40 protein-coding genes and 1 pseudogene (1 of these 41 running past the window's edge) are annotated in these 57,671 nt (G+C 66.9%); 26 read left to right on the top strand and 15 right to left on the bottom strand.

The annotated features are described in order from the left end of the window. Positions 1 to 19 precede the first annotated feature (19 nt). The 5 genes from WKW79_RS18970 to WKW79_RS18990 form a co-directional block, all read right to left on the bottom strand. On the bottom strand, positions 20 to 6,493 hold the full coding sequence (locus WKW79_RS18970) for a two-partner secretion domain-containing protein (protein WP_340336743.1): 6,474 nt from the start codon (positions 6,491 to 6,493) through the stop codon (positions 20 to 22). A 22-nt stretch (positions 6,494 to 6,515) separates the two neighbouring features. Continuing rightward, positions 6,516 to 8,276, bottom strand: coding sequence for a ShlB/FhaC/HecB family hemolysin secretion/activation protein (locus WKW79_RS18975; RefSeq protein ID WP_340336744.1), 1,761 nt, complete (start codon positions 8,274 to 8,276; stop codon positions 6,516 to 6,518). A 169-nt stretch (positions 8,277 to 8,445) separates the two neighbouring features. Further along, on the bottom strand, positions 8,446 to 10,095 hold the full coding sequence (locus WKW79_RS18980; protein WP_340336745.1) for a hypothetical protein: 1,650 nt from the start codon (positions 10,093 to 10,095) through the stop codon (positions 8,446 to 8,448). A gap of 108 nt (positions 10,096 to 10,203) precedes the next feature. Beyond that, positions 10,204 to 10,659: a RidA family protein gene (locus WKW79_RS18985; protein WP_340336746.1), complete on the bottom strand. Its 456-nt coding sequence runs from the start codon at positions 10,657 to 10,659 to the stop codon at positions 10,204 to 10,206. Between the two features lie 69 nt (positions 10,660 to 10,728). After that, positions 10,729 to 11,724 (bottom strand): transglutaminase family protein, encoded by a 996-nt coding sequence (locus tag WKW79_RS18990; protein WP_340336747.1) that lies wholly within the window; start codon positions 11,722 to 11,724, stop codon positions 10,729 to 10,731. Between the two features lie 226 nt (positions 11,725 to 11,950). Between WKW79_RS18990 and WKW79_RS18995 the strand changes: the two genes are divergently transcribed. From WKW79_RS18995 to WKW79_RS19020, 6 genes are all read left to right on the top strand, one after another. After that, entirely contained in the window at positions 11,951 to 12,682 is a 732-nt protein-coding gene (locus tag WKW79_RS18995; RefSeq protein WP_340336748.1) for a YjbE family putative metal transport protein, read from the top strand. 25 nt (positions 12,683 to 12,707) lie between these two features. Continuing rightward, on the top strand, positions 12,708 to 13,988 hold the full coding sequence (locus tag WKW79_RS19000) for a hypothetical protein (protein WP_340336749.1): 1,281 nt from the start codon (positions 12,708 to 12,710) through the stop codon (positions 13,986 to 13,988). Between the two features lie 112 nt (positions 13,989 to 14,100). After that, positions 14,101 to 14,742, top strand: a complete 642-nt coding sequence (locus tag WKW79_RS19005; protein ID WP_340336750.1) for a TerD family protein — start codon at positions 14,101 to 14,103, stop codon at positions 14,740 to 14,742. Positions 14,743 to 14,749: 7 nt separating this feature from the next. Then, entirely contained in the window at positions 14,750 to 15,766 is a 1,017-nt protein-coding gene (locus WKW79_RS19010; RefSeq protein WP_340336751.1) for a hypothetical protein, read from the top strand. Between the two features lie 19 nt (positions 15,767 to 15,785). Further along, positions 15,786 to 16,526, top strand: coding sequence for a VWA domain-containing protein (locus WKW79_RS19015; protein ID WP_340336752.1), 741 nt, complete (start codon positions 15,786 to 15,788; stop codon positions 16,524 to 16,526). Between the two features lie 17 nt (positions 16,527 to 16,543). Continuing rightward, positions 16,544 to 16,705 carry a hypothetical protein gene (locus WKW79_RS19020; RefSeq protein ID WP_340336753.1) on the top strand — a complete coding sequence of 54 codons (162 nt, stop codon included), beginning with the start codon at positions 16,544 to 16,546 and terminating at the stop codon, positions 16,703 to 16,705. A 7-nt stretch (positions 16,706 to 16,712) separates the two neighbouring features. Here WKW79_RS19020 and WKW79_RS19025 read toward each other — a convergent pair whose 3' ends face one another. After that, a complete protein-coding gene (locus WKW79_RS19025) occupies positions 16,713 to 19,412 on the bottom strand; it encodes a circularly permuted type 2 ATP-grasp protein (RefSeq protein WP_340336754.1) in 2,700 nt (899 codons plus the stop codon). Between the two features lie 62 nt (positions 19,413 to 19,474). After that, complete coding sequence (locus WKW79_RS19030) at positions 19,475 to 23,056, bottom strand: transglutaminase family protein (protein WP_340336755.1); 3,582 nt, start codon at positions 23,054 to 23,056, stop codon at positions 19,475 to 19,477. 179 nt (positions 23,057 to 23,235) lie between these two features. On the opposite strand from WKW79_RS19030, the pseudogene WKW79_RS19035 reads away from it, so the two are divergent. From WKW79_RS19035 to WKW79_RS19045, 3 genes and pseudogenes are all read left to right on the top strand, one after another. Continuing rightward, positions 23,236 to 25,645: pseudogene (locus WKW79_RS19035) on the top strand (DNA internalization-related competence protein ComEC/Rec2). Positions 25,646 to 25,722: 77 nt separating this feature from the next. Next, on the top strand, positions 25,723 to 27,228 hold the full coding sequence (locus WKW79_RS19040; protein ID WP_340336756.1) for a circularly permuted type 2 ATP-grasp protein: 1,506 nt from the start codon (positions 25,723 to 25,725) through the stop codon (positions 27,226 to 27,228). Between the two features lie 21 nt (positions 27,229 to 27,249). Continuing rightward, positions 27,250 to 28,203, top strand: coding sequence for an alpha-E domain-containing protein (locus WKW79_RS19045; RefSeq protein WP_340336757.1), 954 nt, complete (start codon positions 27,250 to 27,252; stop codon positions 28,201 to 28,203). 7 nt (positions 28,204 to 28,210) lie between these two features. Here WKW79_RS19045 and glpK read toward each other — a convergent pair whose 3' ends face one another. Further along, positions 28,211 to 29,707: a glycerol kinase GlpK gene (gene glpK / locus WKW79_RS19050; RefSeq protein ID WP_340336758.1), complete on the bottom strand. Its 1,497-nt coding sequence runs from the start codon at positions 29,705 to 29,707 to the stop codon at positions 28,211 to 28,213. Next, positions 29,704 to 30,471: a DeoR/GlpR family DNA-binding transcription regulator gene (locus WKW79_RS19055; RefSeq protein WP_340336759.1), complete on the bottom strand. Its 768-nt coding sequence runs from the start codon at positions 30,469 to 30,471 to the stop codon at positions 29,704 to 29,706. The genes glpK and WKW79_RS19055 overlap by 4 nt, the downstream gene beginning before the upstream one ends. A 109-nt stretch (positions 30,472 to 30,580) precedes the next feature. Between WKW79_RS19055 and glpD the strand changes: the two genes are divergently transcribed. The 7 genes from glpD (at position 30,581) to WKW79_RS19090 (ending at position 38,300) form a co-directional block, all read left to right on the top strand. Next, the gene (glpD, locus tag WKW79_RS19060) at positions 30,581 to 32,185 is read left to right on the top strand and encodes a glycerol-3-phosphate dehydrogenase (RefSeq protein ID WP_340336760.1); all 1,605 of its coding nucleotides are present in this window, start codon (positions 30,581 to 30,583) and stop codon (positions 32,183 to 32,185) included. Continuing rightward, complete coding sequence (locus tag WKW79_RS19065) at positions 32,176 to 33,249, top strand: ABC transporter ATP-binding protein (RefSeq protein WP_340336761.1); 1,074 nt, start codon at positions 32,176 to 32,178, stop codon at positions 33,247 to 33,249. The genes glpD and WKW79_RS19065 overlap by 10 nt, the downstream gene beginning before the upstream one ends. 12 nt (positions 33,250 to 33,261) lie before the next feature. Beyond that, the gene (locus tag WKW79_RS19070) at positions 33,262 to 34,332 is read left to right on the top strand and encodes an ABC transporter ATP-binding protein (RefSeq protein WP_340336762.1); all 1,071 of its coding nucleotides are present in this window, start codon (positions 33,262 to 33,264) and stop codon (positions 34,330 to 34,332) included. 10 nt (positions 34,333 to 34,342) lie between these two features. Further along, entirely contained in the window at positions 34,343 to 35,233 is an 891-nt protein-coding gene (locus tag WKW79_RS19075; protein ID WP_340336763.1) for a carbohydrate ABC transporter permease, read from the top strand. Next, positions 35,230 to 36,042 (top strand): carbohydrate ABC transporter permease, encoded by an 813-nt coding sequence (locus WKW79_RS19080; protein WP_340336764.1) that lies wholly within the window; start codon positions 35,230 to 35,232, stop codon positions 36,040 to 36,042. Before WKW79_RS19075 ends, WKW79_RS19080 begins: the two co-directional genes overlap by 4 nt. 121 nt (positions 36,043 to 36,163) lie before the next feature. Next, positions 36,164 to 36,472, top strand: a complete 309-nt coding sequence (locus tag WKW79_RS19085; RefSeq protein ID WP_340336765.1) for a DUF2160 domain-containing protein — start codon at positions 36,164 to 36,166, stop codon at positions 36,470 to 36,472. Positions 36,473 to 36,569: 97 nt separating this feature from the next. Continuing rightward, positions 36,570 to 38,300 (top strand): ABC transporter substrate-binding protein, encoded by a 1,731-nt coding sequence (locus WKW79_RS19090; RefSeq protein ID WP_340336766.1) that lies wholly within the window; start codon positions 36,570 to 36,572, stop codon positions 38,298 to 38,300. 58 nt (positions 38,301 to 38,358) lie between these two features. On the opposite strand, the gene WKW79_RS19095 is transcribed toward WKW79_RS19090, so the two are convergent. Then, complete coding sequence (locus WKW79_RS19095; RefSeq protein ID WP_340336767.1) at positions 38,359 to 38,988, bottom strand: HD domain-containing protein; 630 nt, start codon at positions 38,986 to 38,988, stop codon at positions 38,359 to 38,361. Then, the gene (locus WKW79_RS19100) at positions 38,981 to 39,928 is read right to left on the bottom strand and encodes a LysR family transcriptional regulator (protein ID WP_340336768.1); all 948 of its coding nucleotides are present in this window, start codon (positions 39,926 to 39,928) and stop codon (positions 38,981 to 38,983) included. Before WKW79_RS19100 ends, WKW79_RS19095 begins: the two co-directional genes overlap by 8 nt. Positions 39,929 to 40,063: 135 nt before the next feature. On the opposite strand from WKW79_RS19100, the gene WKW79_RS19105 reads away from it, so the two are divergent. Further along, entirely contained in the window at positions 40,064 to 40,945 is an 882-nt protein-coding gene (locus WKW79_RS19105; RefSeq protein ID WP_422823923.1) for a DMT family transporter, read from the top strand. On the opposite strand, the gene mltB is transcribed toward WKW79_RS19105, so the two are convergent. The 4 genes from mltB to WKW79_RS19125 are packed head-to-tail and all read right to left on the bottom strand — an operon-like array spanning position 40,923 to position 45,968. Continuing rightward, the gene (gene mltB / locus WKW79_RS19110) at positions 40,923 to 42,026 is read right to left on the bottom strand and encodes a lytic murein transglycosylase B (protein ID WP_422823924.1); all 1,104 of its coding nucleotides are present in this window, start codon (positions 42,024 to 42,026) and stop codon (positions 40,923 to 40,925) included. The two genes, WKW79_RS19105 and mltB, sit on opposite strands and share 23 nt — an antisense overlap. Before the next feature lie 57 nt (positions 42,027 to 42,083). Further along, positions 42,084 to 44,072 (bottom strand): transglutaminase TgpA family protein, encoded by a 1,989-nt coding sequence (locus WKW79_RS19115; protein WP_340336770.1) that lies wholly within the window; start codon positions 44,070 to 44,072, stop codon positions 42,084 to 42,086. Next, entirely contained in the window at positions 44,066 to 45,040 is a 975-nt protein-coding gene (locus WKW79_RS19120; RefSeq protein ID WP_340336771.1) for a DUF58 domain-containing protein, read from the bottom strand. The genes WKW79_RS19115 and WKW79_RS19120 overlap by 7 nt, the downstream gene beginning before the upstream one ends. A gap of 7 nt (positions 45,041 to 45,047) precedes the next feature. Continuing rightward, the gene (locus WKW79_RS19125; protein WP_340336772.1) at positions 45,048 to 45,968 is read right to left on the bottom strand and encodes an AAA family ATPase; all 921 of its coding nucleotides are present in this window, start codon (positions 45,966 to 45,968) and stop codon (positions 45,048 to 45,050) included. A gap of 68 nt (positions 45,969 to 46,036) precedes the next feature. Between WKW79_RS19125 and WKW79_RS19130 the strand changes: the two genes are divergently transcribed. The 9 genes from WKW79_RS19130 to WKW79_RS19170 form a co-directional block, all read left to right on the top strand. Next, positions 46,037 to 46,990 carry a histone deacetylase family protein gene (locus WKW79_RS19130; protein ID WP_340336773.1) on the top strand — a complete coding sequence of 318 codons (954 nt, stop codon included), beginning with the start codon at positions 46,037 to 46,039 and terminating at the stop codon, positions 46,988 to 46,990. A gap of 4 nt (positions 46,991 to 46,994) precedes the next feature. Further along, complete coding sequence (locus WKW79_RS19135; RefSeq protein ID WP_340336774.1) at positions 46,995 to 48,272, top strand: mechanosensitive ion channel family protein; 1,278 nt, start codon at positions 46,995 to 46,997, stop codon at positions 48,270 to 48,272. A 115-nt stretch (positions 48,273 to 48,387) separates the two neighbouring features. Further along, positions 48,388 to 49,137: an electron transfer flavoprotein subunit beta/FixA family protein gene (locus tag WKW79_RS19140; RefSeq protein WP_340336775.1), complete on the top strand. Its 750-nt coding sequence runs from the start codon at positions 48,388 to 48,390 to the stop codon at positions 49,135 to 49,137. 17 nt (positions 49,138 to 49,154) lie between these two features. Continuing rightward, entirely contained in the window at positions 49,155 to 50,087 is a 933-nt protein-coding gene (locus tag WKW79_RS19145; RefSeq protein ID WP_340336776.1) for an electron transfer flavoprotein subunit alpha/FixB family protein, read from the top strand. A 75-nt stretch (positions 50,088 to 50,162) separates the two neighbouring features. Next, positions 50,163 to 51,953: an acyl-CoA dehydrogenase gene (locus WKW79_RS19150; protein ID WP_340336777.1), complete on the top strand. Its 1,791-nt coding sequence runs from the start codon at positions 50,163 to 50,165 to the stop codon at positions 51,951 to 51,953. A 163-nt stretch (positions 51,954 to 52,116) separates the two neighbouring features. Then, positions 52,117 to 53,079: an NAD(P)H-dependent flavin oxidoreductase gene (locus WKW79_RS19155; protein ID WP_340336778.1), complete on the top strand. Its 963-nt coding sequence runs from the start codon at positions 52,117 to 52,119 to the stop codon at positions 53,077 to 53,079. 50 nt (positions 53,080 to 53,129) lie between these two features. Continuing rightward, positions 53,130 to 54,239 carry an acyltransferase family protein gene (locus WKW79_RS19160; protein ID WP_340336779.1) on the top strand — a complete coding sequence of 370 codons (1,110 nt, stop codon included), beginning with the start codon at positions 53,130 to 53,132 and terminating at the stop codon, positions 54,237 to 54,239. A 122-nt stretch (positions 54,240 to 54,361) separates the two neighbouring features. Beyond that, positions 54,362 to 56,041: a thiol reductant ABC exporter subunit CydD gene (gene cydD, locus WKW79_RS19165; RefSeq protein ID WP_340336780.1), complete on the top strand. Its 1,680-nt coding sequence runs from the start codon at positions 54,362 to 54,364 to the stop codon at positions 56,039 to 56,041. After that, on the top strand, positions 56,038 to 57,671 hold the 5' portion of the coding sequence (locus WKW79_RS19170; protein WP_340336781.1) for an amino acid ABC transporter ATP-binding/permease protein. It continues 55 nt past the right edge of the window; 1,634 of the gene's 1,689 nt are visible here — the first part of the coding sequence; the start codon lies at positions 56,038 to 56,040; the stop codon falls past the right edge of the window. The genes cydD and WKW79_RS19170 overlap by 4 nt, the downstream gene beginning before the upstream one ends.

Here is a 57,671-nt window from a genome sequence, read left to right on the forward strand (position 1 = left end):
CTTGAGGGTGTTGTTGGGGTCAAGGCCGAGTCGGTCCAAGAGAGTCGCTGCTCAGCCAGGTGCGGTAGTTGGCAAAGCGCGGGTCGGTCTCGACGAGGTAGTGACTGCCCGTGCTCGCGTTGGTGCGGAACAGGCTGGCCTGCGGGATGCCGAGGTTGGGGGGGCTGGTGCGAACCACCATGGGCACGGTGCGGCTGGCGGGGCCGTTGATCCCGCCGACTTGTTGCGTGCCGCCAGGGGCAACGGTGCCGCCCGAGGCTGTCTGTGCCTCGTTGCCGATGGCTGCGTTGACGCCGCGACGCTGGGTTGCATCGGCGATGCTGCCGTCAGCTTGCACGACCTGCCCAACATTGGCCGGCACCTCGGTGATGGCCGCCCGGCGACCGGCGGCGTTGACCGCACCTGCACCGCTCGCACTCGCATCGACGCCGCCGCCGCCATTCGCGGCACCGGGGCGGCTGCCACTCGATGGCACGTTGCTGGCATGCTCCTCATACGCGTACCCGCCCAGGCTGGGCAGCGTCGTGTCCGTGATCTGCGGCGAGGCGTAGGTGACGTTGTTCGGACCGGTGCCGGGCTTGTTGACCATGTAGCCCACCACGAAAGCGTCCACCACCGTGTGCTGCGTGCCGGACGTGGAGTGGTTCTCGACGCTGCCCGCGGTGATGGTTCCTCCCGCGATCACGCGGCTGTCGCGGTTGTTCAGGTGGCCAGTGATGTTGATGTCGCCGCCCGCCGTCAGGCTGGCCGGGTCGACCTGCGTCGCGATGTCGCCCGTGGTCGTCACCGTGTAGTACCACATGCCCCAGCCGCCGAAGCCCACCGGTGTGACACTGCCGTCCGCGTTGCGGTGGTAGACCACGCGCGTGGCGTCATCGCCCCAGGTGTCGGCCGGGTCCCAGAATTTGCCGTCGGGCAGGGTGGCCAGGCGCACGTCCTTGCGCTGCGTGGTGGTGTTGCTGACCAGGAGGTGCGTGTCCAGGTTGTTGACCTGGGTGGCATCGATCGTGATGTTGCCGAGCGACTCGATGGAGGCGCTCTCGTTGTTGACGGCAGCGGCGGTGCCCGTTGCGTAGCCGTCTGCGTCCAGTCCGCCGCCGATGTACATGTCGCCAGCGCTGAAGATCAGCGCATGGTCGCGGTTGTTGAGGGTCGTGGCGCCAATGTCGATGTCATTGCGCGAGGCGATGGTGGCGGCGGTGGTGTTGCCGTTGACGGTCTCGGCAACGTTGTTCAGCGTGGTCGCTGCAATGGCGATCTGATCGCCATAGATACGCCCGGTCCCCACGTTGTTGACCGTACCTGCATTGATGCGCGTCACGCCATTGCTGTCGATGAGCCCGCGGTTGTTCAGCGTGCCGGCGTTGACGGTGGTGCCGTTGGTGCCGGTCATCTCGCCCGCCGCAGTGTTCTCCACCACGCTGCCGCCGACCGTGAGCTGGTCGCCCGCGCTCAGCTTGCCGTTGTTGGTGAAGGTCCCCGTGGTCGAGTAAGTGAGGCTGCCGTTGGCGGACAACTCGCCGTTGTTGACGATGTCCTGCTGGACGGCCAGCGTGAGGTCCTTGCCGCTCGTGACCGTGCCGTCGGCCGAGAAGGTGGCCGCATCGATGCGTAAGCCGTTGGTGCCGGTGAGCATGCCGTTGGTGTTGACGAGTTGGAGCGTCTTGGCGGCCGGGTTCGCGGCGTTGGGGTCCGTGATGGTCAGCGTGTTGAGCGCCGAGATCAGGCCTGAAGTGTTGTCGACGGTGCCGCCGCTGGTGATCGTGGCGTCGACATCGGCGCGGATGGCACCGTGGGTGTTGTCGAGCTGGCCAGCAGTGATCGCGACGTTCTTGCCCTCGATGCCGCGGTCCGTGCCTTGCGTGCCGGTGTTGCCCACCGTCGCGGCGTTCAACGTGGTGGTTTGCGTGGAGCGAATCAGGCCGTTGGTGTTGGTGATGTCGCCCGCGGTGATCGCGAGGTTGCCGATCGCAAGGGTCTGGCCTCCCGTGTTGTCGAAGGCGGCGCCGTGGGTGTTGACGGACACATCCGATTGACCGACGACCAGGCCGCCGTTGGTGTTGGAGAAGGCTTGCGTGTTGACCGTCAGCGCCTGCTGGGCGCCGATGGCGCCACCTGCGTTGTTGACGGTGCCCGCCGTGAGGTCGAGCGTGCCACCGCTGGACAGGCCGCCGGGCACATCGCGTTCCGGGTGCGCCTGGGTGTAGCCCGCCGCGTTGGTGTTGCTCAGCGCCTGCCCATTGGTGTTGATGGTCATCGCGCCTTCGGAGCGGATCAGGCCGGCGTCGTTGGTGAGCGTGCCGGAGTTCAGGTTCACTGTGCTGGCCGAAGCCAAGGTGCCTGTGCGGTTGCTGAGGGCGTTGCCTCGCGTATCGACCGTGAGCGTGTTGCCGTAGACCGTGCCGCCGTCGTTGTCCAGGCCGCCGTTGACCAGCGTCGAGTCGGCTCCGGCGACGAGCTTGCCGCCCGCATTGAGGGTGAGGCCCGTGGTTTCCACGCGCAATTTGCCTCGCACGCCGGCCACCTGGCCGCCGGTGTTGTCCAGGCTGGCAGCGTTGAGGGTCGCATCGTGGTTGGCGCCGATGGTGCCGCCGACGTTGGTGGCCACGCCGGACACGGTGGCGCCCAGGTCGCCCACCGCGGTGATGCTGCCGCTGTCGTTGTTCAGCGTGCCGGCACGCAGGGTGGCGTTGCCGCCAGCGCCAATTTCGCCGGCGTTGCTGTTGTCGAGCATGCCGCCCACGCCGAGGTCCAGATTGGTGGTGCCGGTGGCGTGCAACTTTCCGCCCTGGTTGTTCAGGGTGCCCGCCGCAATGGTGGTGTTGCCATTGCTGCCGAGCGTGCCAACGCTGTTGTCAATGGCGCCCACGACGGTGATGCGGGTGGCCTCGCCGCCCTTTTGCGTGATGCTGCCGCCGCGATTGCCGAGCGCGCCCGAGTCGATGGTGATCTGTGCCGCGCTGAGCTGCCCCTTGTCCTGGTTGAAGTCGCCAGCGACCTTGGCCGTCAACGCGCCATTGCTCGTGATCGTGCCGTTGGTGCCGTCGACGGCGCCAGCCTGCAGGTCGAGCGTGCCCTTGCCCGCGTGATCGATCTTGCCGCTGCTGTTGGTCAGCGTACCGGACTGCAGGCGCATGTCTTGCGCGTTGCTGGTGAGCTGGCCGAAGGTGTTGTCCAGTGTTCCGGTCACGGTGATGCGTGTCGTTCCCGTGCCCGACTGCGCGATCTTGCCGCCGTGGTTGTCGAGCGACCCGGCATCGACCGTGAGCTGCTGGGCCTGGAGGCTGCCGCCATCCTGGTTGAAGGCGCCCGCGACCTTGGCGACGAGGGCGCCGTTGCCCGTGATGTGCCCGCTGGGGCCGTCAACGCTGTTGGCGGTGATGTTCAGCGTGCCGGTGCCCGCGTGTTCGATCGTCCCCGCGTTGTTGACCAGCGTTGAGGCTTGCAGGCCCACGTCTTGTCCATTGCTGGTGAGCTTGCCAGCGCTGTTGTCCAGCGCGCCGGCCACGGTGATGCGGGTGGCATCGTTGCCGGACTGGCTGATGGTGCCCCCGCGATTGCTGAGCGCGCCGGCATCGATGGTGACTTGCTTCGCGCCCAGACCGCCGCCATCCTGGCTGAACGCGCCCGCGACATTGGCGACGAGGGCGCCATTACCCGTGATGTGCCCGTTTGCGCCGTCGATGCTGTTGGCGACGATGCTCAGCGTGCCCGCGCCTGCGTGTTCGATTGACCCCGCGTTGTTGACCAGCGTGGCGGCTTGGAGGCCAACCTCCTGCGCGTTGCTGGTGATCTTGCCGGCGCTGTTGTCCAGCGTGCCAGCCACGGTGATGCGCGTGGCATCGCTGCCGGGTTGGCTGATGGTGCCCCCGCGATTGCTGAGCGAACCGGCATCGATGGTGACTTGCTTCGCGCCGAGACCGCCGCCATCCTGGTTGAACGCACCCGCGACATTGGCGACGAGGGCGCCATTGCCCGTGATGTGCCCGTCGGCGCCGTCGATGGCGTTTGCGCGTACGTTCAGCGTGCCGGTGCCGGCATGTTCGATCGTGCCGCCGGTGTTGGTGAGCGTCGCGGCTTGCACGCCGAAGTCCTGCGCATTGCTCGCGATGCGGCCACCGGTGTTGTCGATATTGCCGGTGGTGGCGATGCGTTGCGTTCCGGTGCCGGCCTGCTCGATCTGGCCGCCGTGGGTGTTGGCGATGTTGACCGCGTTCAGGTCGATCCGGCCCGCGTTGAGCTTGCCGCCGCTGTTGGCCAGCGTCTGGCCCGGCTGCGCGTTGGCGGTGATGGCGAGCGTGCCGGGCGTGGTCAGCGTCGCGTCGCTCGTGGTGACGTTTCCTTGGGTGGCGGTCAACGCGATGTTGGCGGCGCTGGTCTTGCTGTTGGACAGGTCGACGCTTGCACCTTGCAAGACGATCTGGCCGGCAGCAAGGTTGGTGCCGTGGGCGGCAAGGCCTTGTACGGTCGTGACGGCGAGGTCGCCACTGTTGGCCAGCGTGCCGTCGTTCTGGATGCCTGCGCCCAGGGAGCTCGCGCTGCCGCCTTGAAGGCTGCCGGCGTTGATCGTGGCATGGCGTCCGGCCGTGAGGCTGCCGTCGTTGGCGAGCAGACCTGTCGTGGTGACGACAAGGTCATTGCGCGCGCGCAGGCTGCCGCTGTTGCTGAGCGAGCCGGCCGTCGCGCTCAGGTCGGTGCCCGCGGCCACATGGCCGTCGCCGTTGGCGAGTTGCTGGCCGATGGTCAATTGCACGGCGCCGTTGGCGGACTGGATGTTGCCCTTGGTGTTGTCCAGCGATCGGGCGCCCAGGGTCACGCCTTGGTTGGCGCTCAGCGTGCCCGCGCCGTTCGTGGTGGCGCCGGTCACGTTGGCGTTCAGCGAGCCGAGGGCGGTGATCGTGCCGCGCGTGTTGTCGAGTTGACCGCCGACAGTCAGGCTCGCGTCCGTGTCGCTGTGGAGCGTGCCGTCCTGGTTGTTCAGGTCGCCCGTGGTGTGGATCTGCAGGTTGCCGGCATGCAATTGGCCGCCGGCGTTGTTCAGCTCGCCGACGTTGGCGTTGAAGGTATTGCTGACGTTGAGCGTGCCGCCCGCGTTGTTGAACTGCGGGCCGCTGACGGTGAGGGCGGCCACGTTGAGCGTGCCGCCGGCGTTGTTGATCTGCGGTGTTTGCAGTTGCAGGCCGTCGGCATAGATGTGGCCGCCATCGTTGCGCAGCGTGCCGCTGGCGGTGATGCTGCCGGGTGCGGGGGGTGTGTAGGTGCTGGCGGTCGAGGCTGCGGCGGTGGTGGGTGGTGTTGTGGCGCTCGTGTCGTTGGTCGTCGTGCTTGGCGCGGTCGCGGTGCCGCTCGAAGTGCCGGCCATTGGATCGGCCTGGCCTGCGGAAATCGCGGCAACCGGCTCCGCGCCGATCGTGCCGCCGTTGGTGTTGCTCAGCACCGGGGCAACGACGTTCAGGCCTGAAGTGCCGGTCTGGCGAATGGTGCCGCGGTTCTCGATGTCGGCGGTGCTCGCGATCTCGACGCGCTGGCCTTCCAGCGTGCCGGTGTTCTCCAATCGCCCTGAGGCCGTGACCACAAGCCCGCCGGCCGAGGCGCCGATGCTGCCGGCGTTGCGCACGCCCAGGCCGGCTTCGGTGCCGATCAGGGTGATCTTGTTGGCATACATGCCGCCGAGCGCCGACACGTCGAGCGCGAAGGTGGGCGTGGCGCCACTGCCGCTCGTGGGCGTGACTTGGCTGTGATCGGCCGAGATCTGGTTGGCCCCGGTCACGACCTTGAGTTCGCCCGCGTAGATGTTGGCGTTGGCCTGCACCGCACGCGCCAGAATCGTGGCGTAGTCCGTCTTGCTGACATCCAGCCCGGCCCCGTCGATGGTGACGGTGCCGCCGCGCACGAGGAAGCTGTCGAGCCCGCCCAGTGCATTGAGCTGCGGCGTGCCGGTGGTCAGCGTGGCGCGGCTCGTGTTGATGAAGCCGCCGCCGTCCACGCTGATGCCGGCCGGGTTGGCGATGATCACCTCGGCGCGTTGGCCGCCCACTTCGATGTAGCCGCGCAGTTGCGAGGGATTGCCGCTGTTGACCTCGTTGAGGATGATGCGCGCCGGACCGCCGGCCAGGAAGGGATTGCCTTGCACCCAGCCCCCTTGTTGCGTCTGCGCATTGGTGCGGCTGTTGTTGAGGATGGCGCCGTTGCTGCCCACGTCGAACTGGCCGAACACATTGCGCGAGACACCCGAGGCCGATGGCGTCTGGATGTTGACCAGCGGCACGCCATTGGGTGCGACGAGCACCGTGGGACGCTGGTTGCCCGGCACATTGTTGGCCCCGGCGATCTGCGCCTGCACCGGCGAAGCGGCGAGCACCGCCGCCAGTGCCGAGGCTGCGATGGCGGGTGTCGCGCCACTGGCCTTGCCGGCACTCATGGCCGTCTCTTGCACCACCATTCGCATGCCGCGCGCGGCGTTGAAGATGATGCGGTGAAGGTTCTTGTTCATGTCGTGGTCGCTCCCTGCGAGCTCAGAAACTGAAATTGAGGTTGAAGCCCGCGGTCACCTTGCCGGTGCGGAATCCCTCGGGTTTGCTGATCGGGGTGCCGACGAAGACGTCGTAGGTGAGCTGGGTGCCCGCGGCCTTGACCTCGCCGCGCACGCCGAGGACGGCGCCCGCGAGGTGCGTGCCGATCAGCTGTTGCGTGGAGCGGCCGCCGACCTGGCCGTAGCCCATGCCGACATACAGCTCCGCGCCGGTCTGCCCGATGGCCAGACCCAGGTCGTTGCGAATCAGAAAGCCGCGATCGCCCAGGAGCGTGCTCTCGCCATCAAAGCCGCGTACCGTGTAGCGCCCGCCGATCGCGAAGCGGTCCAGCGGCGCGAGGTTGGTCCGGTTCCATTGCGCGCGCCACAGGCCCGAATAGCGCAGCTTCTGCCCGCCGAGAGAGAAGGGCACATTGGCGCTGACTTCGGCAGTGGCCAGTCGGAAGCGCGAGGTGCCTTCGTCGAAGGCTTCTTCCGGCGCGGCCAGCGCGCCGAAGTCCTTGAAGCCCTGGCGCCAGGCCAGCGTGCCTTCAAGGGTGGCCTCGCCGATGTATTCCTTGTGGTTGAGGCTGGCCTCCCAGCTGGAGACGACACGGCGCTGGATCTCGATCTCGGTGTCGTCGATGTCGCTGGTGGAGGAGCGCCTTTGCACGCGCAGCGCGGCAGTGGTCTTGCGCTTGGCATCGCGGTACAGCAGGCGCGACAGGCGCACTTCGGCGTTGCGGCTCTCGCCTGAATAGATGTAGCTCTGGGTCAGGCCGGCCACTGTCTGGTGGTAGCCGTTCCGCGACGCGGTGGCGCCCAGCAGCCAGTCGCCATAGGGGATTGAGTAGTGCAGCGTCTGGCCGTATGTGCCGGAGCCCTTGTGGTTGAAGGCATCGTGGTTGAGGCTGACGTAGGCCAGGTCATCCAGCCCGAGCGGGCCGTCCCAGGCGACGGTCGCGCCTGTCTGGTTCTGGCCGGTGGCCTTGGTGCCGCTGTCGTCCAGGCTCAGCGTGGTGCGCAGCGGAAACTTGCGGCTGTACTTGACGACCAGGTCGCTCTCGCCGGGCTTGGCGCCAGGGGCGGTTGATGGCTCGATCTGGATGTCGGCTTCGGCGGTGGGCAGGCGCTTGAGGTTCTCCAGGCCCTGCTCGATGTCGCGCAGGTTGAGAAGGTCGCCGGGCTGCGCGGGGATGGCGTTGCGCAGGCTGGTGGTGGCGCCGTATCCGCTGTCGGTGCCGCCGGCGAAACGGATCGCGGCGATGCGGCCCGGCACGATCGTCAGCATGAGCGTGCCCTGGCTCAGGTCCTGCGGCGTGGCCAGCACGCGCGTCGTCACCCAGCCTTTGGCGATCAAGGCCTGTTGCAGCCGAGCGAGCACGATGTTCACGCCTTGCGTGCCGATGCAACGGCCCATGGGGCTGTCGTCGCCCCGCAGGCCGGCAGCGGCGTCGAGCACCCATTCGAAGGAGTCGGAGCGCTCGCCCGTGAGCGTCAGGCGGTCGATCCGGAAGCAGGGCGCCTCTTGTGCAGGCAGGCGCTGGTCTTCTGTGCGCGCTTCTTCTTGCGGGCGCGTGTCGACATTGCGCTCCTGCTGCTCGCGCAAGGTGCGCTCGCGCTCCTGCTGGCGCAGTTCCTCGACGAATGGCTTGGGGGCCGACGGGATGCCCTGCGCCTGCGCACCGAAGGAGGTGACGAGCAAAAGGCAGGCAAAGGCAGTGGCTTGCAGCGGACAAGCCGGAACACGAATCTGACGAGACACAAACACTCCCTGAACGCGATCTGACGCCGCGTGCGGGGGAGTGTCTTGGGCGCTACCGCCTACGACAAGGAGAAATTACACAGATAGAAATGACTGTCAACACTTTGGGAAACGTCGCACACAGTGGCGCGATGGCCCGGTCAACTGCGGGCCGCCGAGCCGAGGTCGCTCACTCCGCCCCCGGCCTCCAAACCTGCACCAACGCCTTGAACTTCCCGCCCAGCGTCAGCCTGTCATTCGACAGCGCATCCAGGAAGTCCGACAGCCGCTGCGACTTCACCATCGTGTACACCGTGAGCCAGGTCGTGAGGCCGAACACGATGAAAAACCAGGTCAGCTTGGTCATCAGCGGCGACTCCGCCTCGGCCAGCAGGTTCATGCCCAGGAAGCCGGTCGTGATGGTGCCGATCAGCCCGAACAGCGTGACCACGGTCAGCCGCACGACCGTGTTGGCCTGGCGCCGCAGGCTGTCTGCGTCGAGATACGTGTTCATCTCCGCGATGCGGTCCTTGACCTCGTCGTAGAGCGGGTCGAGCGCCAGGTGCGTGGCGCACATGCGCGAGAGCGCGCGCACCTGCGACTGCTCGGACACCTCGTGGAACCAGTAGCGGTGCGTGAAGCGCAGGAAGCGTTCGAAGTTGTGCCGGATGGCGCGCTTGAAGCGCTTCACGCTGGGCGTGTTGCGCACGTCGAGTTTGCCGAGCGCCTCCACCAGCTGGTCGGAGAACAGCAGCAGCGATGCCTTCTGGAAGTGGCAGATCAGGAACAGCAGGAAGTGCTGGTGCCGGAACTGCGCCAGCACGCCGCGGTCGCGGCAGCAGAAGAATTCGGAGCGCGCATCGCCGACCACCACCAGCGAATAGCCGCTGCACATGTAGCGCGTGTTGGGTGCGCTGCCGCCATCGACCCAGAAGCGGTCGTAGCAGTACTTCCGCTCGAAGTCCTCCAGGTGCTGCTCGGCATAGGGCAGGGTGGCATCGCTCTCGCCCGCGCCGGTGATCAGGCCGAGCCGCACGTAGTCGTTGCGCGTGAGCCGCGACGGGTCGTCGAGCGAGACATACGCCATCGTCGGCATGCGGTAGTACTCGATCTGTCGGTAGCGCAGCGCGCCGGGCTCGGTGGAATGGTCGCTCACCAGCGGCTGCATCACGAAAGCCCAGTGTGCCGAGAAGCGCGGCGCGCGGTGCTCGGCGACATGCGACAGGAAAGCCTCGCGATTCTGCGCATCGGAGTGCGACAGCACCGAGCCATCCACGCCCAGCCATTCGACGCTGTGCAGGCAGTGCAGGGGCGTGCCCTCGGGGTCCCAGCCGGCCGGGTAGGCGCGGCCGAAGCGGTAGAGCACCTCCTGCGCCTGCGCCAGGCTGATGTCGTCCGCGCCGACCTCGATGTTGAGCATCACCACGTCGAGGTCGAAGAAGAAATACAGGTCCGCATGGATGACCTGCAGCGTGATCGGCGCCTCGCCAGGGCGCGTGACGATGCGCACGGCGGCGATGTCGTGGCGGCGGAACACGCGCATCGGCGAGTCGCCATCCTTGCCGCCGCCTTCGCGCGCACGGCCCTCGCCGTAGAGGAAGCGCTGCACGTACGGCAGGAAGCTCACGAACTCGTTGTAGTGGCGCTCGTGGAATCGGCTGCTGTCGCCGGTGTATTCGTCGACTTCTTCTTTCCACGGTGAATCGGCGCCGAGCGAGCGCAGCACTTGCCAGGGGCTGGCGTTTCCGCCGGGCGTGACGGGCGTGGGCATGAGTCGCAGCGGCCAGAGCAGGATCTGGCGGAAGTGCTGCACGTGGGGCGGCGGGGCGAGGTGTGACATGGCCTCAGTTCATGGAGGGTTTTTGCAAGGGTAACCCTCCCAGCTGTCGCCTGCCTGATCGGACGGTTTCAGGGACGCCGCCGCCGCGAACGCAGCGCCGTCCAAGGCTCAGCCCACTTCCGCGATCAGCTCGATCTCGACGCAAGCCCCCATCGGCACCTGCGCCACGCCGAACGCGCTGCGCGCATGCGCACCCTTGTCGCCGAACACTTCCGCGATCAGCTCGCTGCAGCCATTGGTGACCAGGTGCTGCTCGGTGAAGCTGCCGGTCGAGTTGACCAGGCTCATGAGCTTGACGATGCGCGTGACCTTGTTCAGGTCGCCCACCGCTGCGTGCAGCGTGCCGAGGAGGTCGACGGCGACGGCGCGGGCGGCCTGCTTGCCTTCGGCCGTGTCGATGTTCGCGCCGAGCTGGCCGACCCAGACCTTGCCGTCCTTCTTGGCCAGGTGCCCCGAGAGGAACACCAGGTTGCCGGTGCGCACGAAGGGCACGTAGGCCGCGGCCGGCACCGAGACCGGGGGCAGGGTGATGCCGAGTTGGGACAGCTTGTCGTAAACGCTCATGGGTGTCATCTCCGGGAGTTAGATGGAAGAACATGGGACGCGGGCACCGGGTGCGGGTGCGCGCGGGGGTCAGGATTGCGATTGTGATTGGGACTGCGACGGCTGCGACTGCGACTGCGACTGCTCGGCCGAAGGCGCCAGCTCCCGCGCCCCGGCGCCAGCCTCTTCGCCCACCTCGTCGAGCGGCATCACCGTCACGCCCACCTTGAGCGTGTGGCGTGAGCCGCCATGCAACACGCCACGCATCGGCGACACGTCGGAATAGTCCCGCCCGATGGCCAGCGTCACATAGTCCTCGCCGGGCTGGCGTCCATTGGTGGGATCGAAGTCGGCCCAGTCGCCCGCGCCGTCGATGCCCGGCAGGTAGACCGACACCCAGGCATGCGAGGCATCGGCGCCCACCAGGCGCGGCTTGCCAGGCGGCGGCTGGGTCAGCAGGTAGCCGCTGACATAGCGCGCCGGCAATCCCATCGTGCGGAAGCAGCCGATCATGATGTGAGCGAAGTCCTGGCACACGCCGCCGCGCTGGGCCAGCGCCTCGACGGCGGGCGTGTTGACTTCCGTGCTGTCGGGGTCGTAGTCGAACTCGTTGTAGATGCGCAGGCACAGGTCCATCGCAACATCGAAGGTCGGCCGGCCTGGCTCGAAGCTGGGGCGCGCGTAGGCCGCGAAGTCCTCGTGGCGCGGCACGTAGGGCGAGGGATAGGCGAAATCCGAGGCCGCGTCGTATTGCGTGCCCTTGCGGTACTGGAAGCGCTCGCGCACTTGCTCCCACGACAGGTTTCGCGCGGCTTCGGGGGCGAGCACCGGGTTCGAGGTCTCCACCACGCTTTCGGCGATGACCACCAGCTTCTGGTGCGTCGTGTCGAGCGCGAAGAACGCGCGGGCGTTGCCGTAGATGTCGGGCGACTCGCTGCGCTGCGCCGGCTCGGGCGTGATCGCCAACTGGTGGCTCACCAGCCGCTGCGACGGGGTGGCCAACGGCTTCAGGTGGGCCAGGTGCTGCGCGGTTTCCACCGGCGGCGTGTAGTCGTAGCGGGTCTCATGGGTGACGTGGAGCAGCATGGGTGGATTTTGCGCCCATGGGGAGCCGGTGTCCGGCCGTGATGAAGTGCACGGCCAGCCTGATGCTGAAAGGTGAACTTCGCACGCATGCCGGAAAAGAGTTTGGCTGAATTGAAAGCCCCTCGCCATCGGTGCCTTGTAGCCGATGGCACCTGAGACAATTGCGAAGTCAGTGAATCGGGCAAGCCTTCACGCCCATGAGTGAAGGACAGGGAGAGAAAAAATCATGGATCAAATGAGCCTGCTGGGCGGGGTCGACTGGGCCGCCATCGCCAAGATCGTGGCGATCGACATCATGCTGGGCGTGGACAACGCCATCGTCATCGCGCTGGCTTGTGCCGGCCTTCCCATCGCCTTGCGATCCAAGGCCATCTTCCTGGGGACGGCCGGCGCCGTGATCCTTAGAGCCGTCCTGCTGGCCTGCGCCGGCCTGATGTTCGGGATGGTGGCCATCAAGGGCATCGCCGGGGCCTACCTGATCTACATAGGCGCCAAGCTGCTGCTGGACAACGCCGACGAGTCGCACGAAGAGGGCAACGCAACGACCATCTTCGCGGCGGTCAAGACCGTGATCATTGCCGACTTCATGATGAGCCTGGACAACGTGCTGGCCGTCGTGGGCGCCGCGCAGAGCGCCGGTGCGCATTCGACGTGGTATGCCATCGGCGGCATCGTGCTGAGCATTCCGATCATCATCTTCTGCGCCCAGGGCATCATGAAACTGATGGACCGTTTCCCCATCATCCTTTGGGTGGGCGCGGGCATGCTGGGTTGGGTCGGCGCGGAAATGATCCTTTCGGAGCCTCTGCTTTCGAGCGCAGTGCATGCCATCGAATCGCATGGCGCATGGGTCCACACCGCCGTGAAGGCGATCGGTTTTGCGGCCGTGATACTGGTGGTGCTGCTGATCCAGGCGATGCGGAAGAGCAGCGATACTGAATCCACCGCAAAGGTCTGATGATTCAATGAAGCAACCGCGAACCATGGGATCCCCCGGCGTGCCCGCCGTGACGGTCCCGCCCACCACTGCCGCAGAGGCTGTGGTGGTGCCAACTTTCATGCCGGCCGCGCCGGTGCAGCACGATGTCCCTGCAGTGCCCGCCGCCACACCCGGCGCCTGGACCGGCGAAGTGATCTTCCCGCAAGGCATGAGCCCCGCACTCGTGTCGCCGGAACGGCAGCGCGGCATCGTGGAGCAGGTGAACGCACTGAGCATCCACGACATGTCGCTGATGCAGATCGCCGGGCTGGGCTCGGACGTCGAGGTCGCGCTGCACAAGTCGCTCGGGGCCTTCCTCGACCGCATCGACAAGGGCGAGTCGCCGCAGGTCTTCCGCCTGGTGAGCGAGCTCAACACCGCCATCAAGGCGGAGGACCTCGATGGCCTTGCCGACAAGATCCTCAACGGCAAGCTCCCGCTGATGGATCGCATCCTCGGCAAGTTGAGCCCCAGGAACCTCACGAGCGCCGGCGATGCCGCCTTCGAAAGCCTGCGCCTGCTGGTGGCGGGCAAGACGCGCAAGCTCGGCACGGTGATCGAGGGAATGGAGAAGAAGGTCGAGGCCGAGAAGCAGAAGGCCGTCGAGGAGGCCCGTTCTCTGGAGCGGCTGAAGGACAACTACCGTGCCCGCTTCGGCGAGTTCATGATGACCACGCTGTTCCTGTCCACCCTGCTGGGCAAGGCGCGCGAGGAACTGGCCGCGATCGAAGCCGCGCATGCGCAGGGTGACTACACGGGCGCGATGACGCCGCAGGAAGCGCAGGACAAGGTCCAGGCGCTGGAGAGTCGCGCATTGGCGGTCGAAGCGGTGTTGACCAAGCTCCCGGCGGAGCAATTGATCATCCGCCAGATCCAGACCGCCACGATCCAGACCGTGCAGGAGGTGACGACCACCGCTGCCGGCCGTTTCGCCAGCATCAAGATGACGCTGCTGACCTTGCACGGCACGATGACCGTGCAGAACCTGCAGCGCACCGACAGGCAGGGCGCGGAGCTCGACGCCAACCTCAACAAGGTGCGCAACAAGCTGGTCAAGCAGGTCGTGACCACGGCCGCGAACGCGCCCGGGGACAACCGCCTCGCGCAGGCCAACCAGCTCAAGGGCGTGACGCAGACCGTCTCGGAACTGGTCGCCATCACCGAGAAGGCGCGCATCGACAACCAGGCCAAGTTCGACGCGGCCCGGTCCATGCTCGTGCAGGCGCGTGCGGAGCTAACCGAGCTGGGTGCGGTCATTCGGCCCGACCAGGCCGTCAAGCTCTGAGCCAGCGCCGGGCCGCGCGCCCGGCCATCCCTCGCTAAGGATCCAAGTCGCGAGGGCACGGCCGCATCGACTCAACACTCTCCAAGCAAGCAATCACCGAAAGAGAAAAAGCATGTCCGCATTGACCCTCAACCTCACCAAGCCCGGCGAACGCGGGGCGAAGCTGTCCCTTAACCTGGCGAAAGACGAGATCTTCAAGGTCAAGCTGAGCTGGGACGGCGACACCGACCTCGACCTGCACGCACTGGCCTGCTTCGGCGCGGCCAACGACCAGCCGCGCGTGACGGCCTTCGAGCAGATCCTCTCGACCTACAACGTCAAGCGCAGGATCGGCGGCAATGAGGTCGGCACCATCGTGAAGGCCTCCGACGGCACCTTCGACATCCTGAACAAGGCCTTGGTGCACAGCGCGGACGCCACCGACGGCGCGCTGGCGGACGTGGACGAATGGATCAGCGTCAACCCCGGCAAGCTCAGCAAGTCCGCCGGTGAAGTGGTGGAGATTCCGCTCGTGGCAATGATTCATCCGCAAGTGGCCGGCCGCACTTTCGGCCAGGTCAAGAACGCACGCGTGTCCATCGAGGACTCCAGCGGCAAGACGCTGCTGACGGCCAACCTGTCCTCGCAATTCGCTGCCTTCGTTGGCGTGCAGATGGGCTCGATCATGATCGACGAGGCGGGCAAGGCGGAGTTCGCCCAGACCGCGGTCGGCTTCAATGGCGACTTCAACAGCGTCATCGAAAACTTCTCTTGATCCACTCGTGAGCGCTTCCGCAGACGTGCCGCGTCGGCCGAGGACGATGGGCGCGAGCCCGCCTTCCGCCGCGCCCGTGCCGGCGCCCGCAGGCGTTGCCGAGCCGGCACGCCGCGCGCCGCGCGCGATGGCCAGCAGCCCGGTGCAGCCGATGCCAACGCAAGGGATGGCGTCGGCAGCCCCCGCGACGCCCGTTCCAGCCACAGCCGCAGCCGCAGCCGTTCCGGTGCCAACGCCGCGCCCGATGGCCGGCGAGGTGCGCATGGGCCTGCAGGCGCGGCCGGAGGATCTCGCTGCAAGATTTCCTGCCTTGAACAGCAGCCAGTTGACGCTCGCCTCGACCATGCTGGGATCGGTGGTCGCCGGCACGTTCAATTGGTCGCAGGCGCAGGATTTCGGGGTGGAACTGCAAAAGCAGTACGGCGCCATCGTGGAGCGCCTGCTCGAGGTGGCGTCCTCGAACGTCATGCGGACAGCGCCCCAATACCTCGCCCGACTCCTGAGCCTGCTCGAGCAATGCGCCCAGGACTATGCGCCGCCCAGCACCATCGTCGGCCGTTGGCTGCGCAAGGACAAGCCCAGGGCGCTCGACCTGCACCGCAACGAGATCGACGAGCTCAAGAAGAAGCTGTCGCGCGCGTGCGATGAACTGGAGCAGCCGATCGCCGCGGTGATCACCATTCGTGGCGACCTGGCCGGCCTGGCGGAACAACTGGTGGCCGCCTCGATGGCCTGCGAATGGCTCATGGAGCGCGACTGGGTCGCGGAAGAGGTGCGTTTGGTGCTGGCCGACCGGGCCCTGATGCTGACCCGCACGGCGGGCCTGGTGCAGGAGCAGCAACTGCAGTCGCTGGCGTCCGCCGGCAACATGGACGCCTTGCGCGACCGCATCCAGGAAGGCGTGCTGATCGCGCTCCCCTCGTGGCTGTCCACGATGGCCGCGGTGCCCGCCGACAGCAACGAAACCCAGCGCTTCGTCGCCCGCGACGACCTGCGGCAAATCATCGATCGAATCAAGAACTGAAACAGGGAAGCAACTTCAAATGGCATTGACACTCAACCTCCAGAAATCAACGACCAGTCTCACTCTCTCCTTGCAAAAGGTCGGCATTCACAAGATGCCGGTGCTCGACATGGGCGTGGTCCTCGACGTGAGCGGCTCCTTCAGCGACGAGCACGCCGACGGCACGACCACCGACCTGCTGACGCGCCTCGCCCCCTGGGGCCTGAGCTTCGACCCCGACAAGAAGATCGACGTCTTCACCTTCAGCAACAGCGCCGCGTCCGCGCATCTGGTGGGCTCGCTGACCGAAGCGAACTACCAGGGCTACGTGCGTAACAACATCATCGAGAAGGTGCCGGGCTGGTGTGGCGCCACCGACTACAGCTATGTGCTGGAACTGGCGCTCAAGGAATTCGGTTGGGTCGACGGCGCGGCCAAGAAGGCCGGCATGTTCGGCCGCATGTTCGGCAAGAAGGACGAACCCCCCAAGCAGAAGAAGCGCTCGCTCATCATCTTCATCACCGACGGCGACAACAACGACAAGGACCGCACACGCAAGATCCTGCGCGAGTCCGAGGCACGCAAGGACGAGGTGTACTTCCTGTTCCTCGGCGTGGCCAACGGCGGCGGCGCCTTCCATTTCCTCAACTCGATCGGCGACGAGTTCGGCAACACGGGTTACCGCGAGATCGCCGACGTGCGGAAGTTCGTCCGCATGTCCGACGAGGAGATCAACGCCTTGCTGCTCGACGACGAACTCGTGGGCTGGCTCAAGGGCTGAGCGAGCGGAGCAGGCCCATGCCCAAGAGCAAGTTGTTCTTCCTGATCGCCGCCGGCATGAGCGCGCCGGCCTGGTTCGTCAACATCAGTGCGCTGCCGTTCGCGACCCAGTTCATCTGGATTGGCGGCGTCCTGCTTTGCGCGCTGTTCGGTCTGGCCTTCCGCGCGAGCGGGAAGTAAGGCTCCTTCAGGCCCCGACCGAGCGCAGCGACTCCGACGTCAAGGTGAAGTAGCGCGTGCCGATCGCATCGGACACGTGGTACGCGGCGGTCTCGCAACTTTCGAACAGGCTGACGAGCGCGGGGTAGTGCCCATCCGCCCCGGGCTCGCAGAGTTTCTCGAGCGTCCAGGTGGACGGATCGGGCAGTTCATACGACAGGGCGCTCAGCTTGCCCGGCGCACTGCCGGCGAGCCGGGCGATGCGCCCGCGCAGCGTTTGCGTGACCCAGGCGAGCGAGCGCGGGTTGTCGCCGTCGAGCACCAGCAGGTCGACCATGGTCGCGACATCGCGGCGTTGCTGGTAACGCGCGTGAAAGGTGATGGTGCTGTCGAACAGCGCGATCATCGCCTCGAAACCCGCCACGTCGTGCACCGCGCCGATCTCGAAGCCCGCTGCCAGCGCGCTCGAAAGGAAAGCCAGCCGCTCGATGTGCCGGCCGATCGACAGCAACCGCCAGGCATCGTCGCGCGTCATGCGGTCGGTCTGCGCGCCGGTCATGGCCGAGAGCGCGTTGCTGGCGGCCTCCAGGGAGCGCAGCGCCGCGCCGATCGCATAGCTGCCTTCGCCCGCTTCGCCGGCCTGCTCGGCGGTGCGGCGCAGGAACTCCGACTCGGCACGCACGATCTGGCTCCAGTGGTCTTGCGACAGCCGCTCGCGCACGGCGGCTGCCGCCTGTCGCACGCAGCGCAGGCTGAAGCCGACGCTGCCGCCGCGATCCACGTCGCCGAGTTCGGCGATCAACGCGCGCTCGAACACGCGCCGCGACTTCGGCCCGCCGGGCACCTCGCGCGGCACCAACGCATTGCGCAGCGCCAGGCGATGCAGCCAGCCGAGCAACTGGCGCGATGACTGGTCCTCGCCGCCGAGCAGGTCCAGCGTGAGGCGCGCCAGGCGTACGGCATTCTCCGCGCGCTCGGTGTAGCGGCCGAGCCAGAACATATTCTCCGCCGCACGGCTGGTCACCGGCGCGCGATGGCGGGCCAGCGAGGCGGGCGTGGACTGCGGCTGCAGCAGCGAAGTACGGTCGACGTGGCCGTGGGTCTGAACCCAGACGTCGGCGCTGCTGCCGCCGCGCTGCATCGAGGCGATCTGCGCGTCCGCGCCGGCCAGCCGTGCCAGCCCGCCGGGCAGCACGCGCCAGGACTGCGCGCCGTCGCTCACCGCGAACACACGCAGCAGCACCGCACGCGGCGCGATGTGGCCGGGTCCGAAGTCCTGCGCCCACGTCGGCATCTGCGACAAGGGCAGGGAGCTTTGCACCGTGTGCGCGTCGCCGCCGCGCACGATGCGACCGGCCCATTCGTCCAGCTCGCGGCGGCTCAGGCGGCTGCCGAGCACCGGCTCGAAGGTGTCGTGCGACGCCGAGCCGGTATAGGTTGGCTTGATGGCGCAGTCGCCGAGTTGCGGCAGCACCGCTTCCATGGCGGCGCGCTCGCCGCACCACCAGGTCGGCAACGCGGGCAATTGCAACCGCTCGCCGATCAGGTGGCGCGCCAGTGCGGGCAGGAAGCCGAGCAGGGCGGGCGATTCGAGGAAGGCGGAGCCCGGCATGTTGGCCACGAGCACGTTGCCGGCGCGAATGGCCTGCAGCAGGCCGGGTACGCCGAGCGTGGAGTCGGGCTTGAGTTCCAGCGGATCGAGGTACTGGTCGTCCAGCCGCTTGATCAGGCCGTGCACCGGGCGCAGGCCTTGCAAAGTCTTGAGGTAGAGACGCTGGTCGCGCACGGTGAGGTCATTGCCCTCGACCAGCGTGATGCCGAGGTAGCGCGCCAGGTAGGCGTGCTCGAAGTAGGTCTCGTTGTAGGGGCCGGGCGTGAGCAGTGCGATGTGCGGCGGGGCGCCGGCCGGGCAGATCTTCTGCAGGCCTTCCATCATGGCGCTGTAGGTGGCGGCCAGGCGCTGGACATGCAGCGACTCGAAGGCCTGCGGAAACTGGCGCGAGATGGCCAGGCGGTTCTCCAGCAGGTAGCCCAGGCCCGAAGGCGCCTGCGTGCGCTGCGAGACCACCCACCAGTTGCCGTCCGGCCCGCGTGCCAGGTCGAAGCCCGCGATGTGCAGCCAGGTATCGCCGGGCGGCTTCACGCCATGCATTGCGCGCAGGTAGCCGGGATGGCCGCGAACCAGGGCGGCGGGCAGCAGGCCTTCGGCGAGCAACTGTTGCGGGCCGTAGACGTCCGCCAGCACGCGGTCGAGCACGCGCACGCGTTGCTGGATGCCCGCTTCGATCTGCGTCCAGCTTTCCGGCGAGATGATCAGCGGGAACAGGTCCAGCGACCACGGGCGCTGCGGGCCGTCGCCATCGGCATAGACGTTGTAGGTGACGCCGTTGTCGCGGATCTGCCGGGCCAGGCTCACGGCGCGGCGCGGCAGGTCTTCGAACCCGCCGGACCCGAGTTCGTCGAAGAAGCGCGACCAGCCTTGCGTCAATGGTGGGCGCGTGGGCGCCGGCGGCACTTCGGGCAGCGGCACCGGAGGGGCCTGCGCGGCGTCATGGAGCGGGGGCGCGGTTGGCGCAGGCGCGCTGGCGCGCGGTGCGATCAGCGGTGTGGCCGCGCCTCTCAATTCATCGAAATGGCCGGCATGCGCGGGCGGCGCGAGCGCCGAGGCCAGGGCGGCGGGCGCCTCGAGCGAGGCGTTGCCGAAAAGAGAGTCGTTGAGGGGTTCCACAGTAGGCCGATTGTCACATTGCCGTCATGGGCATTGGGTACCGGCCGTACGTGGAAAGCTGCCTAGCGTCGCAAATCGAGGGTAAAGGGGAACTCGCGGCTGCCCGCCAGTTCGATAGTTGCCGGCGGCGTGCTCAGCAGGCCGGGCGTGTGGCCCATGCGTGCAAAGCGCGAATGGCGGCGGCTCTCGGCCTCGTAGGCGTTGACCGGGAAGGTCTCGTAGTTGCGGCCGCCCGGGTGCGCGACGAAGTACTGGCAGCCGCCCAGCGAACGCTTCATCCAGGTGTCGACGATGTCGAAGGTCAGCGGCGCATGCGCCGGGATGCTCGGATGCAGTGCCGACGGCGGGTTCCAGGCCTTGTAGCGCACGCCGGCGACGAATTCGCCAACGGTGCCGGTCGGCTGCAACGGCAGCACCTTGCCGTTGACGGTGATGACGTGGCGGCTCTCATTGAGGCCGGTGACGCGCACCTCGATGCGTTCCAGCGAGGAGTCCACATAGCGCACGGTGCCGCCGGCCGAGCCTTCCTCGCCCATCACGTGCCACGGTTCCAGCGCATTGCGCAGCGAGAGCTCGACGCCCATCGCCTGCACCTGGCCTACGAGCGGGAATCGGAACTCGAAGTGCGGCGCGAACCAGTCCACGTCGAAGGCGAAGCCGGCTTGCTTCATCTCGGTGATGACGTCGTCGAAGTCCATCTTGACGAAGGTCGGCAACAAGAAGCGGTCGTGCAGCTCGGTGCCCCAGCGCGTCATCGGCGCCTTGTAGGGCTCGTCCCAGAAACGGGCCACCAGGGCACGGATGAGCAACTGTTGCGCGATGCTCATGCGCGCATGCGGCGGCATTTCGAAAGCGCGCAGCTCCAGCAGGCCGAGGCGGCCGGTGCTGGAGTCGGGCGAGTAGAGCTTGTCGATGCAGAACTCGCTGCGGTGCGTGTTGCCCGAGACGTCGATGAGGATGTTGCGCAGCGTTCGGTCGACCAGCCAGGCCGGCATGTTCTGGCCGTAGATCTCGCGGTTCTTCGCGATCTCCTTGAGCGCGATCTCCAGTTCGTAGACCTGGTCGTTGCGGGCTTCGTCGACGCGCGGCGCCTGGCTGGTCGGGCCGATGAACATGCCCGAGAACAGGTAGCTCAACGACGGATGGTTGTGCCAGTAGAGCAGCAGGCTGGCGAGCAACTCCGGCCGGCGCAGGAAGGGGCTGTCCGCGGGCGTGGCGCCGCCCATCACGAAGTGGTTGCCCCCGCCGGTGCCGGTGTGGCGGCCGTCGGTCATGAACTTCTCGGCCGACAGGCGCGTCTCGAAGGCGGCGTTGTAGAGGAACTCGGTGTGGTCGACCAGTTCTTGCCAGTTATTGGCAGGATGGATGTTGACTTCGATGACGCCGGGGTCGGGCGTGACGGCCAGCACCTTGAGGCGCGGGTCGCGCGGTGGCGGATAGCCTTCCATCACGATCTTCACGCCGAGTTGCACGGCCGTGGCTTCGACGGCGGCGACGAGGTCGAGGTAGTCCTCCAGGCGGGCCAGCGGCGGCATGAAGACGTAGAGCACGCCGGAGGCGCTGCCGACTTTCTCGGCGGCCGGTCCGTTGGCGCGGCGCGGGTCGCGCACTTCCACGCAAAGGGCGGTGCGTGTGACCCAATGGGCCGATTCACCGCGGCGGGGCTGGCGCATGACGTCGGCGGTGTCGCTGGCGTCGAAGGGCGCGGGCTTGCCGGAGCCTTGCATCTTCAACGCCGTGCCGGTTGCAGGCGGCGTGCCGAAGGCATAGGGCACGGCAGCCAGGTCGCCCGTGGCGCCGGCTTGCAGCGTGGCCGGCGCGTAGGCCGTGCCAGTGCCTGCGCCATTGGCGGATGCGTAGGCCGTGCCGAGGCCCGCGCCGCTGGCGGGTGCGGTCGCCGTGGCGGCATAGCGGGCCTGGTACTGGGCGGCGGTGGGCAAGGCGGCGCGTGGTGCGGTCGGGTCGCGGTCGACGAGGTAGGGGTAGTCGCCCTTGCTGGCCCACGGCTGCGAGTCGAGCGGCAGGCGGTAGCCCATCGGCGAGTCGCCCGGGATCAGGAACAGGCGATCGTCGCGCAGGAACCAGGGGCCGGTCTTCCAGCCCGGGCCTTCGAGCGGCGGCGCATCGATCTCGGCACTGGTCGGCTCGATCGGCAGCATGTAGCCGATCACAGCATCGAGCTTCTGCGTGAACACGCGGCGCAGGCGCATACGCTCCATCTCGTCGTCGAGCTTGGACTCGAACACGTCGACGTTCACCGGCAGGCGACGCTCGCGCCAGAGGTAGTAGTAGATGTCCTCGTAGCCGGGCTGGATGAAGCGTTCGGTGAGGCCGAGCTTGTGAGCCAGCACGGTGGTGAAGCGGCGCGCGTCTTCGCTCGTGTAGTGCGTCGGCACGCGCTCGTCGGCGAAGAGCTCGGGGTCGTGCCAGAGCTTCTGGCCATCGGCGCGCCAGAAGATCGACAAGGCCCAGCGCGGCAATTGTTCGCCCGGATACCACTTGCCCTGGCCGAAGTGCAGGAAGCCGCCGTCGCCGTATTCGGCGCGCAGTTTGTGCACGAGTTCGGTGGCATAGCCGCGCTTCGTCGGGCCGAGCGCATCGGTGTTCCATTCGGCGGCGTCGCGATCGCTGGTGGCCACGTAGGTGGGCTCGCCGCCCATGGTCAGGCGCACGTCGCCGTCGACAAGGCGCTTGTCGACGGACTCGCCGAGCTTGAGCACCTCGGCCCATTGCTCTTCGGTGTAGGGCTTGGTGACGCGCGGGGATTCGTAGATGCGCGTGACCTTCATCTCGTGGCCGAAGTCGACTTCGGCATCGTCGACCACGCCTTCGATGGGCGCGGCGCTCGATGGCGTCGGCGTGCAGGCCAGCGGGATGTGGCCTTCGCCGGCCAGCAGGCCCGAAGTAGCATCCAGGCCGATCCAGCCGGCGCCGGGCAGGAACACTTCGCACCAGGCATGCAGGTCGGTGAAGTCGACCGTGGTGCCGCTCGGGCCGTCGAGCGCCTTGACGTCCGGCGTGAGCTGGATCAGGTAGCCGGAGACGAAACGCGCGGCCAGGCCGCAATGGCGCAACAGTTGCACCAGCAGCCAACCGGAGTCGCGGCAGGAGCCGCTGGCGTTGGTCAGCGTTTCTTCCGGCGTCTGCACGCCGGGCTCCATGCGGATCAGGTAGTTGATGTCCTTCTGGACCTGCTGGTTGATGCCGACCAGGAAGTCGATGGTGCGCTGTTCCTTGCGGTCGACCTTGTCGAGGTAGGCCTTGAACAGCGGCGTGGGTTCTTCCTTGACGAGGTAGGGCGCCAGTTCCTCGGCCTGCGATTCCGTGTACTTGAACGGGAAGTTTTCCGCTTGCGGCTCCAGAAAGAAGTCGAAGGGGTTGTAGACCGCCATCTCGACGACGAGGTCGACGGTAACCTTGAACTCGCGCGTCTTCTGCGGGAAGACCAGCCGCGCCTGGTAGTTGGCGAACGGGTCCTGCATCCAGTTGACGAAATGGTCGGCGGGCTCGACCTGCAGCGAATACGAGATGACATTGCTGCGGCAATGCGGCGCGGGACGCAGGCGCACGACCTGCGGCCCCAATTGCACGGGGCGGTCGTATTTGTAGTGGGTGACGTGGTGGAGCGCGGCGTGGATGGACATTTGTTTTGAAGTGTCGTGAAGAGGCGCCAGTGGCGCACGCATACTAGCCCACAAGCATGCAATTAACGCGCCAATGCGCGAAGGGACGGAGTGGGGAACGTGGGGCGGAAGAGACGTCGATGAGGGCCGTCGGGGAGGACGAAGACACCGGCCAGCGCCGCCCGTGGGCCTTTGCTGCGATGGCCGGTTCAGTGCTGGGTGCGGGCCTGCAATTGCAGCAGTCCGGGCTGTGGCTTGTGTGGTGGTACCTTGCCTTGGCCCTGTCTGGAGTCGTGGCGTTGTGGGCCCTGCAACGCCTGCGCAAGCGTGCGGGCGCGGCAACCTGGCTCGTGGCGCTGCTGCTCGGCACCGTGGCCGGCTTTGGCCTGGTCGGCGCACGCGCGGCGATATACGCGGACGGGGCGCTGGACCCTGTGCTCGAAGGGCGCGACATCCAGGTGGTCGGCGTGGTGGCCCAGATGCCGCAGCGCGGCGATGGCGCGCTGCGCTTCCGGCTGGATGTGGAGTCGGCGAAGTGGGCGGGCAAGGGCGCCGGTGCCGATGCCACCGAGCCTGCGCGCTGGCCCGCCACAATCGCATTGGGCTGGCATGCCGAGAACACCGGCCTCTGGGCCCGCCCTGCGCGCGGCGACGCGCCGACCGGGCCCGCACCCCCGCCCGGCGACCTGCATGCCGGCGAGCGCTGGCGCATGACCGTGCGGCTCAAGGCGCCGCATGGCAACCTGAACCCGCACGGCTTCGACTATGAACTGGTCATGTGGGAGCAGGGCGTGCGCGCGGCCGGCTACGTGCGCGCAGGGGCGGGCGACGTGCCGCCCGAGCGGATCGACACCACGTGGCAGCACCCCATCGAGCGCGCCCGCGAGTCGGTGCGCGATGCGGTGTTCGAGCGCGTGGCCGACAAGCGCCTGGCCGGCGTCATCGCGGCGCTGATCACCGGCGACCAGAGCGCCATTGACCGGGCGGACTGGGACATCTTCCGCGCGACCGGCGTCGCGCACCTGATGAGCATCTCCGGCCTGCACATCACCATGTTCGCGTGGCTCGCCGCTGCCCTCGTGGGCGCGCTGTGGCGGCGCAGCGTGCGTTGCATGCTGACCTGGCCGGCGCCAAACGCGGCACTCGTGGGAGGCGTGGTGCTGGCGACGCTCTACGCGCTGTTCAGCGGCTGGGGCGTGCCCTCGCAGCGCACGATCAGCATGCTCTCGACGGTGGCCGTGCTGCGCCTCACCGGCCGTCGATGGCCTGCACCGAACATGTGGCTGGCCACCTGTGCGGTGGTGGTGGCATTCGACCCGTGGGCGCTGACGCAGGCGGGCTTCTGGCTCAGCTTCGTCGCCGTGGGCGTGCTGTTCGCGACGGACCCGGGAACGCAGGACGCCGGACGGACCACCGTCCTGACCCGGCTGCGGCACATGATGCGCGAGCAACTGGTGGTGACGCTGGCGCTGGCGCCGCTGACCTTGCTGCTGTTCCAACAGGTGTCGCTGGTCGGCCTGCTGGCGAATGCGCTTGCGATCCCGTGGGTCACGTTGGTGGTCACGCCGCTTGCCATGATCGGCGTCGTGATACCGCCTTTGTGGGATGTCGCGGCCTGGGCTGTGCAAGGACTTGCCTGGTTCCTGCAATGGTTGGCAGGGTGGCCGCTGGCAACTGTTTCCACCGGCGCAGCGCCGGCATGGCTGGCGTTGTGCGGCGTGGCGGGTGGGGTGCTGTTGTGCATGCGGCTGCCATGGGCGATGCGGGTGCTCGGCCTGCCGCTGCTGCTGTCGGCCTTGCTCTGGCAGCCGGCGCGTCCCGCAGCGGGCGAATTCGACCTGCTGGCGGCGGACATCGGCCAGGGCAATGCCGTGCTGGTCCGCACCGCGCACCATGCCTTGCTCTACGACACCGGGCCGCGCTACAGCCTGGAGAGCGACGCCGGCCAGCGGGTGCTGGTGCCCCTGCTGCGCGCGCTGGACGTGCGCCTCGACACTCTGGTGCTGAGCCATCGCGATGCCGACCACACCGGCGGTGCGCCGGCTGTGCTGGCGATGCAGCCTCAAGCCGCGTTGCGCAGGCTCGATCGAGGACAGCAATCCCCTGCAGGAGTTGCGCCATTCGGACAGGTGTGTGGCCGGCCAGCGATGGGAATGGGACGGCGTGAGCTTCGAATTCCTCCATCCGGTGGAAGCCGACTATCAGTACGCCAGCAAGCCCAACGCCATCTCCTGCGTGCTGCGCATCGACAACGGGCGCGCCAGCGCGCTGCTGGCCGGCGACATCGAGCGCGACCAGGAGAGTGCGCTGGTGAAACGCGCGCCCGGATTGCGGGCCGACATGCTGCTGGTGCCGCACCACGGCAGCAAGACCTCGTCGAGCGCGCCCTTGCTCGACACCGTGAAGCCGCGCATCGCACTCGTGCAGGCCGGCTACCGCAACCGCTTCGGCCATCCGGCCGAGGAGGTGCGCAAGCGCTACGAGGCGCGCGGCATCGCGTTGGTTGACTCGCCGCACTGCGGAGCCATTGGCTGGCAGAGCGCCTCGCCCGCGGCCTGGACCTGCGAGCGCTCGGCCGCCCGGCGCTATTGGCAGCACGCCTTGAATTGATCGCGCAATCGGGTTGACCGAGGGGGCATTTGGCCCTGAACTTGCTAAGCTATGAAACGAAGGAGATTGGTCGCTCTATGCACAAATTTGACGAGATGTACGAGTCGCAGCCCTACGCAGGCGCCGCGATCCGAAGCCACTACCAGCGCTACGACCAATGGCTGGCCAAGCAACCGGGCGAAGTCATGCGCTCGCGTCGCGAAGAGGCGGAAATGATCTTTCGCCGGGTCGGCATCACCTTCGCGGTGTATGGCGCCAAGGACGAGGATGGCGCGGGCACCGAGCGGCTGATCCCGTTCGACCTGCTGCCCCGCATCATCCCGGCCGACGAATGGGCGAACATGGAAAAGGGCCTGGTCCAGCGCGTCAACGCGCTCAACCGCTTCATCCACGACGTCTACCACGACCAGGAAATCATCAAGGCCGGCATCATCCCGGCCGAGCAGATCCGCGACAACGCCCAGTTCCGGCCCGAGATGATGGGCGTGAACGTGCCGTTCAACGTCTACTCCAGCATCGCCGGCATCGACATCGTGCGTGCCCCGGATGCCACCGGCAGCGGCGAGTACTACGTGCTCGAAGACAACCTGCGCGTACCCAGCGGCGTGAGCTACATGCTCGAGAACCGCAAGATGATGATGCGGCTCTTCCCGGAGCTGTTCAACCAGAACCGCGTCGCGCCCGTCGCCCACTACCCCGACCTGCTGCTGGAAACGCTGCGCGCCATCGCCCCGCCGGCCACGCCCGAGCCCACGGTGGTGGTGCTCACGCCGGGCATGTACAACAGCGCCTACTTCGAGCACGCGTTCCTCGCGCAGCAGATGGGCGTGGAACTGGTCGAAGGGCAGGACCTGTTCGTCAAGGACGACTTCGTCTACATGCGCACCACGCGCGGGCCGAAGCGGGTCGACGTGATCTACCGCCGGGTCGATGACGACTTCCTCGACCCGGAGGTGTTCCGCCCCACGTCCACGCTGGGTTGCGCCGGCCTGATGCGCGCCTACCGCGCCGGCAACGTCGCCATATCCAACGCCGTGGGCACCGGCGTGGCCGACGACAAGTCGATCTACCCCTACGTGCCGAAGATGATCGAGTTCTACCTGAACGAGAAGCCGATCCTCAAGAACGTGCCGACGTACATGTGCCGCAACAAGGACGAGCTGGAGTACGTCATCTCGAACATGAAGGACCTGGTCGTCAAGGAAGTGCACGGTGCCGGTGGTTACGGCATGCTGATCGGCCCGGCTGCGACGCAGGCCGAGATCGAGGACTTCAAGAAGGCCGTGCTGGCCAAGCCCGATGGCTACATCGCGCAACCGACGCTGAGCCTGTCGAGTTCACCGACCTTCGTCGACGCCGGCATCGCGCCGCGCCACATCGACCTGCGGCCCTTCGTGCTGTCGGGCAAGGAAGTGCAGATGGTGCCGGGCGGCCTCACCCGCGTGGCGCTGAAGGAAGGCTCGCTGGTGGTCAACTCCTCGCAGGGCGGCGGCACCAAGGACACCTGGGTGCTGGAAGCGGACCGGCGCTCGGTCGCGGCACCCACGCAGTCGCAATCGCAATCGCAAACCCCATCGGCCTAACAACGACAGGAAAACACACAGATGTTGTCTCGCACCGCCGATCACCTCTACTGGATGTCGCGTTACACCGAGCGCGCGGAGAACACCGCGCGCATGCTCGACGTGAACTACCAGACTTCGCTGCTGCCGCAGTCGGCTGAAGTCGCCCGGCATGGCTGGCAAGGGCTTCTGTCGATCAGCGAACTGCTGCCTTCGTACCGCAAGACGCACGAACAGATCGTGCCGGCGCAGGTCATGGAGTTCATGGTCAAGGACGAGGACAACCCGTCGTCCATCGTGTCCTGCCTGCGGGCCGCGCGCGAGAACGCGCGTGCGGTGCGCGGCGCGCTGACCACAGAGGCGTGGGAGACGCAGAACACCACTTGGCTGGAGGTCAACCGCATGCTGCGCGCGGGCGACTTCGAACGCGATCCGGGGCAGTTCTTCGAATGGGTGAAGTTCCGCTCGCATTTGTCGCGCGGCGTCACGCTGGGCACGATGCTGCAGGACGAGGCCTTCTACTTCTCGCGCCTGGGCACCTTCCTGGAGCGGGCCGACAACACGGCGCGCCTGGTGGACGTGAAGTTCCACGCGATGAACAGCGAGTTCTTCGGCCAGGGCGCCAGCGACCAAGAGTACGACTTCTATCACTGGAGCGCGATCCTGCGCAGCGTCTCGGCCTTCGAGGTCTACCGCAAGGTGTACCGCGACGTGATCAAGCCGGAACGCGTGGCGGAGTTGCTGATCCTGCGCGCCGATATGCCGCGGTCATTGCATGCGAGCCTGGCCGAGGTGGTGGCGAACCTGGCGAAGGTGGCGAACGACCAGAGTGCGGAGACGCAACGGCGTGCGGGCAAGCTGCTGGCGGATCTGCAATATGCGCGGGTTGACGAGATCCTGGCGACGGGGCTGCATGCCTACCTGACGCAGTTCCTGGATCGGGTGAATGAGCTGGGGTGGCGGATCAGCCAGGACTTTCTCGTTCCAACGCACTGAACTCGGCTCAAGGCGCCACGGCCTGGCGCACCGCATGCTCCCAGCGCGCCATCGCTTCATTCGCCTGCGTCCGGCTCCAAGTCGGCATGAAGCGACGCTCCACGCTCCACAGGCTGGAGAGTTGTGACACGTCGCTGTAGACGCCGGTCGACAGGCCCGCGAGATAGGCCGCACCGAGGGCTGTCGTCTCGGTCACCTCGGGTCGCACCACCGGAATGCCCAGCAGGTCCGCCTGGAACTGCATCAGCAGGTCGTTGACGCTGGCGCCGCCATCCACGCGCAGCTCCGCCACGGGCCGGCCGCCGGCAGCAACGGCATCGCGGCTCATCGCTTGCAACAGCGCAGCGCTCTGGTAGGCGATGCTTTCCAGCGCGGCGCGCGCCACATGGCCGAGCGTCGTGCCGCGCGTCAAGCCGGTGATCGTGCCGCGCGCATCCGCATTCCAGTAGGGCGCGCCCAGGCCTGTGAAGGCCGGCACCATCATCACGCCGCCCGCGTCGGGCACGCTCTCGGCCAGCGCCTGCACCTGCGCGCTGCCTTCGATGGCCTTGAGGCCGTCGCGCAGCCACTGCACCACCGCGCCACCCACGAACACACTGCCTTCCATCGCGTACTGCGGCGTCGCGCTGGTCTGCGCGGCGCTGGTCACGAGCAGGCCGTTCTGCGAAGGCTGGAATTCGGCCCCGGTGTGCATCAGCATGAAGCAGCCGGTGCCATAGGTGTTCTTGGCCATGCCCGCTTCGAAGCAGGCTTGGCCGAACAGGGCGCTCTGCTGGTCGCCGGCCACGCCGCCGATCGGCAAGGGGCGGCCGAGCGAGGCGACTTCCACGTCGGCGAAGTGCGAGCTCGACGGCTGCACTGCGGGCATCAGCGCCTCGGGGATGTTCAACGCCTTCAGCAACTCGGCATCCCAGCTGTTGGTGTGCACATTGAAGAGCATCGTGCGCGAGGCGTTGCTCACGTCGGTGACATGGACCTTGCCGCCGGTCAGCCGCCAGATGAGCCAGCTGTCGACGGTGCCGAAGGCGAGCTCGCCGCTCTCGGCCGCGGTGCGTGCGCCGGACACGTTGTCCAGCAGCCATTGCAGCTTGGTGCCGGAGAAGTAGGCGTCGATGACCAGGCCGGTCTTGTCGCGGATGGTGTCCGTCAAACCATCCTCGCGCAGGCGCGCGCAAAGCGGTTCGGCGCGGCGGTCCTGCCAGACGATGGCGTTGTGCACCGGCTCGCCGGTTTTGCGGTTCCACAGCAGCGTGGTCTCGCGCTGGTTGGTGATGCCGGCCGCGCGGATGTCCTTTGCGGTCAGCCCGCCCTTGAGCAGCGCCTCGCGTGCGGTGGCGATCTGGCTCTCCCAGATCTCCTTGGGGTCGTGCTCGACCCAGCCGGGCTGCGGGTAGATCTGGGTCAATTCGCGCTGCGCCATCGAGACGATGCGGCCGACGCGGTCGAACACGATGCTGCGTGAACTGGAGGTGCCCTGATCCAGGGCCAGCAAATAGGCGGTCATGCGATTTCCAGGCGGACTTGTGCGCGCGCCAGCAGGTCGGGGTAGGGCGGTGGCGGCGGCGCGTCGGTGAACAAGCGGTCGATCTGCGAAAGATGCCCCAGCTGGATCATCGCAGGGCGGTTGAACTTGCTGACGTCGGTGGCAAGCCAGACCTCGCGCGCCTGCGCGATGATGGTCTGCGCGACCTTTACCTCGCGCAGGTCGAAGTCGCGCAAGGACCCGTCGGACTCGATGCTCGACACGCCTATCAGCGCAATGTCGACCTTGAACTGGCGAATGAAATCGACCGTGGCCTCGCCGACGATGGCGCGGTCGCGCGGGCGCACCGAGCCACCGGCCACGATCACCTCGCACTGCGGGTTGTCGCTGAGGATGGCCGCGACGTTCAGGTTGTTGGTGATCACGCGCAGGCCGGTGTGGCGCAGCAGCGCCTTGGCGATGGCTTCCGTCGTGGTGCCGATATTGAGGATCAGCGAGCAATTGTTGGGCACTTGGCCGGCCACGGCGCGGGCAATGCGTGCCTTGCCTTCCGCATGCAGGGTCTCGCGCTGCTGGTAGCCGATGTTTTCCGTCGTCGAACTCGGCACGCGCACGCCGCCATGGAAGCGCGTCAGCACCCCTTCATCGGCCAGGCGCTGCACGTCGCGGCGCACGGTCTGCAGCGTGACGTCGAGCATCTCCGCCAGCTCCTCGACGGTGGCCGAGCCGCGCTCGCGCACCGTGTCGAGGAGGTGGATTTGCCGGGGATTGGGGTTGGAGGACATCAAGCAGGCGCAGTGTGAAAACTTTATAGAACGAAAAGAAACGAATGCGTCTAAGGGAAAACTCCGAGGGTAAGCGCGCATGAAGGAATAAGAATGAACAAATTCGCAAATGCATTGCAGCCTAGCCGTGAGCGCCAACTCTTCCTCTCCGCCGGGTCGCGACATCGATTGCGACGTGTTGATCGTGGGCGGCGGGATCAACGGTTGCGGCATCGCGCGGGACCTGGCGGGGCGGGGCTGGCGCGTGGTGCTTTGCGAGAAAGACGACCTGGCCTCGCACACATCCTCGTCCTCCACCAAGCTGATCCATGGCGGCCTGCGCTACCTCGAGTACTACGAGTTTTCTCTTGTACGCAAGGCTTTGCAAGAGCGCGAGGTGTTGCTCAAAAGCGCGCCGCACATCATGTGGCCGCTGCGCTTCGTCATGCCGCACGACCCGTCGATGCGGCCGGCCTGGATGATCCGGATCGGGCTGTTCATGTACGACCATCTTGCAAGGCGAGAAGTACTGCCGGGGTCGCGCACGGTGAGCTTGCGCAGGCACGCGGCCGGCGCACCGTTGAAGAAGAGCTACAGCCGCGGCTTCGTCTATTCCGACGGCTGGGTCGACGATGCGCGCCTCGTGGTGCTCAACGCGATCGATGCGCGCGAGCGCGGGGCGCAGGTGTTCACGCGCACGCGCTGCGTGTCGGCGCAACGCGGCAGTGACGGATGGGTCGCCACGCTCGAAGGCGCGGATGGCACGCGGACCGTGCGGGCGAGGGCAGTGGTCAATGCGGCCGGACCGTGGGCTGAATCCTTCCTCCGCGGCGTCGCCCGTTCGGCGCGTGGCGAGACCCTGGCCACCAAGAGCCTGCGCTTGGTCAAGGGCAGCCACATCGTCGTGCCGCGCCTTTTCACGCACGACCACGCCTACATCTTCCAGAACCCCGACAAGCGGATCATCTTCGCGATCCCCTACGAGGGCGACTTCACGCTGATCGGCACCACCGACATCGAGATCGAAGGCGACGACCCGGCCGGCGCGCGCATCACCGAGGACGAGATCGTCTACCTCTGCACGCAGGCCAGCCGCTATTTCGAGAAGCCGGTCGTGCCGGCCGACGTGGCCTGGACCTATGCCGGCGTGCGTCCGCTGCTCGACGACGATTCGGGCGACCCCTCGGCCGTCACGCGTGACTACCTGCTGGAGCCGAACAGCGAGGCGGCGCCGCTGATGTCGGTGTGGGGCGGCAAGATCACGACCTTTCGCAAGCTGGCCGAGGACGCTGCCGATGAAGTCAGCCGGATGCTCGGCGAGGCGCGTCCGGCCTGGACCGATGGCGCCTTTCTCGCGGGTGGCGACCTGTCACCGTGGATCGGCAAGGCCATCAAGCCCGATGCGGATTTCGAGCGCTTTGTGGTGGCGATGCAGCAGAAGCATGCGTGGCTGCCCGCAACGCTTGCCCGGCGGCTCGCCCGTGCCTATGGTTCACGCGTCGACCTTGTGCTGGGCGATGCGAGGTCGATGGCCGACATGGGCGCCGAAGTGGCCCCGGGCCTTCACGAGCGCGAGCTGCGCTACCTGCAAACGAGTGAATGGGCGACGACCGCGGATGATGTGTTGTGGCGCCGGTCCAAGCTGGGCCTGCACTACAGCGCCGCGGAGCGTGCCGCGGTCGAGGCCTGGTTCAGCACAACAAGAATCGAAGAAGGGACTCACGCATGCAACTGAAGCTGGAGCATGTCACCAAGAAGGTCGGCGCGCAGACCTGGCTCTACGAGCAGAGCATCGCGCCGACGCCCGGTGCCGTCACGGTCCTGCTGGGCGCCACGCAATCGGGCAAGACCAGCCTGATGCGCCTGATGGCGGGCCTGGACGCGCCGACGCAGGGCAAGGTGACCGTCGACGGCACGGATGTCACCGGCATGCCGGTGCGCCAGCGCAACGTGGCCATGGTCTACCAGCAGTTCATCAACTACCCCTCGCTCACGGTGGCCGACAACATCGCCTCGCCGCTGAAATTGCGCGGGGAAAAGGACATCCATACGCGCGTCAAGGCGCTGGCCGACAAGCTGCACATCGGCATGTTCCTGGACCGCTATCCGCAGGAACTCTCGGGCGGTCAGCAGCAGCGCGTGGCGCTGGCCCGCGCGCTGGCCAAGAACGCGCCGCTGATGCTGCTCGACGAGCCGCTGGTCAACCTCGACTACAAGCTGCGCGAGGGGCTGCGCGAAGAACTCACGCAGCTCTTCGCGAGTGGTGATTCCACTGTGATCTACGCCACCACGGAGCCGGGAGAGGCGCTGCTGCTGGGCGGCTACACCGCCGTGCTCGATGCCGGCGAACTGCTGCAGTACGGGCCGACCGCCGAGGTGTTTCACGCGCCGCAATCGCTGCGCGTGGCGCGTGCCTTCAGCGACCCGCCGATGAACCTGCTGGCCGGGCGCGTGGTTGCCGGTGGCGTGCAACTCGAAGGCGGGCCGCTACTGCCCTTGGCGACGCCGGCCGGTACCGAGGGTGCGGTCACCGTCGGCCTGCGCGCCAGCGCGTTGAACGTGAACGCGGGCGAGGGCGACATCGTGCTGCCGGGCAAGGTGGAACTCGCAGAGATCTCGGGCTCCGACACCTTCGTGCATGTGCACACCGTGGTCGGCGAACTCGTGGCCCAGCTCACCGGCGTGCACAAGCTGGACCTCAACGAGGCGATCACCTTGTACTTCCGCGCAGACCAGGCCTATGTGTTCGACGGCGCCGGCAAGCTTTCTGTGGCGCCCGCATGGCGCCGGGCGCAGTGAGGTAGACAAGGCATGTCCCGCATCGACCTCGACCTCGCCCACGCCTACCGGCCCAACCCCCGGCAGGAGAGCGATTACGCGCTGCTGCCACTCAAGATGAGCTTCCGCGACGGCGGCGCCTATGCGCTGCTCGGGCCGTCGGGTTGCGGCAAGACGACCATGCTCAACATCATCTCGGGCCTGCTCAAGCCATCGCAGGGCACGGTGATGTTCGATGGCCGCGACGTCACCAACGCCACGCCGCAGGATCGCAACATCGCGCAGGTGTTCCAGTTCCCGGTCATCTACGACACGATGACCGTGGCGCAGAACCTGGCCTTTCCGCTGCGCAACCGCAAGGTGCCGGAAGAGCAGATCAAGAAGCGCGTCGGCGAGATTGCCGAGATGCTCGAGATGAGCGGCCAGTTGAACCAGCGCGCGGCGGGACTCGCAGCCGATGCCAAGCAGAAGATCTCGCTGGGGCGCGGCCTGGTGCGCAGCGACGTCTCGGCCGTGCTGTTCGACGAGCCGCTCACCGTGATCGACCCGCACCTCAAGTGGCAACTGCGGCGCAAGCTCAAGCAGATCCATCGCGAGTTGAAGCTCACGCTGATCTACGTCACGCACGACCAGGTGGAGGCGCTGACCTTTGCCGAGGAGGTGGTGGTGATGACCCGCGGCAAGGCGGTGCAGGTCGGCAGCGCCGAGGCCTTGTTCGAGCGGCCGGCGCACACCTTCGTCGGGCATTTCATCGGCTCGCCGGGCATGAACTTCCTGGAGGCGCACAGCGCGGGCGGCATGCTGGAAGTCGCGGGCACGCGGATGCGTGCGCCGCGTGAACTGCCCGGGGGCCCGCTCAAGGTCGGCATCCGGCCGGAGTACCTGAAGCTGGCGGCGCCGCAGTCGCCAGGCGCGGTGCCGGCCACGGTGACGCTGGTGCAGGACGTCGGCACGCACGTGATGCTGACGGCCGCGGCGGGCGGCGTGCTGCTCAAGGCGCGCCTGCATTCCGATGCGCCCGCGCCCGCCGTCGGCGAGGCCGTATGGCTGCGCGTGGTCGACGGCCACACCTGCTACTACCAGAACGAAGAACTCGTCGCATGAGGGGAACGACATGAGCACGACGACCAAACCCATCAACCAGAAGGCATGGCTGCTGGTGCTGCCGGTGCTGATCTGCGTCGCCTTCTCGGCCATCGTGCCGCTGATGACGGTGGTGAACTACTCGGTGCAGGACATCATCTCGCCCGAGCGGCGCGTGTTCGTCGGCACCGAATGGTTCGCCTCGGTGATGCGCGACGACGAACTGCATTCGGCGCTGTACCGGCAACTCGGTTTCTCGCTCGCGGTGCTGGCGGTGGAGATCCCGCTGGGCATCCTGCTGGCCCTGTCGATGCCAGCCACCGGATGGAAGGCATCGGCGGTGCTGGTGATCGTGGCGCTGTCGTTGCTGATTCCGTGGAACGTGGTCGGCACGATCTGGCAGATCTACGGCCGCTCCGACATCGGACTGCTGGGGCACATGATCCAGCTGATGGGCATCGAGTACAGCTACACCGGCAACGCGACGCATGCATGGCTGACGGTGCTGGTGATGGACGTCTGGCACTGGACGCCGCTGGTCGCGCTGCTCTGCTATGCGGGCCTGCGATCGATCCCCGATGCCTACTACCAGGCGGCGCGCATCGACGGCGCGAGCAAGTTCGCGGTGTTCCGCTACATCCAGCTGCCGAAGATGCGCGGCGTGCTGATGATCGCGGTGCTGCTGCGCTTCATGGACAGCTTCATGATCTACACGGAGCCCTTCGTGCTGACCGGCGGCGGGCCGGGCAATGCGACGACCTTCCTGAGCCAGTACCTGACGCAAAAGGCGGTCGGGCAGTTCGACCTGGGGCCGGCGGCCGCGTTCTCGCTGATCTACTTCCTGATCATCTTGCTGCTGTGCTTCGTGCTCTACAACTGGATGCAGCGGGTCGGGACGCAGGAAGTGGAGGAGCCGAAATGACCGAACAAACCTCGTGGAAGCGCACGATCTTCCTGCTCGCATACATCGTCTTCGCGCTGCTGCCCATCTACTGGATGGTCAACATGAGCTTCAAGACGAACGAGGAGATCCTGTCGAGCTTCTCCTTCTTTCCGCAGCACTTCACGCTGGCCAACTACGCGCGCATCTTCACGGACGAGTCCTGGTACTCGGGCTACATCAACAGCCTGATCTACGTGGGCATCAACACGGTGATCTCGCTCACGGTCGCATTGCCGGCCGCGTACGCCTTCTCCCGCTACTCCTTCCTCGGCGACAAGCATGTGTTCTTCTGGCTGCTGACGAACCGCATGACGCCGCCGGCCGTGTTCCTGCTGCCCTTCTTCCAGCTCTACAGCACGGTCGGCCTGATGGACACGCACCTGGGCGTGGCGCTGGCACACCTGCTGTTCAACGTGCCGCTGGCGGTGTGGATCCTGGAAGGCTTCATGAGCGGCATTCCGCGCGAGATCGACGAGACGGCCTACATCGATGGCTATTCGTTCCCACGCTTCTTCCTCACGATCTTCCTGCCGCTGATCAAGGCGGGCGTCGGCGTCGCGGCCTTCTTCTGCTTCATGTTCAGCTGGGTCGAACTGCTGCTGGCGCGGACGCTGACCAGCGTGAATGCCAAGCCGATCGTGGCGACGATGACGCGGACGGTGAGCGCGTCGGGCATGGACTGGGCGACCCTTGCGGCGGCGGGCGTGCTGACCATCGTGCCGGGAGCGATCGTGATCTGGTTTGTGCGGCACTACATCGCGAAGGGCTTCGCGATGGGGCGGGTTTGAATTTCTCCCTCCCCCGCTGGGGGAGGGCAGGGGTAGGGGCACGCGGCGTCACCTGTCGTGGCGCATGCCCCCATCCCGACCTTCCCCCGGAGGGGGAAGGAGCAAAGAGAAAGGAAATTGGATGTTCGACTGGATGGTCTGGACCACACCCGTGGCGATCTTCTTCACCTGCATCGCCCTGATGCTCGTCGGCATGACCGTATGGGAACTCAAGTCCCCTACGGTCATGCGCAAGGGCTGGCTGCCGATGGAGACCACGCGCGGCGACCGCTTGTTCATCGGCCTGCTGTCGGCGGCCTACGTCAACCTGATCTTCATCGGCATCGCGGGCCTGTTGCAGGAATGGATGGGCCTGGAATCCGAGCCCTCGATCTGGATCAGCTTCGTGCTTTCGATGGGCGTGCTGGCAGTGGTCATGCGCAAGGGCTGACGCGCCTTTTTTCAGTGACGAATCCGGCTCCCTGCCGCCCCAGGGCCGAGCGAGATTCAACCGGCTGGGGCGGCACACAGCAACGAGGAGACAACTCATGAAGATGCGCTATACGGCATTGGCTCTGGCGGCGGCGATGTTCGCCGCGCACAGTGCGTCGGCCGGCGAGGCCGAGGCCAAGAAATGGATCGACAGCGAATTCACGCCGTCGTCCCTGAGCAAGGACCAGCAGGCCGCCGAGATGAAGTGGTTCATCGACGCCGCGAAGAAGCTGCAGGACAAGGGCGTCAAGGAAGTCTCGGTGGTGTCGGAAACCATCACCACGCATGAGTACGAATCCAAGACGCTGGCCAAGGCCTTCGAGGAAATCACCGGCATCAAGGTCAAGCACGACCTGATCCAGGAAGGCGACGTGGTCGAGAAGCTGCAGACCTCGATGCAGTCGGGCAAGTCGATCTACGACGGCTGGATCTCCGACTCCGACCTGATCGGCACGCACTATCGCTACGGCAAGATCATGTCGCTCACCGAATACATGGGTGGCGCGGGCAAGGAGTGGACCAACCCCGGCCTCGACGTGAAGGACTTCATCGGCACCAGCTTCACCACCGCACCGGACGGCCAGCTCTACCAGCTGCCCGACCAGCAGTTCGCCAACCTCTACTGGTTCCGCGCCGACCTGTTCGCGCGCAAGGATCTGCAGGACAAGTTCAAGGCCAAGTACGGCTACGATCTGGGCGTGCCGCTCAACTGGAGCGCGTATGAAGACATTGCCGAGTTCTTCAGCGTCGACGTGAAGACCATCGACGGCAAGCCCGTCTACGGCCACATGGACTACGGCAAGAAGGACCCCTCGCTCGGCTGGCGCTTCACCGATGCGTGGCTGTCGATGGCCGGCACGGCTGACAAGGGCATCCCCAACGGTATGCCGGTCGACGAATGGGGCATCAAGGTCGCAGCCGACAAATGCACGCCGGTGGGCGCCAGCGTGTCGCGCGGCGGCGCCACCAACTCGCCGGCCGCCGTCTATGCGCTCACCAAGTACATCGACTGGATGAAGAAGTACGCGCCCAAGGAAGCCATGGGCATGACCTTCGGCGAAGCCGGCCCGGTGCCCGCGCAAGGCCAGATCGCTCAGCAGATCTTCTGGTACACCGCCTTCACCGCCGACATGACCAAGGCCGGCCTGCCGGTGGTGAACGCCGACGGCTCGCCCAAGTGGCGCATGGCCCCCGGCCCGAACGGCCCGTACTGGAAGCAGGGCATGCAGAACGGCTACCAGGACGTGGGCTCGTGGACCTTCTTCAAGGGCCACGATGCCAACAAGACCGCGGCCGCCTGGCTCTACGCGCAGTTCGTGACCTCGAAGACGGTGTCGGCCAAGAAGTCGGTGGTGGGCCTGACCTTCATCCGCGAGAGCGACATCAAGCATGACTACTTCACGCAGAACGCGAACAAGTACGGCGGCCTGGTCGAGTTCTACCGCAGCCCGGCCCGCGTGGCCTGGACGCCGACCGGCACCAACGTGCCCGACTATCCGAAGCTCGCGCAGCTCTGGTGGAAGAACGTGGCCGAGGCCGTCACCGGCGAGAAGACGCCGCAGAAGGCCATGGACAACCTGGCCGAGGAAATGGACCAGGTGATGGGCCGCCTGGAACGCGCCGGCATGGCCAAGTGCGCGCCCAAGCTCGCGCCGAAGGGTGACCCGGCCAAGATGCTGAGCGACGACCACGCGCCGTGGAAGAAGCTCGCGAACGAAAAGCCCAAGGGCGAGACCATCGACTACAACAAGCTGTTGACCGCGTGGAAGGAAGGCAAGGTGCGCTGATCCCCATCGCGCTTGTGTGACGAGGCCGGTGCGGTGCACCGGCTTTTTTCATGGGCGGCTATGAACGGGTGATGGCAGCTTGGAGATTGACGCGTGCCTGCGCTTCGCGCGCCGCACGGATCGCCGGGGTTTGGAACAGCGGTTCGCGCGCAAGGAACTGCGAGAGGATCGCGCGCCGGCGCGGCTCGAACACCTCGGGCGGGACGTGGGCGTATTCCACGCGGATCTGCCGTTCGTATTCCGCAAAGCGCTCCGCTGGCGCACCGAGGATCGCGAGGTCGACGTCCACCAGCAGGCAGGCGTCGCGGCCTTCGGGAATGGCGCTGTGCCGCGTGGCCATCACCAGTGCATGCACGCGTTGCGCGGCGTCTTTCGAAAGGCCGGCGGCGATGAGGGCATCGCGTGCCCAATCGGCGCTTCTTTCTTCGTTGTCGTGTCCGGGCACGTCGTAGATCGCGTCATGGAACCACAGTGCCAGCGCGACTTCGCCGGGATGTTCCGCCTCAGCGATGTGCAGTTGAAGCAGCGACAGGCATTCCGCAAGGTGCTGCATCGTGTGATAGCCGCGATGGGCCTCGCGATAGTGCGCGCACAACTCGGTGAACAGCTGTCCGGTGAAAGGCGTCTCCGCGATGCCAACCCTCGCCAGCGCGTCCGACCAGAAGCGATGCAGCACAAGGTCATCCATGTCGACGATCCTTCGACCTGGCACCAGGCGGCTCGCCGAGCGCCTCGGCCAGGTGATCGATCAACACGCGGCATTTCGGCACCATGAAGCGGTTCGGCGGATACATCACGCAGGCCCGGCCCTGGTAGTTCGATTCGAAGTCCCATTCCGGCAGCACGCGCACGATGGCGCCATCGTCCAGTGCCTGTCTGGCCACGAAGTCCGGCAGGCAGCCGATGCCCAGGCCGGCGAGCACGCCGTCGAGGCGAATCTCGCTGTGGTTGGCAACGTAGCGCCCCTGCACCACGACCTCCGCATGCTCGTCCCCCTTGCGAAAGCACCAGTGGTTGTCGCGCTCATGCTCGCCGAGCGAGAGGCAACTGTCCAGCACAAGGTCGTGCGGATGCGTGATGGCGTCGCCACGCGCGAGGCAATCGGGGGTGGCACACAGGATGGTCTCCACCGTCATCAACGGCCGCGACGCCAAGCCCTCCGTTCCATCCTGCGCGAGCCGCACCACCAGGTCCACGCCCTCGCGAACGGGGTCGACATCGCGGTCGCTCACGATGAGCTGCACGTCGACTTCCGGGTAGCGCTGGAGAAAGCTGAGGATGTGCGGATGCAGCACATGCCGGGCAAATGCCTTGGGCGCGCTGATCCGCACCTTGCCGCGCGGCGCGCTGGTGTATTGCTGCCCGATCCCCATCGTCTCCTGCGCGGCCTTCACCAACTCGCTGCATCGCGCGAAGGCCTCGGCGCCCGCTTCGGTCAGGCGCAGGTGCCGCGTCGTGCGCACGATCAACTGCACGCCCAGTTCCTTCTCCAGGCGCGCGACATGGCGGCTGATGGCGGACGGCGTCAACCCCAGCAGGCTGGCCGCTGCGGAGAAGCTGCCCAGTTCGGCGACGCGCGTGAAGCTCACCATCTCGGGCAGTACCTTCAGGAAGTCATTCGTTCCCATGGCGCAAGAGTCTTGTTCGGAGACACAGTCTAGTCAGCCAGCATGCCGCCCGGAAAAATCGACCCTCAATTCATTGAAGGGCAAGGGATGGTTTCCAGAAGGTCGCGGTGGGTCGGATTGGGCGGTGCGGAGTTCATGCTCCTGCTGGTCGCAGCCGTATGGGGGAGCAGCTATGCGGTGGCCAAGACGGCCACGCAACAGTTGCCAGTGCTGGAGTTCCTGGCCTTGCGATTCGGCCTGACCTTCATCGTGCTGCTGCCGGCGCTGAAGCCCTTACTCGGCGTGCAGGCGCGCAAGGGACTGGTCGTCGCCGGCATCCTCGGTGCGAACTTGCTTGCCATCTTCGTGTGCGAGACCTTCGGCGTGTCGCTGACCGCGGCCAGCAATGCCGCCTTCCTCATCAGCCTCTGCGTCGCGATCACGCCGCTGGCCGAGTGGTGGCTGCTCGGCGAACGGCCGCAGGCACGGATGTTCTGGGCGGCGGGAGTGTCCGCGGTCGGCGCCGCCATGCTGTCGCTGACCTCGCCGGCCGACATGTCGCTGGGATGGGGCGATGGCCTGATGCTGCTCGCCGCTTGCCTGCGCGCCTGCATGGTCTGCCTCACTCGCCGGCTGGCCGGGCGGCATGCGCTGCCGGCGCTCACCTTGACGGCGGTGCAGGCCGGCGTGATCGCCATCGGCGCATTGCTGTTGGCGCTGGGGCAATCGAAGGGCTCGCTGGCGCCTTTGCCGACGGCCTCCGGCTTCTGGTGGGCGATGGCCTGGCTGGTCCTGGCCTGCACAGTTTTCGCCTTCTTCGCGCAGAACCATGCGGCCGCGCGCAGCAGCCCGAGTCGCGTGTCGTTGCTGATGGGCAGCGAGCCGGTCTTCGGCGCGCTGGTGGCGGTGCACTGGCTCGGCGAGGACATCCGGCCGCTCGGCTGGATCGGCGGCTTGCTCATCGTGGCCGCCGCCTTGTGGGTCACGCTGCCATCGCGCGGTGCAAGGCCCGCGCTTACTGTTCCATCGCCATCTTGACTTCACGGCCCAGGTCGAGCACCGACATCGCGTAGTAGCTGCTCCAGTTGTAGCGCGTGATCACGTAGAAGTTCTGCGTGCCGGCCACGTAGGTCGGCGCATCGCCGCCGTTCTGCAGTTCGATCAGCGCGAGCAGGCCCTTGAAGCCGGCGGCGTCCGCATCGAGCACCGCGCCGGCCGCGACGAAGCTGTCGGCGCTGAACGTCGGCACGATGTCCGGCGCCAGCAGCGTCGCCTTCTGCAGCCGCGCCTCGTCGAAGCCCACCGGGAAGGTCGAGGGCATGCCGCGCGTCCAGCCGAAGGCCTTGAAATAGTTGGCCACCGAGCCGATCACGTCCACCGTGTTGCTGACAAGGTCGATGCGGCCGTCACCGTCGTAGTCCACCGCATACTTCGCCAGGCTGCTCGGCATGAACTGCGGCATGCCCATGGCGCCGGCGTAGCTGCCGAGCGGTTGCATCGGGTCCTGGTGCGTGCGGCTCTCGGTGCTCAGGAAGCTTTCGAGCTCCTCGCGAAAGAAGGCCTGCCGTTCGGCCGCGCGCGGATGGGCTTGCGGGAAGTCGAAGGACAGCGTCGACAACGCATCGATCACGCGGAAGCTGCCCATGTTGCGTCCGTAGATCGTCTCCACGCCGATGATGCCGACGATGATCTCGGCCGGCACGCCGAACTCCTTCTCGGCGCGTGCCAGCGTGTCGGCGTTGCTGCGCCAGAAACGCACGCCGGCCGCGATGCGCACTGGGTCGATGAAGCGGGCGCGGTAGGCGGCCCAGTTCTTCGGGGAGCCCTTGGGCGCCGGCAGCATCAGGCGCGGCACGTTCGTGAGCATGCGTGCGCTGCCGATGGTGGCACGAACCCACTCCGGGTCGAGCTTGCGGCGCGCGGCCACTTCGTCGGCGAACTGCATCGCGTCGTCGCGCGCGGCATAGGTCGGGCCGCCACGTACGGCGGTGGCCTGCTTTTCAGCGGCGGCGGGTTTGGCGTGGGCCTTGGCCTTGGGGGCGGCGGCTGCGGGGAGGGCGAGGCAGGCCACGGTCAGACAGAGCGCGGTCGGCAGGGCAAGGGAGATCAGTCGTCGCATGGGATGGGATTGTGAGGGCGCGGCGGCCTGACTCAGCGACCGCCGCCGTCAGTTTCATCACGGCCAGGCCAGCTGACGGAACTCGGCGCGCAACCTCGACAGTTCGGTGACTGGCGTCCTGGCATAGCGCTGTGCCTCCAGCCGCAGCAGCCAGTCGCGCACCGCCTGCCCGCCGGGCCCGAAACGCTCGCTCACCCGCGCGGCCATCTGGCGCGGCGGCGTGGCGTCGGGCAGGTCCAGCCCAGCCTTCTTCAAGCGTGCGCGCGCCTTGCCCAGCAGCCGCAGCCACGGGTCATGCTGGCTGCGCTCCCACAGTGTCCAGGCGGCGCCGCCGGTGCTCACGATCACCAGCAGCCAGATCAGCACGGTGGCCAGGTCTTGCAGGCTGGGCGCATCGAAGCCGATGTTCTTCAGCAATTGCAGTTGCCGGCTCTGGGTGTAGTTGAGCACCCACTGGTTCCAGCCGTTGTTCACCGCCTCCCATGCGGCGCGGATGTTCTGCGCCAGCGTCGGGCTCATGGTGCCGATGGCGCCCGCGAAGAATCCAGGCTGCGGCGCCAGCCGGTTGAGCGAGCCAATGCGGCCCGGCGACACAGCGCCCGTGGGATCGACACGCACCCAGCCGCTGCCTTCCTGCCAGACCTCGGCCCACGCATGCGCGTCGCTTTGTCGAATCACCCAGTAGCCGTCGACCTGGTTGGGTTCGCCGCCCTGGTAGCCGGTGACGATGCGCGCCGGCACGCCCAGCGCCCGCATCAGCACCACGAAGGACGAGGCGATGTGCTCGCAGAAGCCTTCCTTGCGGTCGAACCAGAATTCGTCGGCCGTGTTGTCGCCGAAGATGCCGGGGTCGAGCGTGTAGGTGTAGCCGCCGCTGCGCAGGCGTTGCAGCGCGGCCTCGACGAAGGCGCGCGTGTCGGCACCGGGCATCTCGTCGCGCATCTTCGCGGCCAGCGCGACGGTGCGTGGATTGGAGCCCGGCGGCAGGCCCAGGTAGGTCTGCAGGCCGGTCGTTCGCCGCACCGGGCCGCTCTGGTACTGCGTATAGCTTTCGGCGCGATAGCGCAGCAGGTCATTGACTGGCCGGTTCAGCAGCCATTGCAGGTCCGGCATGCTGAAGGACTCGTAGCCGGGCACTTCCGGCTTGGTCCGCGCCGCATCGAGCATGAGCAGCCAGGGCTTGTTGCTCACCTCCATCGTCACTTCGTAGCGCACCGGCGTGCCTTCCACGCGCAGGTTGGCAGGCACCGAGCCGCGCGCCCAGGCTTCCAGCACGCTCCACTCGCGACCGTCGAAGCGGCCCAGCACCGGCCCGCGGAAGTACATGTCGCGCTGGGGAGGCGGCGGACCTTCGAAACGGATCCGCGCGGCGATGGACTCATCGAGCGCCAACTCTGCGATCGCGCCCACGCGCATCGAGCCCGACAGCCCGCTGCGCCCCGCCATGGCATCGCCCGGCGTGCCCCACAGCGGTGCAAAACGCGGAAACAGCATGAACAGCGCGAGCATGATTGGTGCGCCGAGCAGTGCCATCCATCCGGCCGTGCGCGCCGCCTGCAGCAAGGGCGGCCTGCCCACCGGCATGTGCGCGTTGACCAGCGCGGTCAGCAGGCCGAGCAAGGCGAGCAGCATCGCGAGCGCCGTCAGCAGCGATTGCGAATAGAAGAAGTTCGTGAGCATCGCGAAGAAACCCAGGAAGAAGATGACGAAGGCATCGCGTCGCGCGCGCAATTCGAGGGTCTTGAGCGCCAGCAAAATCACCACCATCGTCACGCCGGCATCGCGCCCCAAAAGCGTGCGGTGCGTCGCGAAGGTCGCGGCCAGCGTGACGGCCAGCAGCGTGCCGATCCACCATCGGCCGGGCAGCGGCCGGGCCTGCACGGCCAGGGTGGCGCGCCACACCAGCACCACTGCGGTCAGCCCGCTGCACCACAGCGGCAGGTTGCCGACTTGCGGCAGCACGATCAGCGCGATCACCGCCAGCAGGAACAGCGTGTCGCGCGCATCGCGGGGCAGGGCGCGGAGTTGCTGGAGTGCTTTCAGCATGTGGCCAGCACCTCCAGGCAGCGCCGCCGATGCGCCTCGCCCTGCGAGGGCTTCACGCTGAGCGCGCCGATGCGAAGCCCGTAGTCGACCCCGAGCCGGTCCGCCATCAGCACCCAGGCGCACAGCCTCGACATGCGCGCCTCGGTGTCCGCCAGGCCGGCGGCTTGCGCATCGAGCCAGAGTTCCTGGCGCTGCGCCTGTTGGGTGTCGCGGCTTACCAGTTCGTTCGAGCCCGTGGCCTGCGCCCGCGCGGCCTTCTTCCAGACCACCAGCTTCAACGGATCGCCGCGACGGTAGGCCCGCACCCCGTCGTATTCGCCGGCCAGTTGCGAGGCCACCACGGCCGCCGCCTCGTGGCCCGCGATCGGCTCGCCCGGCGGCAGCGGCGGCGGATGCATTTCCGGCGCCGGGTACACCAGCACCTTCGCGGCTGGCCGCCAGACCGTCCACACGCGAAAAGTCCCGAGCGGAAAGCGCGTCTCCGCAGTGAGCGGCGGCACCGGATGCAGGCCGCGCGTCGTCGGCCTGAAGGCCACCTCGACCGTTTCGCTGCCTTGCGAGGGCACGTCGGCCCAGGCCCATTGCCCGCTGCCGCGCACGCTGAGCCCGATGCCGTAACGCACGCCGCGCCGCGCGTTGTGCAGCACCACGCGAAACACCGCCGCCGCGCCTGCATAGTGCGGGTCCGGCGCGACCAGGTGCATCGCCAGACCGCGCAGGGTGGCATGGCTCACATGCATGCCCACGGCCACGCTGCCGGCCAGCAGGAAGGTCAGGAGGTAGCCCAGGTTGAGCTGGTAGTTGATCGAGCCGATCAGCAGCACCACCAGGGTGGCAGCCAGCATCCAGCCAGCGCGCGAGGGCACGATGTAGACGTTGCGCTGCGTGAGTTCGACCGTGTCCGATGGTGCGCGCCGCGTGAGGAACCAGCCATCGATGCGACGGCGCATGGCCGCTGCCGGGTTCATCCTCGTCCTATGGCAAGGGCACGGCCGCAATCATGGCGCGCACCTGCTCGACCGCGCCCCGGCCCGCATCGCCCACCGGCGTCATGCGGTGCGCCACGGTCTGCGGCAGCACGGCCTGCACGTCGTCGGGCGCCACGTAGTCGCGGTTGGCCAGCAGCGCCTGCGCCTTGGCGGCGCGCAGCACCGCGATCCCTGCGCGTGGCGACAGGCCTTGCAGGAACCAGCGGCCATTGCGCGTGGCGGCGACCAGGTCCTGCACGTAGTTGAGCAACGGATCGGCGGCATGCACCTGCTGCACGCGCTGCTGCAACGCGGTCAGCTCCTCGGCGCTCAGCAGCGCCGGGAGGCTGGCCAGCATCTCGCGCCGGTCGGCGCCGGCAAGCAACTCGCGTTCGGCGGCGCGGTCCGGGTAGCCCAACGAGATGCGCATCAGGAAGCGGTCGAGCTGCGACTCCGGCAGCGCAAAGGTGCCGAGCTGGTCGTGCGGGTTCTGCGTGGCGATCACGAAGAAGGGCGTGGGCAGGGGCCGCGTCTCGCCTTCGATGGTGACCTGCTTCTCTTCCATGGCCTCCAGCAGCGCACTTTGCGTCTTGGGGCTGGCGCGATTGATCTCGTCGGCCAGCAGCACCTGCGCAAAGATCGGTCCGGGGTGGAACACGAAGGCCTGCTGGCCGCGGTCGTAGATGGCCACGCCCGAGAGGTCTCCCGGCATCAGGTCGGCGGTGAACTGCACCCGTGAAAACTGCAGCCCGAAGGTATGAGAAAGCGCATGCGCCAGCGTGGTCTTTCCGACCCCGGGCACGTCCTCGATCAGCAGGTGCCCACCGGCCAGCAGGCAGGCCACGCAATCGCGTACCTGGGCCTCCTTGCCAACGATCACCGTGTTAAGCTGAAAGAGCAAACTGGCGAGCTTCGCTGCGACGTCCATTTTTGTATCCATATGCAAACCATACCGTAAGGCTGGCAGCCCTTGGCTGCAAAAGGTCGACGAGAGACATGGCCAAGACCGGTTACTTGATTCATCGCGATTTCTGGAAGCATGAAATGGGCGAAGGGCACCCGGAATGCCCCGCGCGCCTGGACGCCATCGAGGACCGACTGCTGGCCTCCGGCGTTGGCGACGCGCTCGAGCGCATCGATGTCCCCATTGCCACATTGCCGCAGATCACGCGGGCCCACAGTGTCGAGCATGTCGAACACCTCGAGGAACTGAGCCAGCGCCTCGTGGCCGACGTGCCGGCGGGCGGCCCTGACCATGCGCAGATCGACCCCGACACCTCGCTCATGAAGTTCACCATGCTGGCCGCGCGGCGGGCGGCGGGGGCTGCCGTGGCCGCCGTCGATGCAGTCATGAGTGGCATGGTCGAGAACGCATTCTGCGCCGTGCGTCCTCCCGGCCACCATGCGTGCCGCGAGCAGGCCATGGGCTTCTGCTTCTTCAACAACGTCGCCATCGCGGCCCGCCATGCGCTGGAGGCGCACGGCCTGGAGCGCGTGGCCGTCGTCGACTTCGACGTGCACCACGGCAACGGCACCGAGGACATCCTCGCCAACGATCCGCGCGTGCTGATGGTGAGCTTCTTCCAGCATCCGTTCTATCCGTACAGCGGCACCGAGCATGCGGCCTCGAACATGCTGAACATCCCGGTGCCGGCCTACACCAAGGGCATGGACATCCGAGAGGTGGTCGAGATGCTGTGGATACCGCGGCTGGAGGATTTCAAGCCGCAGATGATCTTCTTCAGCGCGGGCTTCGACGCGCACCACGAGGACGACCTCGGCCAGATGCGCCTCAACGAGAACGACTACGCCTGGATCACCAATCGCGTGCGCAACGTGGCGCGCCAGTACGCGGATGGCCGCATCGTGTCGATGCTGGAAGGCGGCTACAACCTCGGTGCGCTGGCACGCAGCGTGGAAGCGCATGTGCGGACGCTCGCGGATCTGTAGGTAGATGCTCGGCGACTTCAGTCAACTCCTCGGCGAAATCCAGCTTCGCACGATCTCCGTCGAACTCGCGGCCCTGATCGCCTGCCTGGCACTGGCCTGGGCCATCTGCCGTTGGTTCGGCCGCGACCAGCCCAAGGAATCGATCTGGTTCGGCCGGTACACCTTCGACGGCCTGCTGTTCCCGCTGCTGGCGCTGCTGTTCTGCGACCTCGCGCGGCGCGCCGTGATGGGCTACCAGCCCGTGCTGCTGCTGCGGATCGCCGTGCCGGTGCTGCTGTCGCTGGTGGCCATCCGCCTGTTCGCGCGCGTGCTGAAGACGGTGTTCCCGCGGTCCACGCTGGTCAGCCTGATCGAGCGCACCATTTCGTGGCTTGCATGGATCGCGGCGGTGCTGTGGATCGTCGGGTTGTTGCCGCCGGTGCTGGCCGAACTCGATGCGATCACGCTGTCCTTCGGCAAGACCCGCGTGAGCGTGCGCACCATCTTCGACGGCATCTTCTCCGCCGCCCTGGTGCTGGTAATCACGCTGTGGATCTCGGCCACCATCGAGAAGCGCATCCTGCAGGAGGCCGTCACCGATCTGTCGATGCGCAAGGTGGCGTCGAATGCTATCCGGGCGTTTCTCTTGCTCACTGGCCTGCTGTTCGCGCTGTCGGCGGTGGGGGTGGACCTGACGGCGTTGTCGGTGCTGGGTGGCGCGCTTGGCGTAGGCCTCGGCCTTGGCCTGCAGAAGCTGGCAGCCAACTATGTGAGCGGCTTCGTGATCCTGCTGGAGCGCTCGATCCGCATCGGCGACAACGTCAAGGTCGACACCTTCGAAGGCCGCATCACCGACATCAAGACCCGCTACACGCTCATCCGCGCGGGCAACGGGCGCGAGGCCATCGTGCCGAATGAGTCGCTCATCACGAGCCGCGTCGAGAACCTCTCGCTGGCCGATCGCCGCTTCAACCTCACGACCAGCGTCGTGGTCGGCTACGGCAGCGACGTGGCGCAGGTTCAGGGCATCCTGACGGCGGCGGCCTCGGCGCAGGCACGCGTGCTCGGTGATCCTGCGCCGATCGCCTTCCTCATGAACTTCACGCCCGATGGCATGGAGTTCACGCTGAATTTCTGGGTCGCCGATCCGGACCGCGGGAAGGACAACCTGCGCTCCGACATCAACATCGCGATCCTCCAGGGGCTGCGGAGCGCCGGCATCGACATCGCCCAGGCGCAACGACGGGTGCTCGTCGAGAACATCGCAAATAGCGCTTCACCTGCGGCCGACACTCGCCTATAATCACTAAAAAGCACGATCGTTCGTTTTTAAAGATTGCGAAGTGCCAGCCGCCTAGAATGCGCGGTTGCGCTGAGAAGTAATTCCCCTGTTTTCATAAATCCCAGGAGTCAAACCAATGAAGGTTCTCGTAGCGGTCAAGCGGGTCGTTGACTACAACGTCAAGGTTCGCGTCAAGTCCGATGGTTCCGGCGTCGACATCGCCAACGTCAAGATGAGCATGAATCCCTTCGACGAAATCGCCGTCGAAGAGGCCGTGCGTTTGAAGGAGAAGGGCATCGTGACCGAAGTCATCGCCGTCTCCTGCGGCGATGCCAAGTGCCAGGAAACGCTCCGCACCGCGATGGCCATCGGCGCCGATCGCGGCATCCTGGTGGAGACCGCCGAAGAACTGCAACCGTTGGCCGTGGCCAAGCTGCTGAAGGCGCTGGTCGAGAAGGAACAACCCCAACTCGTCATCCTCGGCAAGCAGGCCATCGATGACGACGCCAACCAGACCGGCCAGATGCTGGCTGCGCTGGCCGACCTGCCGCAAGCCACCTTCGCTTCGAAGGTCGAGGCTGCTGGGGACAAGGTCAACGTGACCCGTGAAGTTGACGGTGGCCTCGAAACCATCTCGCTGACGCTGCCGGCCGTCATCACCACCGACCTGCGCCTGAACGAGCCGCGCTATGTGACGCTGCCCAACATCATGAAGGCCAAGAAGAAGCAGCTCGATACCTTCAAGCCCGAAGACCTCGGTGTCGACGTCAAGCCGCGCCTGAAGACCCTGAAGGTCAGCGAGCCGCCCAAGCGCGGCGCCGGCATCAAGGTGCCCGACGTTGCCACGCTGGTGGACAAGCTCAAGAACGAAGCCAAAGTGATCTGAAGAGGAAAGACAAGAACATGACCGCACTCGTCATTGCCGAACACGACCACGCCACCGTCAAGCCGGCGACCCTCAACACCGTGACCGCCGCAGCCGCCTGCGGTGGCGACGTCCATGTGCTGGTGGCCGGCGCCAATGCCGCCGAAGCCGGTGCCGCTGCCGCGAAGATCGCAGGCGTCTCCAAGGTCATCGTGGCCGACAGCCCGAGCCTGGCCGAGAACCTCGCCGAGAACGTCGCCGCGCAAGTCCTGGCCATCGCCGGCAACTACAGCCACATCCTGTTCCCCTCGACCGCCAACGGCAAGAACGTCGCACCGCGCGTGGCCGCCAAGCTCGATGTGGCGCAGATCTCCGACATCACCAAGGTCGTGAGCGCCGACACCTTCGAGCGTCCGATCTACGCGGGCAATGCCATTGCCACGGTGCAGAGCGCCGATGCGACCAAGGTCATCACCGTGCGCACCACGGGCTTTGACGCAGCCGCTGCCACGGGTGGCAGCGCAGCCGTCGAGAACGCAGCCGGCGTGGCCGACAGCGGCAAGTCGACCTTCGTCGGCCGTGAAGTCACGAAGAGCGAGCGTCCTGAACTCACCGCCGCCAAGATCATCGTCTCCGGTGGCCGTGCACTGGGCAGCGCCGAGAAGTTCCAGGAAGTCATGGCGCCTCTCGCCGACAAGCTCAACGCCGGCCTCGGTGCCAGCCGCGCAGCCGTCGACGCAGGCTACGCACCGAACGACTGGCAAGTGGGCCAGACCGGCAAGATCGTCGCGCCGCAGCTCTACATCGCCGCGGGCATCTCGGGTGCGATCCAGCATCTGGCCGGCATGAAGGATTCCAAGGTGATCGTCGCGATCAACAAGGACGAAGAAGCCCCGATCTTCTCGGTGGCCGACTATGGCCTCGTGGCCGACCTGTTCACGGCCGTGCCGGAACTGGTGAAGGCGCTCTGATCCTCCACCGCTGAAATCGTCCTCAAGGGCATCGTTCGCGATGCCTTTTTTACGTCATCCCAGGAGAGACAACAAATGAGCTACACCGCCCCCCTCAAGGACATGCTGTTCGACATCGAACACCTGGCCAACATCGCTGAAGTCGCCAAGCTGCCTGGTTTCGAAGACGCCGGCCTGGAAACCGCACAAGCCGTGCTCGAAGAATGCGCGCGCTTCAACCAGGACGTGATCGCACCGCTGAACGTCGAGGGCGACCGCGCCCCGTCGTCGTTCAAGGACGGCAAGGTCACGACCACCGCCGGCTTCAAGGATGCTTACGCGCAGTACGCCGCAGGTGGGTGGCAAGGCATCCAGCATCCCGCCGACTTCGGCGGCCAGGGTCTGCCCAAGACCATCGGCGCGGCTTGCACCGAGATGCTGAACTCGGCCAACATGAGCTTCGCCCTGTGCCCGCTGCTGAGCGACGGTGCCACCGAGGCATTGCTGATGGCCGGCTCGGATGAACTCAAGGCCACCTACCTCGAGAAGCTCGTCGCCGGCGAATGGACAGGCACCATGAACCTGACCGAGCCGCAGGCCGGCAGCGACCTGGCCCTGGTGCGCAGCCGCGCAGAGCCGCAGCCCGACGGTACCTACAAGGTCTTCGGCACCAAGATCTTCATCACCTACGGTGAGCACGACATGGCCGAGAACATCGTCCATCTGGTGCTGGCCCGCGTGAGCGGCGCACCGGAGGGCGTGAAGGGCATCAGCCTGTTCATCGTGCCCAAGTTCATGGTCAACAAGGACGGCTCGCTGGGCGATCGCAACGACGTGCACTGCGTCAGCATCGAGCACAAGCTGGGCATCAAGGCCTCGCCGACCGCAGTGCTGCAATACGGCGACCATGGCGGCGCGGTGGGCTACCTCGTCGGCGAGGAGAACCGCGGCCTCGAGTACATGTTCATCATGATGAACGTGGCCCGCTATGGCGTGGGCCTGCAGGGCATCGCGGTCGCCGAGCGCGCCTACCAGGCGGCCGTGGCCTATGCGAAGGAGCGCGTGCAGAGCCGCCCGGTCGATGGCTCGATCAAGGCCAGCGCGCCGATCATCCATCACCCCGACGTCAAGCGCATGCTGATGACGATGCGTGCGTATGTCGAAGGCTGCCGGGCCATGGCCAGCGTGGCCGCCGCCGCCTACGACGCCGCGCACAAGCATCCGGAAGCCGACACGCGCAAGCAGAACGAGGCCTTCTATGACTTCCTCGTGCCGCTGGTCAAGGGCTACAGCACCGAGATGAGCCTGGAAGTCGCATCTCTGGGCGTGCAGGTGCACGGCGGCATGGGCTTTATCGAGGAAACCGGCGTGGCGCAACATTTGCGCGATGCCAAGATCCTGACGATCTACGAAGGCACGACCGCGATCCAGGCCAACGACCTGGTCGGCCGCAAGACCATGCGCGATGGCGGCGCGACCGCCAAGGCCATCGCCGCGCAGATCGAGAAGACCGAGGCCGAACTCGCCAAGCGCAGCAGCGCCGCGTCGGCCTCGATGCTCAAGCGTCTGAAGGCAGGCCGCGAAGCCTTGCTCGACGTGGTCGACTTCGTCGTGAGCCAGGCCAAGGGCTCGCCCAACGCCGTGTTCTCCGGCAGCGTGCCGTACCTGATGCTCGCGGGCAATGTGGTCGCCGGCTGGCAACTCGCCCGCTCGCTGATCATCGCGGAAGACCTCGCCTCGCAGAACAACGACGTCGCCTTCATGACGGCCAAGGTCGCGACGGCACGCTTCTACGCCGAGCACATCCTGAACAAGGCGCCTGGCTACCGCGACAGCATCGTCGACGGCGCCGAGAGCGTGACGGCGCTGGCACTCGAAGCCTTCTGAAATACGGGCAGCCGGCCGCGAAGGACGCGAAGGTGACGCGAGGGAAGCGAAAGAAATTCCATAATTTTTGGTGTTCCTTTTGCGTCCTTCGCGAAACCTTCGCGTCCTCTGCGTCCGGAAGTCCGCTTTCGCATTCATCCAAATTCCCTGAGACACCCTGACCATGTCGAAGCTCCCTCCCGTCCTCGCCAACCTGCCGCTGCCCATCATCGGCTCGCCGCTGTTCATCATCAGCAACCCCAAGCTGGTGATCGCCCAATGCAAGGCCGGCGTCGTCGGCTCGATGCCGGCGCTCAATGCTCGCCCCGCTGCGCAACTCGAGGACTGGCTCGCCGAGATCACCGAGGAACTGGCCGCCTACAACAAGGCCAACCCCGACAAGCCCGCCGCACCCTTTGCCATCAACCAGATCGTGCACAAGAGCAATGACCGGCTCGAGCACGACATGGAAATGGTCGTGAAGTACAAGGTGCCGATCGTCATCACCTCGCTCGGCGCTCGCACCGACGTGAACGATGCGGTGCACAGCTACGGCGGCGTGACGCTGCACGACATCATCACCGACAAGTTCGCGCGCAAGGCGATCGAGAAGGGCGCCGACGGCATCATCGCCGTGGCGGCCGGTGCGGGTGGCCATGCGGGCGTGAAGAGCCCGTTCGCGCTGATCCAGGAAATCCGCGAATGGTTCGATGGCCCGGTCGCGCTGTCGGGCTCGATCTCCACCGGCGGCGCGGTGCTGGCCGCGCAGGCCATGGGCGCCGACTTCGCCTACATCGGCACCGCCTTCATCGCGACCGAAGAAGCGCGCGCGAGTGACGAATACAAGAACGCCATCGTCGCCGGCAGCTCCGACGACATCGTCTATTCGAACCTGTTCACCGGCGTGCACGGCAACTACCTGGCGCCGTCGATCGTCGCGGCCGGCATGGACCCGAACAACCTGCCCGAAGGCGACCTGAAGACCATGAACTTCGGCGGCGGCGAAGGCAGCAAGGCCAAGGCCTGGAAGGACATCTGGGGCTCGGGCCAGGGCATCGGCGCGATCAAGGAAGTGGCCACGGCCGCTGCCTACATCGAGAAGCTCAAGGCGGAATACTTCGCCGCCCGCAAGCGCCTCGCGCTCTGACCGGGAGACTCGCAGTGGCCACCTTGCCGCAGCAACCAGCGGCCGGGCGAATGCCACTGTTGGACGCCGTCAAGGGCGTCGCCTGCCTGCTCATCGTCGGGCACCACCTGGTTCGTTACGGGCCGCTGGCCGATGGCGCGGCGCCGCTCGCGCCGTGGTTGTTCGACTGGCTTTCGCAGCAAGGCCGGTTGGCGGTGCAGGTCTTCCTGGTGATCGCCGGCTTCCTCTCCGCCGCGAGTTTGGCGCCCGCGGGCCTGCTGCGCAGCGACCGGCCGGCCATGCGCGCGCTCTGGCAACGCTATGGGCGCCTGGTCATGCCTTACCTCGCGGCGCTCACCTGTACGGTGCTGGTGGCGGCAGCGGTGCGGCCCTGGCTCGACGATGAAGCCGTGCCGGGCGCACCGAGCCTGCCGCAACTGATTGCGCATGGGCTCCTGCTTCAGGACCTGCTGGGTTACGAGGCACTGTCCGCGGGTGCCTGGTACGTGGCGATCGACTTCCAGTTGTTCGCGCTGGCCATCGCGGTGTTCGGACTTGCCGGCGTGGTGCAGCGGCATTGGCGCCTGACGCTTGCACAAGGTCGCTGGCTGGGTGCGATGCTGGTCGCGGTCCTGGTGCTTGGGTCCTTGCTGGTGTTCAACCGCCAGGCCGAACTCGACATCACCGCCATCTATTTCTTCGGGGCCTATGGGCTGGGGATGCTCGGCTTCTGGATCGGCCGCGCGACGCGCGGCATCGCCTGGCGCAGCGCCGTGGCACTGCTTGGCACGGTGGGGCTGGTGGCCTTGGCCATCGAGTGGCGCAGCCGCATCGCGGTGGCATTGGTGACCGCGCTCGCCATCGTGCTGGCGGATCGACGGGGCTGGCTCGCGCCGAAGCATTGGCCGACCGTGGCGATGCCGCTCTTGCGTCTGGGGCGGATCTCTTACTCGCTGTTTCTGATCCACTTTTCAGTGATCCTGGCGGTCAACGCGGTGGTCAGCCATTGGGCGCCACGCACAGCCTGGGGCGACGCGCTCGGATTGCTGGGCGCGGTGGCGCTGTCGCTGGGAGCCGCGACGGTGCTGTATGCGCAGGTCGAGCAGCGGCCGGCGACATGGCGCACGTTGCTGGTCCTGTTTGGCGGCCTGGTGTTGTGCGGGATGCTGACGGCGCTTTGATGCCTTCATGAGGCGGTGCGGCCTCGAGGCCGTTGAACGGGGTGCGCAACCCGGCGAACGGCATGTTGCACGCGGCATCCGGACGGTGCACGCTGCGCGGCTGTGAAACACTCCGCCGACGGATGACACCGCCACCCTCGCAGCGCCCGCACCTGCAATCGCTTCCCTCGCAAAAGATCGGCAGCGCCGTTCAAGGTGTTGCGGCGCTGCTGTGGCTGCCGCAGGCCGCCTTGCTGGCCTGGGCCGTCGACGGACTCGCATCGGGTCGCGGCATGGCGGCGGTCGGGTGGCCGGCGCTGGGCATCCTGTTGCTGGGCCTGTTGCGCAGCGCCTGCGAAGCCTGGGGAGCACGCCGGGTCTTTGCGCAGGCTCGGGCCCACCTGACGAGCTTGCGGGCGCACGCGGCGACAGCGCTGGCGGCCGGCTCGCCTTCGGATCGCACGCGTGCGCCCTCGGGCTTGGCCGCCAGTGTCATGGCCGAACAGGCAGAAGCCGTGGTGCCGTACCTGGTGCGCTATCAACCGGCGCGTTGGCGCGTGATGGTGGTGCCGCTCGCCATCGCGGCCGTGGTGGCCAGTCTGTCCTGGGTGGCGGCGCTGGTGCTGCTGGTCGCGGCGCCATTGATCCCGGTGTTCATGGCCATCATCGGCATGCGTGCGTTGGCGGCGAGCAAGGCGCAGATGGTGGAGATGGGCAGCATGAACGCCTTCCTGCTGGACCGCCTGCGTGGCCTCGCGACCTTGCGCGCGCTGGGCGCGGTGGATGCCACGGCTGAGCGGCTCGATGCGTCCGCGCAGTCGCTGCGGCAGCGCACGATGGCCGTGCTGCGCATTGCGTTCCTCTCATCGGCCGTGCTGGAACTGTTCTCCGCGCTGGGTGTGGCGATGGTGGCGGCGTACGTGGGCTTTCATCTACTGGGCACGCTGGACTTCGGTACTTGGGGCGAGCAGCTCAGCCTGGGCCAGGGGCTGTTCATCCTGCTGCTGGCGCCTGCCTTCTTCGAGCCGCTGCGCGACCTGGCGGCGGTGTGGCATGACCGCGCCGCGGGCGAGGCTGCGTTGAATGGCCTGAAGCAACTGGGCCACCATGGGTTGGCACTGCCTGGAGGGCATGTGGTGAGCGGGGAAACCGTGCACGCGAATGGCGCACCTTCGCTGAGCGTGCGCGACCTGCACTTCTCGCACCCAGGGGAATCGCCGCTGTTCGAGGGCTTCGAGCTTCGCATCGCTGCCGGCGAGCACGTGGCCCTGCTGGGCGCGAGCGGTTCCGGCAAGACCGCGTTGTTGTCGCTGATGGCTGGTCTGCTGCCGATGACGCGCGGGGAGATCGAGATCGGTGGCGTGGCGCTGTCGGACCGCACCGCGGCCGCATTGCGACAGCGCATCGGGTGGATGGGGCAGAAGCCGCATGTGTTCGCGGGCTCGGCGGAGGCCAACGTGGCGCTGGGCCGGCGCGGCATCGGTGCGACGGAGGTGCAGGCTGCGATACGTTTCGCGCGACTGGCGTCCGTGGCGCAGGCGCATCCGGGCGCGGCGCTGGGGGAGGGCGGCAGCGGGCTATCGGGCGGGGAGGCGGTGCGCCTGGCCTTGGCGCGCATCGCGGTGCACGCTGGCGCAGACCTGCTGCTGGTCGACGAGCCCACGGCGCACCTCGACACGGAAACCGCGGCGCGCGTGGCCGACGCGCTGCTTGCCCTCGCCCATGGAAAGACATTGATCGTGGCCACGCATGACCCGGTGCTCGCGGCACGCATCGGTCGCGTGGTCGACCTCGACGCCGCAACGATGGAGCAAGCCGCATGAAATGGTGGCGCGACCTGCTTCCGGTGCTGCGTCCCTTCGTTGCCGCGCAGCCGCGCGCCTTGCTGTGGGGCATCGTGCTGGCGGCGCTGACGGTGCTGACCGGCATGGCCTTGCTGGGCCTCGCGGGATGGTTCATCACGGCGACGGCGCTGGCAGGGCTCAGTGCGGGCACGGCGCTGGCCTTCGATGTGTTCGCGCCGTCGGCGGGCATCCGCTTCCTGGCCATTGCGCGCACGGCCTCGCGCTACGGGGAGCGGCTGGTCACGCACGATGCCACCTTCGGCGTGCTGGCGGCCTTGCGAGTGCGCCTGTTCCGCGGCTGGGCACAGCCCGAGGCGGCGCACGCATTGCTCGCGCGGCCCTCGCGCCTGCTGTTCCGCCTGACGGCCGACATCGATGCGCTGGAGTCGATCTATCTGCGGCTGGTCGCGCCTGCGTTCGCGGCCCTGGGCGCCGCATTGCTGGCGGGCGTGGTGCTGGGCTTTATGCATGTGGGCCTGGGCATCGCGATGGCCTTGTGGCTTGTCGGGAGTGGCTGGGGCCTGGCGCTGTGGATCGCGCGACGCGCGCGGCGGCCCGCCGTGTTGCGCGGCCACGCGATCGAGGCCTTGCGGGCGCGTGCGATCGACCTCGTTGCGGGGCAGGCCGATCTCGTGATGGCGGGGCGAATCGATGCGCAGCGCGAAGCCTTGGCCGTGGCGGATGCGCGGCTCGCCAAGGCGGAACTGGAACTCAATCGTCTCGATACTGCCGCCGGCTTCGGCTATGGCGCCTGCGGCACCCTGAGCCTTGTCGCCGTGTTGCTGGCCGTGGGTTGGCTGGTCAGCGAGGGCACCATCGGTGCGCCGGCGGCCGCGCTTGCATTGCTCGTCGCGTTGACGGCGGTCGAGCCCTTCGCGGCGATGCGCCGAGGCGCGCTCGATGCGGGACGCACGTGGCTCGCGACGAAGCGGCTTGGTCCTCGCATGGGCGATGTCGCTGCATCGCCAGCATCGGTGAACGCGTCCATGCCCGCCGACTTGAACGTGCAAGAACTGCGGGCAGGCCATGCCGGCAGTCTTGCCAACGTGTTCGATGGCCTCTCGTTCCACATGGCCGCCGGCGAACGCGTCGCCTTGATCGGTCCAAGCGGCGCAGGCAAGTCGACGCTGCTGTCCATCATCACGGGCGAGATGGCGCCGCGCGCAGGCACCGTGACGTGCCCGCCCGCCTGCCTGCTGGTACAGCGCACCGAACTTTTCCAGGACAGCCTGCGCGACAACCTCAAGCTTGCCGACCCCTCGGCCGACGACGCGCGCCTCTGGTCGGTGCTCGATGCGGCGGGGGTTTCCGGGGAAGTAAGCCGAATGGCCTCAGGCCTGGCGACAGCTTTGGGCGAAGGCGGCCTGGGCTTGTCGGGAGGGCAGGGCAGACGGCTTGCGCTCGCGCGGCTCTTCCTGCGTAATACGCCCCTGTGGGTGCTGGACGAACCCACCGAGGCACTGGACACCGCGACGGCACACGACGTGTTGCGGCGACTGGCTGAACATGCTGCGGGCAGGAGCCTGCTGATCGCAACGCACCTGCGGCGCGAGGCAGCGCTCGCCGATCGGCTCGTCTGCCTGAGGGATGGCCGCATCGTGGCCGACCT

It is taken from the genome of Variovorax robiniae (genome assembly GCF_037889955.1).
In the GTDB taxonomy this organism is placed as follows: Bacteria; Pseudomonadota; Gammaproteobacteria; order Burkholderiales; family Burkholderiaceae_C; genus Variovorax; species Variovorax robiniae.

Excerpts from the sequence above, each read along its gene's own strand:
- WKW79_RS18970 (WP_340336743.1), bottom strand. The coding sequence starts at position 6,493 with ATGAACAAGAACCTTCACCGCATCATCTTCAACGCCGCGCGCGGCATG.
- WKW79_RS18980 (WP_340336745.1), bottom strand. The coding sequence starts at position 10,095 with ATGTCACACCTCGCCCCGCCGCCCCACGTGCAGCACTTCCGCCAGATC.
- WKW79_RS18985 (WP_340336746.1), bottom strand. The coding sequence starts at position 10,659 with ATGAGCGTTTACGACAAGCTGTCCCAACTCGGCATCACCCTGCCCCCG.
- WKW79_RS18990 (WP_340336747.1), bottom strand. The coding sequence starts at position 11,724 with ATGCTGCTCCACGTCACCCATGAGACCCGCTACGACTACACGCCGCCG.
- WKW79_RS18995 (WP_340336748.1), top strand. The coding sequence starts at position 11,951 with ATGGATCAAATGAGCCTGCTGGGCGGGGTCGACTGGGCCGCCATCGCC.
- WKW79_RS19000 (WP_340336749.1), top strand. The coding sequence starts at position 12,708 with ATGGGATCCCCCGGCGTGCCCGCCGTGACGGTCCCGCCCACCACTGCC.
- WKW79_RS19005 (WP_340336750.1), top strand. The coding sequence starts at position 14,101 with ATGTCCGCATTGACCCTCAACCTCACCAAGCCCGGCGAACGCGGGGCG.
- WKW79_RS19015 (WP_340336752.1), top strand. The coding sequence starts at position 15,786 with ATGGCATTGACACTCAACCTCCAGAAATCAACGACCAGTCTCACTCTC.
- WKW79_RS19020 (WP_340336753.1), top strand. The coding sequence starts at position 16,544 with ATGCCCAAGAGCAAGTTGTTCTTCCTGATCGCCGCCGGCATGAGCGCG.
- WKW79_RS19030 (WP_340336755.1), bottom strand. The coding sequence starts at position 23,056 with ATGTCCATCCACGCCGCGCTCCACCACGTCACCCACTACAAATACGAC.
- WKW79_RS19040 (WP_340336756.1), top strand. The coding sequence starts at position 25,723 with ATGCACAAATTTGACGAGATGTACGAGTCGCAGCCCTACGCAGGCGCC.
- WKW79_RS19045 (WP_340336757.1), top strand. The coding sequence starts at position 27,250 with ATGTTGTCTCGCACCGCCGATCACCTCTACTGGATGTCGCGTTACACC.
- glpK (WP_340336758.1), bottom strand. The coding sequence starts at position 29,707 with ATGACCGCCTATTTGCTGGCCCTGGATCAGGGCACCTCCAGTTCACGC.
- WKW79_RS19055 (WP_340336759.1), bottom strand. The coding sequence starts at position 30,471 with ATGTCCTCCAACCCCAATCCCCGGCAAATCCACCTCCTCGACACGGTG.
- glpD (WP_340336760.1), top strand. The coding sequence starts at position 30,581 with ATGCATTGCAGCCTAGCCGTGAGCGCCAACTCTTCCTCTCCGCCGGGT.
- WKW79_RS19065 (WP_340336761.1), top strand. The coding sequence starts at position 32,176 with ATGCAACTGAAGCTGGAGCATGTCACCAAGAAGGTCGGCGCGCAGACC.
- WKW79_RS19070 (WP_340336762.1), top strand. The coding sequence starts at position 33,262 with ATGTCCCGCATCGACCTCGACCTCGCCCACGCCTACCGGCCCAACCCC.
- WKW79_RS19075 (WP_340336763.1), top strand. The coding sequence starts at position 34,343 with ATGAGCACGACGACCAAACCCATCAACCAGAAGGCATGGCTGCTGGTG.
- WKW79_RS19080 (WP_340336764.1), top strand. The coding sequence starts at position 35,230 with ATGACCGAACAAACCTCGTGGAAGCGCACGATCTTCCTGCTCGCATAC.
- WKW79_RS19085 (WP_340336765.1), top strand. The coding sequence starts at position 36,164 with ATGTTCGACTGGATGGTCTGGACCACACCCGTGGCGATCTTCTTCACC.
- WKW79_RS19090 (WP_340336766.1), top strand. The coding sequence starts at position 36,570 with ATGAAGATGCGCTATACGGCATTGGCTCTGGCGGCGGCGATGTTCGCC.
- WKW79_RS19095 (WP_340336767.1), bottom strand. The coding sequence starts at position 38,988 with ATGGATGACCTTGTGCTGCATCGCTTCTGGTCGGACGCGCTGGCGAGG.
- WKW79_RS19100 (WP_340336768.1), bottom strand. The coding sequence starts at position 39,928 with ATGGGAACGAATGACTTCCTGAAGGTACTGCCCGAGATGGTGAGCTTC.
- WKW79_RS19105 (WP_422823923.1), top strand. The coding sequence starts at position 40,064 with ATGCTCCTGCTGGTCGCAGCCGTATGGGGGAGCAGCTATGCGGTGGCC.
- mltB (WP_422823924.1), bottom strand. The coding sequence starts at position 42,026 with ATGCGACGACTGATCTCCCTTGCCCTGCCGACCGCGCTCTGTCTGACC.
- WKW79_RS19115 (WP_340336770.1), bottom strand. The coding sequence starts at position 44,072 with ATGCTGAAAGCACTCCAGCAACTCCGCGCCCTGCCCCGCGATGCGCGC.
- WKW79_RS19120 (WP_340336771.1), bottom strand. The coding sequence starts at position 45,040 with ATGAACCCGGCAGCGGCCATGCGCCGTCGCATCGATGGCTGGTTCCTC.
- WKW79_RS19125 (WP_340336772.1), bottom strand. The coding sequence starts at position 45,968 with ATGGACGTCGCAGCGAAGCTCGCCAGTTTGCTCTTTCAGCTTAACACG.
- WKW79_RS19130 (WP_340336773.1), top strand. The coding sequence starts at position 46,037 with ATGGCCAAGACCGGTTACTTGATTCATCGCGATTTCTGGAAGCATGAA.
- WKW79_RS19135 (WP_340336774.1), top strand. The coding sequence starts at position 46,995 with ATGCTCGGCGACTTCAGTCAACTCCTCGGCGAAATCCAGCTTCGCACG.
- WKW79_RS19140 (WP_340336775.1), top strand. The coding sequence starts at position 48,388 with ATGAAGGTTCTCGTAGCGGTCAAGCGGGTCGTTGACTACAACGTCAAG.
- WKW79_RS19145 (WP_340336776.1), top strand. The coding sequence starts at position 49,155 with ATGACCGCACTCGTCATTGCCGAACACGACCACGCCACCGTCAAGCCG.
- WKW79_RS19150 (WP_340336777.1), top strand. The coding sequence starts at position 50,163 with ATGAGCTACACCGCCCCCCTCAAGGACATGCTGTTCGACATCGAACAC.
- WKW79_RS19155 (WP_340336778.1), top strand. The coding sequence starts at position 52,117 with ATGTCGAAGCTCCCTCCCGTCCTCGCCAACCTGCCGCTGCCCATCATC.
- WKW79_RS19160 (WP_340336779.1), top strand. The coding sequence starts at position 53,130 with ATGCCACTGTTGGACGCCGTCAAGGGCGTCGCCTGCCTGCTCATCGTC.
- cydD (WP_340336780.1), top strand. The coding sequence starts at position 54,362 with ATGACACCGCCACCCTCGCAGCGCCCGCACCTGCAATCGCTTCCCTCG.